Annotated in this window: 43 protein-coding genes (2 of these 43 running past the window's edge); 5 read left to right on the top strand and 38 right to left on the bottom strand. The window is 43.8% G+C overall.

What is annotated here, in order from left to right; translation table 11 throughout:
- From argS to ptsP, 15 genes are all read right to left on the bottom strand, one after another.
- Nucleotides 1-330, bottom strand: the 5' end (the start) of a protein-coding gene (gene argS / locus G5B12_RS04475) for an arginine--tRNA ligase (protein WP_174087811.1). The gene continues 1,437 nt to the left of window position 1, outside the view; the window shows 330 of its 1,767 coding nt (coding positions 1-330); its start codon is at nucleotides 328-330; its stop codon lies off the left edge, out of view.
- A gap of 39 nt (nucleotides 331-369) precedes the next feature.
- Nucleotides 370-1,239, bottom strand: a complete 870-nt coding sequence (locus G5B12_RS04480; protein ID WP_174087812.1) for a DegV family protein — start codon at nucleotides 1,237-1,239, stop codon at nucleotides 370-372.
- 106 nt (nucleotides 1,240-1,345) lie between these two features.
- Nucleotides 1,346-2,269, bottom strand: a complete 924-nt coding sequence (locus G5B12_RS04485; RefSeq protein WP_244096039.1) for a M15 family metallopeptidase — start codon at nucleotides 2,267-2,269, stop codon at nucleotides 1,346-1,348.
- A gap of 545 nt (nucleotides 2,270-2,814) precedes the next feature.
- Nucleotides 2,815-4,113 carry a zinc ribbon domain-containing protein gene (locus G5B12_RS04490; RefSeq protein ID WP_118168607.1) on the bottom strand — a complete coding sequence of 433 codons (1,299 nt, stop codon included), beginning with the start codon at nucleotides 4,111-4,113 and terminating at the stop codon, nucleotides 2,815-2,817.
- A gap of 98 nt (nucleotides 4,114-4,211) precedes the next feature.
- Entirely contained in the window at nucleotides 4,212-5,369 is a 1,158-nt protein-coding gene (locus G5B12_RS04495) for a glycoside hydrolase family 3 protein (RefSeq protein WP_118063519.1), read from the bottom strand.
- On the bottom strand, nucleotides 5,362-6,249 hold the full coding sequence (locus G5B12_RS04500) for a lectin-like protein (RefSeq protein ID WP_021977299.1): 888 nt from the start codon (nucleotides 6,247-6,249) through the stop codon (nucleotides 5,362-5,364). The genes G5B12_RS04495 and G5B12_RS04500 overlap by 8 nt, the downstream gene beginning before the upstream one ends.
- An 18-nt stretch (nucleotides 6,250-6,267) precedes the next feature.
- Entirely contained in the window at nucleotides 6,268-6,816 is a 549-nt protein-coding gene (locus G5B12_RS04505) for a hypothetical protein (protein ID WP_021977298.1), read from the bottom strand.
- 48 nt (nucleotides 6,817-6,864) lie between these two features.
- Nucleotides 6,865-8,433, bottom strand: coding sequence for a M48 family metalloprotease (locus G5B12_RS04510; RefSeq protein WP_174087813.1), 1,569 nt, complete (start codon nucleotides 8,431-8,433; stop codon nucleotides 6,865-6,867).
- Between the two features lie 41 nt (nucleotides 8,434-8,474).
- Nucleotides 8,475-11,981 (bottom strand): hypothetical protein, encoded by a 3,507-nt coding sequence (locus G5B12_RS04515; protein WP_174087814.1) that lies wholly within the window; start codon nucleotides 11,979-11,981, stop codon nucleotides 8,475-8,477.
- 11 nt (nucleotides 11,982-11,992) lie between these two features.
- The gene (locus G5B12_RS04520) at nucleotides 11,993-13,447 is read right to left on the bottom strand and encodes a TRAFAC clade GTPase domain-containing protein (RefSeq protein WP_021977295.1); all 1,455 of its coding nucleotides are present in this window, start codon (nucleotides 13,445-13,447) and stop codon (nucleotides 11,993-11,995) included.
- A gap of 18 nt (nucleotides 13,448-13,465) precedes the next feature.
- Nucleotides 13,466-14,110 carry a hypothetical protein gene (locus G5B12_RS04525; protein ID WP_021977294.1) on the bottom strand — a complete coding sequence of 215 codons (645 nt, stop codon included), beginning with the start codon at nucleotides 14,108-14,110 and terminating at the stop codon, nucleotides 13,466-13,468.
- Between the two features lie 14 nt (nucleotides 14,111-14,124).
- Complete coding sequence (locus G5B12_RS04530; RefSeq protein ID WP_118063508.1) at nucleotides 14,125-16,050, bottom strand: hypothetical protein; 1,926 nt, start codon at nucleotides 16,048-16,050, stop codon at nucleotides 14,125-14,127.
- 67 nt (nucleotides 16,051-16,117) lie between these two features.
- Nucleotides 16,118-20,353, bottom strand: a complete 4,236-nt coding sequence (locus tag G5B12_RS04535) for a tubulin-like doman-containing protein (RefSeq protein ID WP_174087815.1) — start codon at nucleotides 20,351-20,353, stop codon at nucleotides 16,118-16,120.
- Nucleotides 20,354-20,407: 54 nt separating this feature from the next.
- Nucleotides 20,408-23,125, bottom strand: coding sequence for a vWA domain-containing protein (locus tag G5B12_RS04540; protein WP_174087816.1), 2,718 nt, complete (start codon nucleotides 23,123-23,125; stop codon nucleotides 20,408-20,410).
- Between the two features lie 292 nt (nucleotides 23,126-23,417).
- Nucleotides 23,418-25,034: a phosphoenolpyruvate--protein phosphotransferase gene (ptsP, locus tag G5B12_RS04545; RefSeq protein ID WP_021977290.1), complete on the bottom strand. Its 1,617-nt coding sequence runs from the start codon at nucleotides 25,032-25,034 to the stop codon at nucleotides 23,418-23,420.
- Between the two features lie 397 nt (nucleotides 25,035-25,431).
- On the opposite strand from ptsP, the gene G5B12_RS18245 reads away from it, so the two are divergent.
- Nucleotides 25,432-25,578: an ATP-binding protein gene (locus G5B12_RS18245; RefSeq protein ID WP_278278392.1), complete on the top strand. Its 147-nt coding sequence runs from the start codon at nucleotides 25,432-25,434 to the stop codon at nucleotides 25,576-25,578.
- A 113-nt stretch (nucleotides 25,579-25,691) separates the two neighbouring features.
- Here G5B12_RS18245 and G5B12_RS04555 read toward each other — a convergent pair whose 3' ends face one another.
- From G5B12_RS04555 to G5B12_RS04570, 4 genes are read right to left on the bottom strand one after another with little or no spacing between them, the layout of a single operon-like run.
- Complete coding sequence (locus G5B12_RS04555; RefSeq protein ID WP_021977289.1) at nucleotides 25,692-26,954, bottom strand: ABC transporter permease; 1,263 nt, start codon at nucleotides 26,952-26,954, stop codon at nucleotides 25,692-25,694.
- Nucleotides 26,955-26,971: 17 nt separating this feature from the next.
- Nucleotides 26,972-29,038, bottom strand: a complete 2,067-nt coding sequence (locus G5B12_RS04560; protein WP_174087817.1) for a hypothetical protein — start codon at nucleotides 29,036-29,038, stop codon at nucleotides 26,972-26,974.
- A 4-nt stretch (nucleotides 29,039-29,042) separates the two neighbouring features.
- Nucleotides 29,043-29,714 carry an ABC transporter ATP-binding protein gene (locus tag G5B12_RS04565; protein ID WP_118063498.1) on the bottom strand — a complete coding sequence of 224 codons (672 nt, stop codon included), beginning with the start codon at nucleotides 29,712-29,714 and terminating at the stop codon, nucleotides 29,043-29,045.
- Nucleotides 29,711-31,159 carry an efflux RND transporter periplasmic adaptor subunit gene (locus G5B12_RS04570; RefSeq protein WP_021977286.1) on the bottom strand — a complete coding sequence of 483 codons (1,449 nt, stop codon included), beginning with the start codon at nucleotides 31,157-31,159 and terminating at the stop codon, nucleotides 29,711-29,713. The genes G5B12_RS04565 and G5B12_RS04570 overlap by 4 nt, the downstream gene beginning before the upstream one ends.
- A gap of 218 nt (nucleotides 31,160-31,377) precedes the next feature.
- Between G5B12_RS04570 and G5B12_RS04575 the strand changes: the two genes are divergently transcribed.
- A complete protein-coding gene (locus G5B12_RS04575; protein ID WP_021977285.1) occupies nucleotides 31,378-32,628 on the top strand; it encodes a hypothetical protein in 1,251 nt (416 codons plus the stop codon).
- A 114-nt stretch (nucleotides 32,629-32,742) separates the two neighbouring features.
- Here G5B12_RS04575 and G5B12_RS04580 read toward each other — a convergent pair whose 3' ends face one another.
- The 16 genes from G5B12_RS04580 to G5B12_RS04655 all read right to left on the bottom strand — a co-directional run bounded on the left by G5B12_RS04580 (nucleotide 32,743) and on the right by G5B12_RS04655 (nucleotide 52,389).
- Nucleotides 32,743-33,498 (bottom strand): TSUP family transporter, encoded by a 756-nt coding sequence (locus G5B12_RS04580; protein WP_021977284.1) that lies wholly within the window; start codon nucleotides 33,496-33,498, stop codon nucleotides 32,743-32,745.
- 5 nt (nucleotides 33,499-33,503) lie between these two features.
- Nucleotides 33,504-35,306: an aspartate--tRNA ligase gene (gene aspS, locus G5B12_RS04585; RefSeq protein ID WP_021977283.1), complete on the bottom strand. Its 1,803-nt coding sequence runs from the start codon at nucleotides 35,304-35,306 to the stop codon at nucleotides 33,504-33,506.
- A 75-nt stretch (nucleotides 35,307-35,381) separates the two neighbouring features.
- On the bottom strand, nucleotides 35,382-36,635 hold the full coding sequence (gene hisS / locus G5B12_RS04590) for a histidine--tRNA ligase (RefSeq protein WP_174087818.1): 1,254 nt from the start codon (nucleotides 36,633-36,635) through the stop codon (nucleotides 35,382-35,384).
- Nucleotides 36,568-37,203 carry an HD-GYP domain-containing protein gene (locus G5B12_RS04595; RefSeq protein WP_255493875.1) on the bottom strand — a complete coding sequence of 212 codons (636 nt, stop codon included), beginning with the start codon at nucleotides 37,201-37,203 and terminating at the stop codon, nucleotides 36,568-36,570. Before G5B12_RS04595 ends, hisS begins: the two co-directional genes overlap by 68 nt.
- A 21-nt stretch (nucleotides 37,204-37,224) precedes the next feature.
- Nucleotides 37,225-38,778, bottom strand: a complete 1,554-nt coding sequence (gene hemZ, locus G5B12_RS04600; RefSeq protein WP_174087819.1) for a coproporphyrinogen dehydrogenase HemZ — start codon at nucleotides 38,776-38,778, stop codon at nucleotides 37,225-37,227.
- The gene (locus G5B12_RS04605; protein ID WP_021977280.1) at nucleotides 38,726-39,355 is read right to left on the bottom strand and encodes an MBL fold metallo-hydrolase; all 630 of its coding nucleotides are present in this window, start codon (nucleotides 39,353-39,355) and stop codon (nucleotides 38,726-38,728) included. The genes hemZ and G5B12_RS04605 overlap by 53 nt, the downstream gene beginning before the upstream one ends.
- A gap of 22 nt (nucleotides 39,356-39,377) precedes the next feature.
- Complete coding sequence (locus G5B12_RS04610) at nucleotides 39,378-41,708, bottom strand: RelA/SpoT family protein (RefSeq protein WP_021977279.1); 2,331 nt, start codon at nucleotides 41,706-41,708, stop codon at nucleotides 39,378-39,380.
- A 77-nt stretch (nucleotides 41,709-41,785) separates the two neighbouring features.
- Complete coding sequence (locus G5B12_RS04615) at nucleotides 41,786-42,310, bottom strand: adenine phosphoribosyltransferase (RefSeq protein ID WP_021977278.1); 525 nt, start codon at nucleotides 42,308-42,310, stop codon at nucleotides 41,786-41,788.
- Between the two features lie 203 nt (nucleotides 42,311-42,513).
- The gene (gene recJ / locus G5B12_RS04620; protein ID WP_174087820.1) at nucleotides 42,514-44,232 is read right to left on the bottom strand and encodes a single-stranded-DNA-specific exonuclease RecJ; all 1,719 of its coding nucleotides are present in this window, start codon (nucleotides 44,230-44,232) and stop codon (nucleotides 42,514-42,516) included.
- A 183-nt stretch (nucleotides 44,233-44,415) separates the two neighbouring features.
- Nucleotides 44,416-46,833 carry a protein translocase subunit SecD gene (gene secD, locus G5B12_RS04625; RefSeq protein WP_174087821.1) on the bottom strand — a complete coding sequence of 806 codons (2,418 nt, stop codon included), beginning with the start codon at nucleotides 46,831-46,833 and terminating at the stop codon, nucleotides 44,416-44,418.
- A 15-nt stretch (nucleotides 46,834-46,848) separates the two neighbouring features.
- Nucleotides 46,849-48,213, bottom strand: coding sequence for a thioether cross-link-forming SCIFF peptide maturase (gene scfB, locus G5B12_RS04630; RefSeq protein WP_021977275.1), 1,365 nt, complete (start codon nucleotides 48,211-48,213; stop codon nucleotides 46,849-46,851).
- A 143-nt stretch (nucleotides 48,214-48,356) separates the two neighbouring features.
- On the bottom strand, nucleotides 48,357-48,497 hold the full coding sequence (gene scfA / locus G5B12_RS04635; protein ID WP_015524633.1) for a six-cysteine ranthipeptide SCIFF: 141 nt from the start codon (nucleotides 48,495-48,497) through the stop codon (nucleotides 48,357-48,359).
- Nucleotides 48,498-48,579: 82 nt separating this feature from the next.
- Nucleotides 48,580-48,930: a TIGR04086 family membrane protein gene (locus G5B12_RS04640; RefSeq protein WP_021977274.1), complete on the bottom strand. Its 351-nt coding sequence runs from the start codon at nucleotides 48,928-48,930 to the stop codon at nucleotides 48,580-48,582.
- A gap of 57 nt (nucleotides 48,931-48,987) precedes the next feature.
- Nucleotides 48,988-50,682, bottom strand: a complete 1,695-nt coding sequence (locus G5B12_RS04645; protein WP_174087822.1) for a hypothetical protein — start codon at nucleotides 50,680-50,682, stop codon at nucleotides 48,988-48,990.
- A gap of 208 nt (nucleotides 50,683-50,890) precedes the next feature.
- On the bottom strand, nucleotides 50,891-51,484 hold the full coding sequence (locus G5B12_RS04650) for a YdcF family protein (protein ID WP_021977272.1): 594 nt from the start codon (nucleotides 51,482-51,484) through the stop codon (nucleotides 50,891-50,893).
- A 140-nt stretch (nucleotides 51,485-51,624) separates the two neighbouring features.
- A complete protein-coding gene (locus G5B12_RS04655; protein WP_021977271.1) occupies nucleotides 51,625-52,389 on the bottom strand; it encodes an N-acetylmuramoyl-L-alanine amidase in 765 nt (254 codons plus the stop codon).
- Nucleotides 52,390-52,656: 267 nt separating this feature from the next.
- Between G5B12_RS04655 and G5B12_RS04660 the strand changes: the two genes are divergently transcribed.
- The 3 genes from G5B12_RS04660 (at nucleotide 52,657) to G5B12_RS04670 (ending at nucleotide 55,435) form a co-directional block, all read left to right on the top strand.
- Nucleotides 52,657-53,634 carry an ABC transporter substrate-binding protein gene (locus G5B12_RS04660; RefSeq protein ID WP_174087823.1) on the top strand — a complete coding sequence of 326 codons (978 nt, stop codon included), beginning with the start codon at nucleotides 52,657-52,659 and terminating at the stop codon, nucleotides 53,632-53,634.
- 89 nt (nucleotides 53,635-53,723) lie between these two features.
- Complete coding sequence (locus G5B12_RS04665; RefSeq protein WP_174087824.1) at nucleotides 53,724-54,638, top strand: ABC transporter permease; 915 nt, start codon at nucleotides 53,724-53,726, stop codon at nucleotides 54,636-54,638.
- A gap of 2 nt (nucleotides 54,639-54,640) precedes the next feature.
- A complete protein-coding gene (locus G5B12_RS04670; RefSeq protein ID WP_021977269.1) occupies nucleotides 54,641-55,435 on the top strand; it encodes an ABC transporter ATP-binding protein in 795 nt (264 codons plus the stop codon).
- Nucleotides 55,436-55,528: 93 nt separating this feature from the next.
- Here G5B12_RS04670 and G5B12_RS04675 read toward each other — a convergent pair whose 3' ends face one another.
- From G5B12_RS04675 to G5B12_RS04685, 3 genes are all read right to left on the bottom strand, one after another.
- Nucleotides 55,529-56,461: a DUF5688 family protein gene (locus G5B12_RS04675; protein ID WP_021977268.1), complete on the bottom strand. Its 933-nt coding sequence runs from the start codon at nucleotides 56,459-56,461 to the stop codon at nucleotides 55,529-55,531.
- 273 nt (nucleotides 56,462-56,734) lie between these two features.
- The gene (locus G5B12_RS04680; protein WP_021977267.1) at nucleotides 56,735-57,202 is read right to left on the bottom strand and encodes a low molecular weight protein-tyrosine-phosphatase; all 468 of its coding nucleotides are present in this window, start codon (nucleotides 57,200-57,202) and stop codon (nucleotides 56,735-56,737) included.
- Nucleotides 57,203-57,553: 351 nt separating this feature from the next.
- Nucleotides 57,554-57,671, bottom strand: part of the annotated coding region (locus G5B12_RS04685) for a tyrosine-type recombinase/integrase (RefSeq protein WP_174087825.1) (this coding region is incomplete at its 5' end). The annotated region continues 174 nt past the right edge of the window; 118 of its 292 annotated nt are in view.

Genomic DNA, 57,671 nt, shown 5'->3' on the forward strand with positions numbered 1-57,671 from the left:
GGCAGTTTCAACGGAAAGCTTCTCATCTTCTGCCATCTTATTCATATATTCCGCAACGAATTCCGGCTTCACATCCAGGTTGATAAATCCAGGCTTTACAACTTCTGCTCTGGAAAAGATCTGGCTGTCTGAGAGCTGTGCTACCACATCATCCGCGATCATAAACGGAGCCTTGTGGTATGTTTTGGCTCCTGCCATGGCACCGTTACACTGATATTCACATAAGTCCGGTCTGTTGGAAACAGTAACTTTTCCGTAAGACGGATCATAACCTGCTTTTTCAAATGCTGCGGAAAGTTCTTCCGCCATCTGTTCCATAATCTTCTTCATGTTTCAAACTCCTCATATCTTTGTTTCTGTATTTTATGCTTATAACGTCACTTTTCTTGAACATGCGACTGCAAGGGCACCATAACCGATATGGCAGGCAACACTTAAGGAAAGGGGATCCATATGTATCTCCATTCCCGGAAATACCTCCTGGATCTCTTTTTTAAATTCTTCTGCTTCTTCCAGATTTCCTGTATAAGCAGCCTGAAGACACATCTCACCGTCAGATGCGTATTCCTTAAAACGTGTTTCCCAATCATTCTTCATTGCCTTCAGCATGGCACGTTTGGCCTGCTTCTTGCCACGGACCTTGGCGTAGGCATCCAGCTTCTCTCCCTGGATCTGAAGTACAGGCTTCAGGTTCAGAACCGTTCCGATGGCTGCTGCTGCCGGTGTGATCCTGCCACCTTTTTTCAGATATTTCAGGGTGTCAAGTGTGATATAAATACTGGAATCGAGTTTCTGATCTGTAAGGATCTTTTTGATCTCTGCGGCACTTTTTCCTGCCTCGGCAAGCATCTTAGCATCCATTACAGACTGTCTCTGTGTTACGGAAATCCGCTGATTGTCCACTACCTGAACACGACCATTATAATCAATAGCCAGTCCCATTGCAGTAGAACAGGATGCACTCAATCCGCTTGACATCGGAATATGAACGATTTCCTCATAATCTCTCAGAAGCTTGTCCCACAGATCACAGAGATCAGCCGGACTTGGCTGAGATGTGGAGATCGGTTCATCCTTCTTAAGCTTCTCATAAAACTCTTCCTGTGTGAGAGTTACACCTTCAAGATACATTTTTTCATTAATATAAAACGGCATCGGTATCACATAAACGCCAAGCTGTTCTGCCTGTGCCTGTGTGATACCGCTGTTGCTGTCTGTCACAATGGCGATTCTGCCCATTCTCTATTCCTCCCAGTATCCATCTTATCTCTAAAAAAAGTCATAAAATCAGTGTAACATATTTTTCACAGCATCTCAATCCAAAATTTTTCTCTGTTTTTTCAGACTAATTTGCACTTTTCTCAAAATGCTGGAAGTCTTTTGGATTACCCCAGTCTCCTCCCCAGGTGAAGCCAAGCTGTGTAAAGATCTGATAACAGATGTCATCATGGGTGATCACATGAGGCAGACCGCTGGATCGATCCAGATACTGCTGGGCATTTCCGTGTGCACAGCTACCATAGCCGTTGTTATATGTTACATATGGATTTTGCTGGGAATTAATATCGATAGCCCGTCCATACGCATGTTTTGACAGATTTCCGCTACCTGTGGCGTTTCGGAAACAGAATGCGGAAGTATTATTGTGTTCTATGGAGTTGTAATCGCTGCTGTCACCATCTCCTGCCCAGTAATTGTCGATCAGGACCATCTCCTGGATCTGATATTGGTTTTCATACAACTGCTTGAATGCACTGAGAAAATCATCTACAATCTGAGCATTTACGATCAATTCTCCAACCTGTACCTGTCCCTCAAAATTATAGTGGAGGACTTTCAGATACCGAAGATCCGATAATGCGACATAATCATTGGCATAGTAAGATTTCCCGATGATACGGTTGTAGATCTCATCGCCCTCCACGATCTCATATGCCTGAAAATATTTATCCAGATCCGTTGCGGAAATCTGTGACGGATCTACAATTTCCTTCACTGCCAGATCTGTAATTCCCGCACTTGTTTCTCCGGGTGTAAGTGCACCGTTCTCTTCTGTCTGAAGTGTTGGCGTTGTCTCCGGTGCCAGTGGCGGTCCTGCCACCTCCCCGGTCTGTGTAGCAGCTTCTTTTTTTTCTTCCGGAGCCTCCGTTGGTGTTGGGGACGGTTCTTCTGGTGCTTCTGTCGGAGTTACAGTCGGGACTGGTGTCGATGTTGGCTCCGTTTTTTCTACGGTCTCTTCTGCTCCGATTTTACTTTGTCTAAAATCCAAACTGTCCGAAGCCTTATGTTGTGACAGATCCTTCTCTCTGCTTCTCATCGAAAAAAATATAGTACCTCCTGCCAAAGCTACAATAGCAACAATAATTATAATAATAGGATTTCTATGTTTTTTCCCACCCTGCATATTATTATTAAAATTACTTTCTGGTTCTCGTTCTAATCCATCATTCTGAGACTGAGGCCGTCTCCAGTAGGTATTTCCGCCTTCAAACTTTTGTCCACATTCCGGACAAAAAACACTTTTATCCGGAACCTCACAATTACAATTAAGACATCTCATGCTCTTTCTCCTAGCATTTAAGCGGACATTCATATTTCACCTTTATTACTTGCTCACAAACAAATACCGTTTTGGTTAAATATTTATTCCGCTATTTTTATAGTCAGAATGCGTCTGACACTTCATCAATTCTTACTTTGTCTACTGAAGATACTCACCCCACAGACGATCTGTAAAAGAATCAGAATAATCAGCACAATGACCTGTATAACTATTGTTCTATTATTTTTCATATTTTTCCTCAGCCTGTTTCATCATTCTACCAGTACACGGATATCTGTAATACATGTGTCATCCCAGCTGGTACCTTTATGCACATCATCAATCCTTACCTGTATGGAAGATGCCTTAAACGGATGATTCAGCATTACATAAAATTCTTCCCAGGAATCCGGAAAATCCATCTGAAACGAAAGATCATCCAGTGTGATCGTTAACTTTGAAGGTCTGTTATTTCCATAATAATATTTACCAGATTTCCAGTTTCCAAGTTTAAGAGCAATACATCTCACTTTTTCATTTTCATATTTGAAATTTGCTGTAATGCTCTCCCCGATTCCTGACCCGTCAACACCTTCTTCCCAGTTCGTATCGGTATTATTGTCAAATGCAAGCAACGGATCATTGGAAACTCCGCTTGCCTGTTTGATCTCTGATGTTGCACTTGCAGATTCTATATATGCTTCATGGATACTGCTGAAATCTACAGAAGATTCACTCACAAGAGAAGCTGTTATTGCTGACGCAGGATAAGCATCAGGCGTAGGAGTAGGTTTCGGTGTAGATGTCGGTTTTGGCGTTGCTGTTGGTTCCGGCGTTACTGCTACTTCTTCTTCCGTCACCGGTGACTCTTCAGCATCCTTCTCAACTGATTCAGCTTCTGTATCACTCCCCGAAACATCTGTATTTCCAATGCTGTAATCGGAACTATCCGCAACTTTCTGTATGGTCTCATCCTTCGCTCTGCTTCTCAGTGCAAAAAATGCTGCGCCACCTACAGAAGCCACAATGGCAACAACCGCAATTATGATAATGAGCGGATTCTTGTTTTTTCTTCCACCCTGCATGCTGTTATCAAAATGATTCCCTGCTGCCATTCGCTCCGGTCCATTATTCTGAGACTGAGGCTGTCTCCAGTATGTATTCCCGCCATTTTGCTGCCCCGGATAGGGCCCGCCGAAATTCTGGGACTGATTTCCATAGGAACCTCCAAAATTCTGATTCTGAGAAGGATTTCCATAGAAGCCTCCCTGATTCTGAGACTGATTCCCATAAGGATTTCCATAATTTCGAGGTGAGGTTCCATAAATATCTGAAGAATTCTGAGGCTGATCCCAAAGAGAATCTTCCGTATCCTCAGACCGATCATTGTATGTATCCTCTTTATTCCGCTGCTGATCTCCATATACATCTTCCGCATCCTGCTGCTGATCATTATATGTTTCTCCGGAATTTTCTGCCTGACTGCCATTTACACCTTCAAGCTTTTGTCCACATTCCGGACAGAAAAGACTTCCTTCCGGAACGTCGCAATTGCAATTAGGACATCTCATACTCTTCCTCCTAACATATCAAGCGGATATTCGCAATTTACCTTCACTGTCTGCTCATAAGCACATAACTGCTCTGCTGTTCTGGGTCAATCGGATATTTATTCCGCTGTGTTTATTTTGTTTTTTACTGCCAGAATACGTCTGACAGATTCGTTGATTCTTTCTTCTGTTATTGTTCCATTCTGCACAGCATTTCTGACACCCGCATATGCCGCCGAAAAATCAGCAGGCATCAGGATCATATCTGCGCCCGCCTGTACCGCTCTTACAGCGGCATCTCCTGATGCATACTCATTGGCAACTGCTCCCATATTCATTGCATCCGTAATGACCAGCCCCTGAAATCCCAGCTGATCTCTCAGAATTTCTGTACATATGGTATAAGACAGACTTGCAGGCGTGTCATCTCCTGTGATACCCGGGCAGGAAATATGTCCCATCATCACAAAATCAGAGCCTGCTTCTATACCTTTCTTAAATGGAATCCACTCACAGTTTTCCAGTTCTTCCCTTGTTTTATAGACATAGGATTTTCCTTCATGACTGTCTTCATAAGTATCCCCATGTCCCGGAAAATGTTTCAGGGTAGACAGCATTCCTTTCGTATGCAGCCCTTTTACCTCTGAAGCTACCATAGCCCCATCGATTGAAGGGTCACTTCCAAAAGAACGGCTGCCTATTACTGTATTCTGCGGATTTGTCAGTACATCCGCAACCGGAGCGAAGTCTACATTAAATCCCAGTTCACTTAAATAACTGCCAATCTGACATCCGGTCTCATACGCTTTCAGGCTGTCTCCAGTCTGTCCGATCGCCTGCATGGAATCATATACCGGTGTTTCCATAATTCCACTTTTTGCAATCCGGCTTACAATACCGCCTTCTTCGTCTACTCCCACAAAGATCGGTACTCCACCTGTCTCCTGTGACATCTGCTGATAGCCTGCGATCAGATTTTTTACCTGATCATAACTTTCAATATTGGCAGACATCAGAATTATTCCTCCCACCGGATAAGCCTCATAGGCTCCTCTTGTTGTATCTCCTGCGCTGACTGCATTCCCTGCCAGAGTTTCCGGGGTGATAAAAAAAAGCTGTGCTATTTTTTCTGCCAGAGACATCTGCTGTATTTTCTCTTCAACGTTTTCTTCCTGTACCGGGTCTGCTTTCACCTGCACATGGGTAATCCCGGATGTACAGATGAAAGTGATACCTGCCAGCAAAATCGCTGCGAATCTTTTTTTTCTGCTATTCATATTCACATATATATCCTATTTTACCTGAAAAAGATGGAACAACACTTAAAATATCATCCGGCACATCATTCATATACCAGCCTCCATCATTGGATAAGAGATCCAGTACATGTTCTTCTACTCCGTCACCATAAAAGCTCGGTTCACCGGCAAACCAGCAGGAAGTTGTATGAGCCGTCCAGCTTGCACCGGAATTCAGTGCTTCTCCGAACAGTTTATTATCATTGTCTGCCCAGTAGTATTCATACTGATCCATCTCACGCCTTCCACTTATATAGAACTGTTTTTTCGCATAGTTCGTATTTGACTGGAGAAGATTTATGATTGCTGCATATTCCTCCTGGGTATTGATTCTTACAAGATATCCACCTTTTTGTCTGCACCGGTCAAATGCCTGCGTCCAGGTACAGTCTTCTATGACAACTTCATAAGTATGTATCTGTTTTTCTGTATCCGGAGCTTCTGTCGGTGTCGGAACAGGGGTGTTGGTCGGTACTGGGGTGTTTGTTGGTTCAGGTGAAGGTGTCGATGTACTCACCGATGTTGGAATCAATGTAGGTTCCGGCGTCTTTGCATTTTTTGTCACTTCTGACTTTTTCGCCGCTTCTGCTACGGACATATCATCCAGCTGTTTCTGCTTCGCTGAAAGCGCGCCGGGCAAAGCGATCCTGTCTGTTTTTACTGCATATACTGCTCCGCCTGCGATCACAGCAACGCCTGCCACTGCCGCAACTGCTACAGCAACAGGAAACTTCTTTTTTTGTGGAGCCGCATAATTCCCACCACTTTGGGGAAAACCTGTCTGTCTTATCTTTACTCCACATTCCGGACAAAAGATGCTGTCATCCGGTATGTTTTTTCTGCATCTTGGACATTTCATAGTTTATTCCTCTGCCTGTTATGCGTTTCCATCAGAAGTAGTTTCCTCTGAGTTTTCTTCCTCCCCGGAATCCGATTCTGCGGCTCCGGCGTCATCCACTCCGCTTTCATCACTTTCTTCGGTCACTTGTGAATCCTCAGAATTACCATCATCTGTGACATTATCCGCGCTTTCATCATTGTTTGTTTCCTGACCATCTGGCGCTGCTGTTTCATCACCTGGTGTTCCCTGATCCGGGTTCTCCGGTTCATTCACTGGTTCTCCCTGGCCGTTGGAATCTGCCGGATTCTTTCCCTCAGGTTTCTTCTGCACTGCAGCATCAGGATCATTTTTTCCCTGCTTATCTGATGGCTGCTGTTTCTTTTTATCTGCCGTATCTTTCTTTTTGTCATTGCCTGCCTGCGCAGGTACCGGCTCTCCTGTCGGTTTTTCCGGAATAACTTTCTGCTCTGTTTCCTGCATGTTCTCCTTTGGGGCGATCGCGGTTTTTACCAGACTTGCAGTACCTGCAAGTGCCATTACAGTAAACACAATAAACAGAATGTTTGTTACTTTATTCTCTCTCATTTCATACCAGCCTCCTTTACGTCCTTTTCTTTTTGCTGTATCCGTTTATTAACGGTAATATCCTGCCCCTAACTGCTGAAGTCTGGCAATTCTGTCGTGGCTGTCCGGATGTGAGCTTGCCAGTGCGGCAAACAGCCCGGAAGCTTTCTGCTCATGTGTACTGAAATAATCAAGTAATGCACACAGCTGGTCTCCATATCCAAGCTGAAATGCAAACTCATCGGCCTCAAACTCATTTCCACGGCTGGATTTCATGACAAGCAGTGTTCCAAGACCTGTCCATATCCTGAGAAGAAGATTCACTGTTATTACAGCGAGAAATCTTGAAAAGATCATAAATAAATGCGTAATAAAACCATCTTCGCCACCCATAAACAGACACATGATCGTAGTAATGATATCAAAGAACCAAAGGCCGATATTAAAGAATGTAACAAGCATATTTACAAACATATTACCAACCGAGATCAGCAGGATAAGATCTGTATCTTTATGTGCAAGATGTCCGAATTCATGTCCCAGTGTCGCCCGGATCTGCTCATCCGGCATATTCAGAAGGCCTCTTGTAACACATACTGTCTTTCGTCCCGTTGCAAAAGCGTTCGGACTGTCATCATCTGTGATATACAGCTGAATGCTGGAATTCAGAGAAGGATCTTTCTGTTTTGCTTTCGCATAAACTTCCCGGAATATCGGTTCCAGACGGTTGATATCCTCTGTACGTTTCAGTTTTTTACATCTTGTCTGAAAACGAAGGTACCATTCTCCGATCGGTGACAGTGCGATCGTAACAGATACAAGATATAAAACAATTCCGATCACAATTCCAAGCGGAATATTGTCTGGTACAAACAACACCGTAAATCCACAGACAAGTGCCACATTCAGGATCAGATAAATGATCACGGAAATATTGGACTTTCGAAACATCCTTGTAAGGAAATCAAAAAGATAAAATCCACTGGATCCGCTGCTTACGCTGACACCTGCATTTGATGTATTCTTTGTTTTTACAGGTTTTTTATTTGTCTGGCTTTTTGTTGGCTGCGAAGTATTGATTCCCGTGTCTGCCATCTGCTGGTTCGGGCTGTTCTGATCCACTCCTGACGGACCCGGATTTCTCTGCTGATTCCAGTTTCCCTGTACATTGATCTGCCGGAGTTTATGGTTCCGGGGTCTGCTTTGGGAAGACTGATTATGTATTTCCTGGCCTTCCGGTGACTGTTGGCTACGGTTATTCTGAGTACTTTCCAGCTGTGTACCCCAGTTATTCTGATTATTTTCTGCCTGTGTACCCCAGTTATTCTGATTATTTTCCGGTTGTGAAGTCCAGCTATTCTGAACATTTTCCGGCTGTGGGGTCCAGTTATTCTGAACATTTTCTGGCTGCCGGTTTTGATTTCCCTGGCTACTTCCCTGCGGTGGTCTCCAGTATCCCTGACTGCTTGCAGCCTGGCGTCCCCAGATTCCCTGGTCATCGGATGGCTGCCCCCATCCATTTCCATTATCCTGGGAGGCCTGGTTATTTCCGCCAAGCAGATCTGAGCCACAGCCCGGACAGAATCGCTCTGATCCGGTCCGCAGTTTTCTTCCACAAAATCTGCAGAACTTTGCCATACTCTTCCTCCTTTTTTTATCTGTATCGAATATACAGTTCTTTATCTCTCTCTTCTTTTTGACGCAATAATGTTATGGATAATGATAACAATATCACCTGTGATTCCAACCAGGATCAGTCCAATACTGATAGCCATGGTAATCTTGTCAGGAACCAGAAGACAAAGTACCAGAGATATGGCAACGCCGACCAGAAGTGCGACTACAGCCGCTATGATCAGAATTATCGGTGAACTCTCATCCTCTTCATCCATTTCTTCATCTTCATCGAGCTCATACCGTGTCCTTGCCGAACCCGGATATGGTCTTCTCTGCTCCGGTCTGTCATAAGATTCCCGGTACTCTCTCCTGGACACTCTTCCACCGTATCTCTTGCAGTAAATACTCTTCCACTCATCGTCAAGACGGTTCAAAAATCTTCCAAGATTAAGTTCTCTGGCAGTATCCTCCTTCAAAAGCTGGTAAGATGCCGCAACATCATTGTTTGCAAAAGCTTCGGGTTCTCTTGCTGCCAGACGTAAAATTCCATTGCCGGCTGCATTTCTTATGGCATCTGCTTCAAAAAGCTGAAGCCTTTCTGTATAAAGCAGTAATTCCAGAGCTGCACGAACAGCCTGGACAGGCGTATACTCTGTACCATAAATCTTCCGCAGCACATTCTCCAGATTAAAGTCTTTTTTTCCTTCCATCATCATGATCAGCTGCTCCTGGAGCAGGGCAAAAAAGTAACGATACTCTGGCCGTTCTTCTCTCTTAAGTCTTTCATCAACTGGCGTCAGATACGCTGAGATATCCTGGCTTTTCAGGATTATATTCTGCATTTTTTCCAGATTTTCCATATCCTGACTGTAATAAATGCACCACAGAACATTAAGACGCTTCCAGTCTTTCGGGAAAATCTTCCGGCGATCACATTCCTGGATCATATTTTTAAGGAAGCCAACCTGCGCTGCATTTAATCCGAACACCTGTATTGCATTCATCTTTGCGATCAGAGATAAAAATTTATTCTTCAGCTTCCGCTCAATTCCTGAATTCTCACCAAATATCTTCTTATAATTTAAAACCTCATCCTGAAATACTTCACACCAGGCAGCAAGTTCATTATTTCCCTGCTTTTTTTGGCACTGATGTCTCAGCATATTGAAATATGCATTTACGATCACACTGTATGTCTGTTCATTCAGCCACTGATTTTCTTTCACACCGCTTAAAAATACTGCTGTCTGATCCAGATTGGCAAGGACATATTCGGAAAGAACCATTTCCTGTCCACCATGGATAAACCACTCTGTAATGATCGCCCATCGCTGTTCTACTGTCAGCTGTTCCAGAAGGAGTCCCTTTCTGTCATCTTCCGCATGCGCATATAACTCGTACAGAATCATGGATACATAAGGTTCCGGACAATCTGCCAGGTCAGAAAGTGCCTGCTGGATTTCTTCCATATCCGAATATCCGCCTGGTTTCCGGCAATTATAGATTTTTGCACATTCCGATACATAAATCGCTTCCTGTATGATCGCCTTTTTTGCCGGCACATGCATCAGCCATTCGTGCAAATACTTTCCTGTTTCATGGAATACCATTGCCTCGCATTTTTCTCCCAGCTCCGCAACGATGTATTCAAACAGAGGTCTCCATTCTACGTTCAGGAACTGTCGGTCTCTGAATGTGGCAAAATAGATCAGGTGCCATACTGCTTCTGTATTCAGAACCGTTTCTTTTGAACTGCACTGCTCTTTAAAACAATTCCACAGCACATCGGATCTGTGTTCCTGTCCTGGAGTTTTTTTCAGTTTCTTCTCTTCCTGGCTTAAAAGACCATGCGCCTGTTTACGCAGATTGCCGTTTCCATAAAACAGCTGAAAAAACAGATTTCCATAAATTTCTTCCATGTTTTCATCTGTGATCTCAGAATAATTTAACGGACGGCTTAATGCTCCCATCAGCTGTGAAGTATACTCCCATTCATCTGTGCTCACACACTTTCTGTACCAGTCCTTCAACAGTGCAAAAATATTTGCTTTCACCGGACTGGAATGGGAAATCTGATCATCTTCACATATTTCGATCAAAAACGTTCTGAGGAAATCTTTTTTGTACCATTCTGCCTCTGTCTGCTCTCTGACATTCTTCAGAAAATCCAGGAATTTCTCTTCTGCCAGAGCATTTTCGCTCTCAAGAAGCTCCCTCAGAAGCTGTGCAAGAACTTCATCTGTCTGGTCAGATGCCAGATCCTGTATCAGGCATACCATGATCTCATCCTGACAGTTTTCAGGATAGATATTCTGCTGGACCAGTTCTATGAGATCCTTCTTTATGTTATCCGAATATCCCGGGTCCTGTGCTTCGCAGCTGAGCATTTCCCTGAATATCGATGCAGCATATTCTGTCCAGTATCCTGCTATATAGTAGGATACTCCAAGTATAAGCTGTTCTCTGGATCTTTTGTCTGCAAAATTCTGCTTCCGATTATCATTCAGTCCAAATATAAGGTTAAACATTTCCGGTGTATTGGCATTTTCATAAACCCGTTCCTGTCCGAAAAACTGAATGTATTGCCTGTTAAATTCCGCTTTTTCTTCTTCCTTCTGCAGGGTATCCCATATGAATCTGCCATAGGATGTATCCAGATCTCCACTCACATAACTTTTTTTGTTCTGAAGGTCAATGATAGAATATTCACTGTTTACCCATTCTTTTGCAAATCCACTTTCCATAAATATCAGCTGATACCCCTTCAGGACAGAAGCCTCCGGATTTGCTCCTCCGCAGGATACTGCACTGATATTCTGACTGATGAAATCCGGCAGAACTTTCAAAGTTGCCGCAATGATCTGCTCAGCATAACCATTTCCACCGGCTGCATTCCATGCAGGGCGGAACTGATCTGGCAGTACAACCAGAACTTTGTCATTCTCATGGCCCCTGTAATCCATATATCCAACTCTCTGGACAATGCTGCTGATATAATCAATAAAAAGTTCCTGTGTAAAACCTGCACGTTCAAAAACAGAAATTTCCGTTTTTTTCTGTGGATTTTTAAACAGGGAATACTCCGGATTTGCTTCGATACGCCCACGGGCACCATTTCTTTTTGACTCTTCAATTCGCGCCTGTACCGATGGATAAGGTTCAAAATTCTGCAGATTGAGTGCATATTCCGGTTCTCGTAAAAAGCGTCCCTTATCTTCCTCTGCCAGAATGTAACTGCTGCTGTATGTAAAATCACGGAACTCGCCGGAACTTCTTTCACCGGACATATTTCCTTCTGCTTTCAGTCTGTATGCACGACTTACTACTGTAAGCTGCTGATTCAGCCTCTTGATCTTCAGAACGCCTCGATATGTTCCGGTGATCTCCGAAGGAACAGGCCGGATATCCTCCAGTGTTCCTACTGCTTCACATTCTCTGGCTACAAGCTTCGCCTGATCTTCTCTGGCAAACATATCTCTGCTGATGGTGACTGTCGTACTGTCTCCCTTTGAACCGGAACGTGAAAAATATCCTTCTGTACATCGGGAATATATATGTTGTCCTATCATGCTGTTTCCTCCTAACGTCTATGAAACCAGGAATGTTTTTTTGGCGGTTCCGGAATCTGCTCATCCCAGTTTTCCGCAAAATTTCTTCCCCATTCATTAACCACCCTCTGTGGTGCATCATAAAATTCTCCTCTGAAGAAAGGAGGTACAAAATTCAGTCTCATCAGAAGATAAAGCAACGGTTCTTCCACACGGATCGGATGGATCAGACGGAAATTATCAAGATTATCTCCGCTTACCTTTACAGCTGCTCCCAGAGCGGATACAGAAATATAATATGGACTGAAAAATGTCTGATCCAGGAAATTTGATAATCCTCTGGAAAGATACTGGATACACGCTCTGGTAGACTGATTCATAGGATTAAAATAAGTATCCTCCAGATTGGAATCCGGAATCATCTGAAATCTCGGTGCGATCACTGGCTGATTCAGCGGAATTCCCAGCTGCTGGTAATTTTTGTACAGAAGATCAGTTTTGGTCAGTGCAACAACACTTGGCCTCTGAATCTGTCCCATATCTCCGGTAACACAATCCAGGATTGATGTTTTCATGCCGGAAATCGCTTCTTCCAGCTGATCGATATCACGGTTCATATACTGTTCCGGAAGCCGATTGTACACACCCTCCAGAGTCTCCGGATCAACCATCATGATAAATCCATCCGACTCCTTAAACTGGGGAACATTGATATTGGAAAGATCCTCATTTCGTTCTCCGTTGAACATCTCGCCTCGCATATCAATCAGACCCAGAATACATTTCTTATTAGACTGTGCAGATCCTGGCATTGCGGTATAATCTGCCTGAAGAAGATACGGAGTTTTTCTGTCCTCCTGAGTTGTCGCCGGAAGTCTGTTCTCTCTTCTTATGTGTGAAGCAAACTGTTCATATTCCCTTCCTGTAACTCCCAGAGTCTCAAAATGAACAAAGCCCTGCGGAAGTCCAAAATTTCCTCCGCTCAACATCATGTGTAAAACTGTAAGATATACTGTTTTTCCTGCGGAGCTGGGTCCCATAAGGCTCACCAGGTACATCGGCATTTTTCCTGCCTGAGGGATCAACTGTGAATGACAATGCGGACAGTAGAACTTTCTCACGATTCCACTTACCTTTTCCTCACCGATCTCCAGATCTTTCACCTCTACAGCCTGCACCAGTTCTGTATTTCTGCACTCATCACTGACTGCATACTCCGGAGAAATGGTTACCGGATACACCTCTTCATTTGTGATCACGCTCTCACTTCGAAGCTGTGCAAGACTTTTGTACTGAATTTCAATATGCTTCTCTTTCAACACAAATTTATTTGCTCCAGATTTTCTGTCATTAAGCTGAATATCATCTGACTGCCGGATTCCCTCAAAATTATCTGACCTGATCTCATCCTTCGTAAGCTTCACGCATCGTTCTGCTTCTCTGATGGGACGCAGGCACTGTATACATTTTATCGGATAATAACTCATATCTGCCTCCTGCTCCTTTTATTTTTTATGAAAAATCGAAAACAGTGAAAATTTTCCTCCTGTGTCCTGTTTCGAACGTGGTATCTGAATCGCTTCTCCACTCAGTTTTATATTTTTTTCTTTTGTCTGCACCTGTGGCAATCCCGGCAGTTCCGGGAAATAAAGATTTCTGTATTCATTGATTCCCGCGCGGATCTCATTTGGAATTTCAAATCTCAGGATCGTTCCTCCCCAGAAATATTCATAATACAATAGTCCCTCCGGGATTTCTTTGTCACTCTGAAGCAGTAAAGTGTACCCTGCATTTGTACAAACCCAGTTCCATTTCACTGTGGCAATTCCACAGTATACATTTATAAGATACTGTTCCTGTGACGCAAGTGCCATGATCTCTCTTCCGGAAAGTTCTCTTCTGGAGTCTGTCACAAATATAAGAAAACGTGTACTGTTGATACTTTCCATATCCAGATTATCCGACTGAAAAGAGACTTCCATGCAATGATTGATGCACTGCGAATAACTGATCATTACCGGAATACTCACATTCTCTTTATAAATCCACACGAAATATGCATTTTCTTCATTTTCAGATATTGTCCATGAGAAGCGGAACCGGCCATAATCCATCTGTCTTCCTTTTAAGTCTTTTAATGCTATTACCATTACTTTCTCCTTTGTTACTCAGAGTATATGCGGTTCTCTGCAAAACGCCCGGAAATACGGACGATCTCGATACGGTCATCCTGAGGGCAGCCTTTAAAACTGATATCATAAGTGGGCTGATTCCGCAGACAGCGGCACAGGAGATTTTCTTCATTTCCCATCACAAATAATGTCTGATGACTGCTTGCCTGAAATCCTCCGATAAGTCTCACAGGAAATTTCCAGTTCTCTTCCAGTTTTTTAAAAAACTGTGTGGAATCTCCCTGTACAAGATTTGTCAGGCGTACCTTCATATATTCTTCACGGTTTTCAAGACTTCCCGCAACGATCCGGTTACAGATCTCCAGCAGATCATTTCCGGTTCTGTTTTTCTGATCTTTTTCATGATCCTTAAAAAAGCCTGCTATGATCTTCTGATATTTATGAAATATATGGATCACTTCATGGGGATGATTATTATTATATTCTTCCATCCATCGTCTGGCTTCTTCCTGTGCATCTGCCACAAATCCTCCGCCGGTGTTAAAAAGAAGTTCTGTCTGTCCCAGTCTTTTTTCCTGGTTGCTGACAGCCTGCTCCATAGATTGAAAGACATCATCCAGCACTTTCTTTTTCTGGCGGAACCTTTTCATGTTTTCTTTCTCCGGCGCCAGTCCTTCTGCAATGATCTTCCTTGGAGCCTGACGGATCTCTCCTGCAAGCCACTGTTCACAGGACTGTCTCATGTCCGGATAAAACATCCCCTGACGTACATCAATCACCGGACTGTTTTCCAGGATCTTCTGTGATCTTTCTTCCAGAATGCCAAGATGATTTACTGCCCCATTGAGTTCCAGCAGATATTCATCAACAAACGAATCCCACCATTCCTGTACCACCTCTGCTGTAGCCTTAATGGGATGAAGATAATAATCGTTGGCAAACTTTTTCAGCCGTTTTTCCAGTTTCTGCATATCATTGCCAGGAATCACACTGTATATTGGTGATGTACATATTTTTCCATCTGGTCCATGAGGTATTTTTTCCATTCGCTTTTTCCAGGATGCACTTTCAAAATACTCGTACTTCATTTTATCAAATGCTGTAGTCCGCCTTCTGCCGGCACTTTTATAATATTCATGTACTGCCAGTAAGCGATTCAGTGTAAGAGATTTTACCGGTTCACATACAGAAATGGCTCTTGCCGTAAAAAAATATTCTTTTTCATTACTCCTGACCGGAAGAAGAACACCCTGGGTTTTTTCTTTATCTTCACAGTCTGTATCCTGAAATATCATAAGCATGATTATCGTTTTGATCTTCTGTTCCAGATTGATCTTATGTCCGTTCTCATTGACATCAGAAAGTACGCAGCATGGACAGCAGCATTCCAGATAATTTTTGCGGCCGTTTTCCATGATCCGGTCCATTTGGCGGCGCAGCATCTGTACTTTATATTTTGTGAGATCTACATTATAACTTTCCACCATCAGAAACGGATGCCATTCCACAGAAATCTGGCGTTTTCTCATTTCTGTCTGCATCATGATCCAGGAATCCGCCACTCTCTGTTCATCTTCTCTCTGACACAGACAGTCCATAAGAAATACCGGACATATCAGGATTTTGTCAAATCGGACATCCAGATAATCCTGCGATGCCTGATTGATCCTGCCTGCAAAAGCATGAAATGCCTCTTCTCCTGTTGTTCTTTCCCAGTCACTGATGATCTGGACAGTTCTGATATCCGATACGATCTTTTTTATTTCCTCTTTAAAAAGCAGCTCTGCTTTTCTGCAGCTTGTCTCGCTTCCTATCACCCAGATAAACACCAGTGTTTTCAGAGATACAAAGTTCTGGCTGTTAAAAGTTTTCTGTTCTTCTGCATCATTAAGAATACTCTCCAGTTTTTTTTCGATCACTTCTGTATTTTTTTCTGCCTGATACAGACTTTCTTCCATTCAAGTCTCCTCCCACTTATGTTATATTTCAAGGAAATCCGGCCTAAGCCGGATCTCCTTTCTCTTCTCAGATATTATTATTTGGATCTTCTCCGGAAGGATTTCCCCATGATGGCATTCCGGCATCTCCCGACTGAGAAACCGGCTGGCTTCCTGGCATTCCATTTCCTCCCTGAGGATAGCCCGGCTGACTTCCCGGCATTCCCGGCATTCCGATTCCTCCTGGATAACCTGGCTGACCTCCCGGCACTCCTGGCATTCCGGTTCCTCCCGGATAGCCTGGCTGGCCTCCCGGCATTCCTGGCATTCCGGTTCCTCCCGGATAGCCTGGCTGGCTTCCCGGCATTCCTGGCATTCCATTTCCTCCCGGATAGCCTGGCTGGCTTCCTGGCATTCCCGGCATTCCGGTTCCTCCTGGATAACCTGGCTGACCTCCCGGCATTCCTGGCATTCCGGTTCCTCCCGGATAGCCTGGCTGGCTTCCCGGCATTCCGGCTCCTGCAGGATAATATACGATCATCTGCTGCATTTTTGTATCAAAAACCTGCTGACCTGGCTGCGGCTGTGCGATCGGCTGATAGGTCATCGGATCCAGATATCTCGGCACTTCCGGCTGATACATAACCTGCTGGCGCATCTTCGTATCAAAAACAAGCTGGCCCGGCTGCGGCTGTGCGATCGGCTGATAGGTCATCGGGTCCAGATATCTCGGCACTTCCGGCTGATACATAACCTGCTGGCGCACCTTCGTATCAAAAACAAGCTGGCCTGGCTGTGGCTGTGCGATCGGCTGATAGGTTGTTGGATCCAGATATCTCGGCGGCTCTGCCTGATGATTTACAGGCTGCTGTTCTTCTGTCCGATGAATATCATGATGATCCCACTCCTGATGGTGGTCACTCAGCTTTGACTGCTCGTCTATTGGAAGCATTCTGGTCATTTCCTCAATGATTCCCTGATAAAAATCCAGTTTATTGATACATTCTGCTTTTTCATCCGGTCCTGCATTATAGAGTTCCTGACGTACCGTTTCTACCTGTTCCTTATATTCCGGAATATACTGCTCCCGGATTTCTTTATAATGTTCCTCTCTCTGTCCCATACTGTCTTTGATACGCGCTCTCAGATTTGTATACTGTGTATCAATTTCTGCACGCATCTTCTTATCCAGAAGTTTACAGAGTTTCCGATACACCTGATATTCCCGGTAGTCCGGAGCCATTTCCTGTCCAACCATCAGCGTGATCGGCATCGGATCCATGTCTGATCTTTTATATACCACATCCATGATCTCATTTTCATAGATCATATGAGCTACTTTTGCGTATGCATAATATTTCGGATAATAAAGTTCATCTTCCAGCTGCTGGATCTTTTCTGCAAGCTGGCATTCTCGTTCCAGCTGTCTCATTACCTGCGGATATCTCAGGATATTTTCACGGATATTATCTTTTTCTCTTTCCAGCTTATTTCCCTGTACCTGATTGTTTTCGGAATTTCCGATGCTGCGCAGATACGTACCAAATGGTTTCAGAACCAGCTCTTCTCCGGAATCCCATACTGCCATCTTGATCTTTGTCAGCTGCTCGATCTTCTTAAGAATTGTCGGCGCATTTAAATTGGCCTTGCTTACAGATGCGGCAACTTTTTCATTGGCTTTTTTGAGGACAATATTTCCATTATGTTCTGTGATCAGGTCCAGCTTTACTGCTTCATCAAAAAGTTCTCTGTATTTTTTATTATTTTTTCTGGTCCGTTCACAGGTATAAATTCCATGCCAGGAAGGTTCTACATACGGAGACGGCAGATAATCACGCCACTCTCTGATCAGATGTTTACCCATTCCTGCTTTACCAAGCATCTGTTCCTCATATGCCTCTTCCATCTTTTCAAGGAAATCATTGGAATACAGTGGAAATCCGCTGGCAACCTTGACAATATAAAATCTGCTTCTCTCATCACTCTGCTTGATAATGACTTTTGTACTTAAATTTTTTGCTCTAATATGTGCCACTGCGGTCTGATAGATTACCGGGCAGTCACTTGGAATGGACAGAATGGAAAATTCATCTGTCTTTCCATCAAACTGTGCACTTTTTTTATACATGGCATAGGACTTGTCAAGAAGATGATCGATGCAGTCACCGATATATTGGTTCAGGCTCTGTCCTGATTTCAGTTTCGTAGACATAATATTTTCCATGTTGATCGTAAGAAGTTTGCTGAAATGCTCAGAAATAAATCCGGAAATAAATCCTGGAACATCTACAGTTCCTGCAATGTTCTCATCAACGTTGTCAATATCTCTGCCGATCCACTTGTGGATATTTTCTGCCAGACTTCCAAGGAAAGAATTTTCTGCCGCAAGAACCGCCGCATTGAATTCCATCTGCTTCGTATGTTCAAACTGCAATGGGCGGATCAGAACATCCGTATCTTCCTGCACAACAGCTTCCTGTGCCTTGATGATCTCCACATTGTCATGGAATATCTTTGGAAGCTCAAACAGTGTATCTGTCAGAGGTTTCAGAATATTATCATAGTATAATTTCAACCGTCCCTGAAGAATCTCAATAACTTTTACGATCTCTTCATTTAAAAATGCAGATTCTTCATTTCTGTACCATCTTTCAACAGAATCCAGATAATCTTTTGCAGCCTGTTTTTTCTTTCCAAATCCCGCATTCGTTCCCATGACATACATCTGCTGCATTTCTTCCTTCATTCTCTGGGACTGGCCTGCACACTGGCCTTTCAGTTCATTGCAGTAATTCTTAAATCCTTCCAGCATATGATAGAGAGAATAACTTTCCTCTGATTTCACAAAGTATCTCAGATATACAGGACCTGTTTTCTTATTCTGAAGATTTGATTTAATGTAATTTTTCAGTTTTCCTTCCAGATAGCTTGGAAGATTTCCGGATTGTTTTACTACCGCACGCTGAAAATCCGCAAGCCAGTTATAAGCGGCATTATACGGTGTGTTATTTGGCCAGATATCCTTATAGTCAAACTGCTGCAGTGCCGGTCTCGGAATAACCTCTCTGTACAGCAGACTTCGGATATTATCTTCTGTCATTTCCAGATCACGATATACTGTGACATTAAATTCTTCCTGCGTTGGACGATTTCTGAACATTCCCTGATCCAGACGTTCAAATACACGTGCAGCAACCAACGTTGAAATCTCTGTATAAGGAATTTCAATCTTTGCGGCACCAACGGACAGGTATTTATAGCATGCCGGATACGGAGCCCTTGTCTCCAGTGCGGTCATATATCCCTGAATGTTATTGTACATCTGTGTCATTGCGGTATTACCACCATCACCGCCACCGGCTTCTCCCGCAACGTAAGCAAAAATATTCTCCGCAACAGAACGCAGGATCTTTTTGTAACTGAACTGGTGACCGTGGATATCTGAAGCATCCAGAAGATGGCAGAAATCAAATGGTGCTGCAAATTCATTTAATTCATAGCCAGGAAATTTCTGATGGTAACGTTCCATATGCTCACTGGAGTTCATCCAGTAATCCAGTTCTTTCAGGCAGGCAAAACCGTTTGCACGCAGAGATGTATCTGCACCACCATTTAACTCATTGACATCTGTCATGATCAGATAGCCCAGGATATTTACATTTGGTATGGATTCTTTAGCCACTTTTCTTAAAATATAGGCCATATCCAGAAATGTACCTGCACCGGTACCACCGGAAATACCGCTGAATAAGATGATTCGGATATCATTGATCTGTGTATTGCTGATAAGACTGCTGATCTTGCCCTTAATATCTGCAACTACTTTTAAGATGTTATTTGCCAGAAGCATACGTCCGATCTGGCGGATTCCACCTGCACCATCCGCACCTGCAATAGCATTTACATCTTTATCAAACCACTGCCAGTATTCTACACCATTGTCTTTCTGTTTCAGGACATTCTCGATAACCTTGTCTACCGCATCCACAGAAATATCACAGAACTCTGTTCCACGTCTGTCAAAATGTGCGGTACCATATGCAAGATTTTTGGTTTTCTTATCGGTATCAATTTCCAGAAATCCAATATTTTTCGGTGTGTCCGCAACAGGTGTGTTACTTTCATCAGTAGGAAGGATCATTCTATTGGTGATCTGATCCTTAATGCGGATCAGTGCATCCGCACCACTTCCTCCAAGTCCTACAAACAGCACTGCCTGTTTTTCCTCAGGCGCAACTCGTGCGCCTGCGTAATAAATACCGCCATTCTGGCCAAGGCTCAGTGCCTGCTCCAGTAAGCTGATCGTTCTTTTTTCTTTTGCCATAACATGTCCTCCGTTTAAGGATTATTTTATACCGTTTATAAAAAATAACTGCGATCAGAAAAAGTCATCTCCGCTTCCGTCACTTCCGGAACCGCCAAAGTTAAATCCGCCGTTTCCTCCCGGCTGGGTATTTCCCTGGCTGTCGCCACCAAAGCTACCACTTCCGAAGTCGTTTCCTCCCTGGTTGTTTCCGCCTCCGAAACCGTTTCCTTCCTGGCCGTTTCCTCCGCCGAAGTCATTTCCGCTTCCGAAACCATTTCCACTTCCGAAACCGTTTCCTCCCTGGCTGTTTCCTCCGCCGAAGTCATTTCCGTTTCCGAAGCTGTTTCCACTTCCGAAGCCATTTCCTCCCTGGCTGTTTCCTCCGCCAAAGTCATTTCCGTTTCCGAAGCCGTTTCCACTTCCGAAGCCATTTCCTCCCTGGCTGTTTCCTCCGCCGAAGTCATTTCCTCCTCCGAAACCGTTTCCGCTTCCGAAGCCATTTCCTCCCTGGCTGTTTCCTCCGCCAAAGCCATTTCCGCCTCCGAAACCGTTTCCGTCTCCGAAACCATTTCCACTTCCGAAACCGTTTCCTCCACCGAAACCATTTCCTCTCTGGCCACCATATGGACTGCCAGTATGGCTGATATCAAAATCACTTCCTCCAGATCCATAAATAGATCCGGACATTTTCTGTTCTTTTCCGACGATCAATGTCAGCACACTTCCACCCTGCTCAGATGGGCTGACATACTGAATGGAAATTCTGTCGCCTTTTCTGACAGATTTTTTTACACCCTTTTCAGTGTCGATCTTCTGATTATCAATCTGGATCATGCCTGTTGTCTTTGGAAGCACACAGACTTCAATTCCATCTTTTAATGCTTTCAGCTTGATATTCTGTACCAGAGCCTGAAGGCCTGTACGCATAAACACTTCATTATATGTATTTCTTGCTACCTGATCCTCATTGATCACAGTCCCTAACAGCACTTCGGATTTTTTGCCCGGCAAAGTCATAGATACGCTGCCTGGTGTCAGGCTCTGAAGAGCAGGCGGCAATGTGAGCTGCATAGTGAGCAGATCACGGAATTTCGGTTTCATTGCACGGAGAATGAAGAAAATTGCAGCGATCACTGCAAGGATCAATACCAGTACTCCGATAACGATCGTCCATACGGATTTTACGTTTACCCGCATTGTAAATCGTGCGCTCTGTCCATATTCATCCGCAATACGGAGATTTACATCCTGACTACCATTTTTTAACGGAACGATCTGGAATGTTTTGGTATCTGGATTAAAGGAAACCTTCGCATTTATTTCACTGTCTTCTTCAATATCACAGTTAATCTTGGATGTTGCGTCGTATGTAGTGATCTCGTCCAGAGGAATTTCCTTGGTCTTTCCGAATGGTTTTCCAAACAGTGATACTTTTTTCACATCTCCGCTTTTTACAGATAACGGAGTACTTTTTATGATCATCTTGTATGGGGTTGTTTCTTTTGAGAAACTTTCATTTCTTCCATTAAGAACTACTTTTACTGTATAATCACCCGGCTTCTCTGCCTTCATGGTGTATTTGAACCTGTAGCTGTCTGTATCCATAGGGATCTGCTGTTCTTTTCCACTGGCATCTGTGATAATACAGGTAGCAGTTGCACCATACAGAAGATCATCATCTGAAATTATCTGATCTCCGCATTTCAGAAGTGCTGTCATATTGATATCATCACCTGTTTTCGGTGAAGATTTATCCACATCCAGAGTAAGGTTCATATCAAATGTGGTCAGCAGATTGATCTTGATCGAATCCTTTGCGTCGCCTGCCACACTTACAGTCCATTCACCTTTCTGCGGATTCTTAACCTTAATGGTCATATAACGTTTATCAGAAGATACCGTGATATTGTGTTCTTCATCCTGAGGTACTTCTTTTCCGGAAGGATCGATGATCTTCGGATCTGACACACCTTTTTCTGTAAGAATTACAATATTAGCCGCGTAAACGCTTGCATTGTCAACAGTAAAGTTTGTTGTATATCTTCCTGTTTTGGAATCATACTGGGAAGGAAGTTCCGCACTGCCGCCCTTTGTGTGGTCATTATAAATGTCTTCAATAATACCATTCAGCTGATCTGAAGATTTTGTTTCATAGAATTTACCGCCTGTCTTCTCGGCAATATCGTTCATTGTAGCGGAATCCAGAGAACCATCATAATTCAGTCCGATGGTATATACCGGAAGGTTCAGAGATACTGCCTCTTTGAGAGTCTTGCTCAGTTCTTTCTGGGATTCTTCTACTGTACGTGGTCCTTTTGGAAGATCTGTTCTTCCGTCGCTGAGCAGAACGACCATCGGATTTCGTCCGGAATTAAAAGCCTTTCCCTCTTTCAGAAGTTTTACGGCTTCTGTAAGTCCCAGTGCGATATCGGTATCATTATTGATATCATATTTGATCGCTTCCATGCCTTTTTTGAGTGTATCTTTTCCGGTGCTCAGATCGGTAAGTCCCACACTGTCAAGAATAACATGGGAATAATATACATAACCGGCTCTTGTGCCCTCTGCACTGGATGCACACAGTTCTGTAAAGAGCTTTCCGGCAGTCGGTGCCATGTATTCCGGGTCTGCCCGCTCCATAGAACCACTTCCGTCGATGACATAAATGACATCCAGATTCAGATTGTCTTCTGTCGACGGTGTTGCTTCTTCTGCTTTTACCGGTATTCCTGTCACACAGGTAACAACCAACAGCAAAAGCATTACTAAAAAACGCGCTGTCTTTTTCATGTTTTCCCTCCATTTTCCCTTTTATCTGTGCCTATTTTTCTTTAAAATTATCACTATTGCACAAATAAACAGCATATTTTTGAATACTGATATAATATATATACTTAATTATACTTCATCCTCAATTGCCACGCAATGTTACAGCGCTATTATTTTCGACTATTTATGCCTTATTTCGAACAAATTATGCCTTTTACTTTTTTAATGCACTATAAAAAAGCAGACGAAATTTTTTTTATAAAAAACTGCCACTTTTAACCAAAGTGACAGCTTTTTTTGCAACAATAATATTCTATTCCATCTCTCTTACGATCTTTCTGACCGGAAGAACAAAGGTCGGAGATACGGACAGTTCATCCAGCCCCATCTCCACGAATCTTTCAGTAAGTGTGGTGTCTGCTCCAAGCTCACCGCAGATTCCTGCCCAGATACCTTCTTTATGTGCATTGTCCACAACCATCTGAATCATACGGAGGACAGCCTCATGATGAGAATCATAAATGTTGTCCAGTTTTGCGTTCTGACGGTCGATTGCCAGAGTGTACTGAGTCAGGTCGTTAGTTCCGATACTGAAGAAATCAACTTCTTTTGCAAGAAGGTCACTGATCATAACAGCAGCCGGTGTCTCGATCATGATACCCTGCTCCACATCATCACGGAACGGGATACCCTGCTCCGTAAGCTCTGCTTTCACTTCTGCTACGATCGCTTTGATCTGTTTTACTTCTGTTACGGAGATGATCATCGGATACATGATGGAAATATTTCCGAACATGCTTGCACGGAAAAGTGCACGCAGCTGTGTCTTGAATACTTCCGGACGGTCCAGGCAGATACGGATCGCACGATATCCCATAGCCGGGTTCTCCTCATGTGCCATATTGAAATAATCGATCTGCTTGTCTGCTCCGATATCAAGGGTACGGATGATGACTTTCTTACCGGCCATGTTCTGTGCTACTGTCTTATAAACCTGGAACTGCTCTTCCTCTGTCGGATAATCTTCTTTCTCCAGATATACAAATTCGCTTCGGAAAAGTCCGATACCTTCCGCATCATTGGCAAGTACGTTGGCAACATCGCCGGTACTTCCGATGTTTGCATAAAGATGAAGCTTACGGCCGCTCTTGGTAACAGTCTCTTTTCCTTTCAGTTCTTTGAGCATTGCACGCTGTGCAAGTTCATCTGCACGCAGGTCTTCGTATTTCTTAAGGGTTTCCGCATCCGGATCAACGATCAGATTTCCGCTCTTTCCGTCTACAACTGCCATTTTTCCGTCCATGGACTCGTCGTATTCGATATTGATCAGTGCCGGAATGTTCATAGTTCTTGCAAGAATGGCGGTATGTGAGTTGGAAGAACCTTTTCTTGTAACAAATGCAAGTACTTTGCTCTTATCCATCTGTACGGTCTCACTTGGTGCAAGATCCTCAGCAACTACGATCACCGGTTCAGATGCCTCAAGTTCTCCATCTCCATGGCCGGAAAGTACACGTACCAGACGGTCAGAAATATCCTTCACATCAGCCGCTCTTGCTTTCATATAATCATCGTCCATCTGTGCGAACATTGATGAGAAGTTGTCGCCAGTTGTTGCAACCGCATATTCTGCGTTTACAGACTCTGTGCGGATAATGTTGTGGATGGAATCAAGATAGTCATCATCATCAAGCATCATCTGATGAACTTCAAAGATTGCCGCTCCGGACTCTCCAACCTCCTGAAGAGCCTTGTCATAAAGCTTCTGAAGCTGTGCCACAGCCTGCTCCTTGGCTGCCTCCACACGCTTTACCTCTTCTTCCGGATCCTCCACGTGAACACGTTTTACACTGGTGTCAACCTTCTGGAGGATTGAGATCTTGCCGATTGCAATACCGGAAAATACAGATTTACCTTCCAAAACCTTCATGAAATTATCTCCTTCTGTTTTAATATTTGCCCACTTATGGTGTATTATATCACACTATCCAAAGATTCTGCCATGATTTTTTTATGATCTGGAAAAAACCTGTAAAAATTCCATTTATGCTTTCTTTTTTTGCCATATATACAGCAAAAGTGACAAAATAAACGCTGCCATTCCGCGAAAAACACATTGTACCTGTTCTGCCTGGATGGGTGTCTTCGGAAGTACCAGATACCACTGGAAATTTTTTTTAACTTCTTTCCATTTTTTCGTCCAGAAGCCAAAATCTAACCACTGATCCGGAATCCAGTCTTTTTATGCCTGTACAGCTCAGATCCCGAATAAAAACGGTTCTCTGGGTCTTGTTATCCTCCACCCTCTGGATACACTGGAACATCAGATATTTTCTCAAAGAGCAGCTTTTGGGCTGGGGCTTTCCATTGCAAATGAAATCATTTCTCTCCAGAAGGGAAAGATCACTGTCTCAGAGACTCCCGGAGGCGGCGCCACATTTACAGTAATCCTTCCAGAACAGTCACTTTCTTGAATCCATAAAATATTGAGGCATAAAAATACCGGCCTCCAATCGTCAGATCTTCAGATCTGACTTTTGGAAGCCGGTACATTGCTGTAAAAATGTATGCGTTTTTTTATTTGTATTTACTCACTTCGAAGTGCATCGATAGGATTCAGGTTGGCTGCTTTCACAGATGGAAGAAGTCCGAAGATCAGGCCGATCAGCATGGAAAATACTACAGAACCAATAATGGCTGGTATGCTGATGGCCGTTGGTGCCCCGGACACCTGCGCCACTACTTTTGACAGGATGATACCAAGTACCACTCCTATGATTCCTCCGATACTGGTCAGCACCGAAGCCTCCGTCAGAAACTGCCCGAGAATAATATTTTTTCTTGCTCCAATGGCCTTTTTCAGACCAATCTCACTGGTACGCTCTGTGACAGATACCAGCATGATATTCATAACACCGATACCACCGACAAGAAGGGAGATACTTGCGATCCAGATCAGCTGCTGATTTGTGCTTTCACTGAGTTTCTGCAGATTTTTGACCTTCTCCATGATATCTTCTGCTTTATATTTGAAATTGGATTTATTCTTCTCATTCTGGATTCCTGTATTCAGGACATCTTCTGCCGCTTTTCCCACTGAACTCATATTATCTGTACTGTCCGCACGGACTGTCACATTCTGAGGCTGATCAAACTTAAATGCCACAGGCCAGGTTGTATCCGGGATCATCACACTTCCCATAATAGTCTGAGAATATTCCTCATACTCGGACAATGTATTGATCTTAGGCATATTATCCTCGCTCTGAGTGATCACGCCTACGATGATATAAGGTTCTGCTCCGATCTCGATGGTCTTTCCTACCGGATTTTCACTTCCAAAAATATTCTGCGCAGCATTGGAGTCCACCAGTGCAACCTTTCGATAGCTGTCATAATCCTTCTGCACAAAACCACGTCCGGACTGGACCAAATATCCCATCGTTTTCAGATAACTGTTATCAATACCATATACTGTTCCGCCCTGAAAACTTGTATTCTTATAATAAACACTTGCGGACTGACTGCTGTAGTAAAATGTAGAACTGATCACATGGTCCAGATCTCCAATGGCTGTTTTCTGCGAATCGGAAATGACGGGCGGTGTGGCAGAACTTCCATAGGAGCCATAGTCCATGTCATAAGTGCTGTCTCCGTCATAGAGCAGCACCTGCACAGTATTGTTTCCGGAACCGATCAGGTCTTCCTTTATCTGTTCACTGGTGCCCTTAATCGTAGATACAATTGCAATAATAGATGCAATACCAATAATAATACCAAGCATGGTCAGAAAGGATCTCATCTTATGTGACCATATTCCCTGAAATGCCAGGCGTATATTTTCAAGCATGAAATTTCTCCTTCCTGTTATTCATTATACATATCATCCAATGTTACTTCTTTTGTCTTGGCACCTTCCTGTACCGTATTTCCGTAAGGAAACGCAAGAAGATCATCCGACTTCAGACCTGAAGTTACAATGGCATAGTATCCGCTGTTTACGATACTGCCCACAGTAACCTGCTGTTTTTTCAGAGTTCCTTTTACATCTTTATAAACATAACTGGTTCCATTTTCTGTGCGGATAAAGGCCTTCATCACAACCAGGCTGCCTTTGGACAGTTTATTTGATTTCAGAGATATTGTCACATAATCCTGATCTGTAAACTGAAGCGACTGATCAGTGATCTCTGCATTAAAGGTATAGTAAGATACATTGGGATTGGAATCTCCTCCATAATAAAAATTATTGGAAGAATCCACCGGATAGTCTGAAACATTTAATACCTTTGCCTCAAAACTGCCGGAATCATAACTGGTACACTGGAGAAGAGTCCCCTCTTTCATCTGATCCCGCATCAGCTCACTGACTGTTCCGGTAACATAGAAACCATCTTTGCTCTTTACCTTCAAAAAAGCATCTCCATTATAGGAACCGGTTGCTTCATCTCCAATATAGGCAACGGTTCCATCCAGCTTGCTTGTCACAAGTTTATTTTTTACTTTATTTTCCAGTTTGGTGATATTCAGATTACTCTCTTCAATATCCAGTTTCAGGCTTGAAACCTTATTTTTCTGGATCTTGATGGCATCTTCTCTGGTCATGGTCGTACTGTCCGTACTGTCATCTCCGTCACCACTGTCATCCGGAATTTCATCGTCATCACCAGTATCATCGTACTTCATTGCATCATCCAAAGTAAATTCTGTCTCTGCATACATATAAACAGGATTTTCCAGAAGACTTCCATCGATCAGATAATATCCTGTACAGGAAAGTTTTCTGTCTTCAAAATCCGCAATGGTATCATTCTCATGAAATTCCAGCTGAAACCAGCTGCCACCTTTCTGAACTACTTTTGTTCCGTCTTCACTGTATCCTGCCATCCGGTTAAAAAATGAACCCATGACAGTAACCTTGCCTTTTGCACTGCTCACCAGAAAAACATACGGATCATCTTCTGTTCCGGTTCCTGTAAATGGCTGAGATGTATAATCCAGTTTCTGATAAAACTGCGGTTCTCCATCTGTGATTCCCGGAATTTCTTCTTCTGTTGCATTCGGATCAGGAAGTTCATTCGGCCCCAGTGTCGGTGTCGGCGTAGGTGATACGGAAGGTGTACTGTCATCTCCTGCATTCAGATCCGGCGTTTCACCATCTGTAATATCATCTACCGCAGGATCCTGATAAGACGGATCCATGATAAGACCATCATCAGAAGAATCCTCATCTTCATCCAGCTGCTCACCGTCTGAAGTTTCCCCTGCTGCTGCCTCTTCCCCATCAATGACATCTGCTTCCTGAGACTCTTCTGATGCGGAAGCTGTATCTGTAAACGCACTGAGAAGCAACGGCTGAGATGCCGACGCAAGATAACTTCCATCTACTGCAGTTCCCAGAGAACCGGTTGTGGACTGCATCTCATCATCACCGCTTCCATCAGAAGGAATATCCGTGCTTGTCATATTACTGTCACCGGTATTTCCATCTGTAGAATTCAGCTCTGTATCATCTGTGCTGTCCGTACTGTCCTCAATAGGTCCTCCGTTCTGAAGACTTGTCAGACGGTTCTGGGCTTTTGTAAGATCCTGTTCCTGTTTCTGCAGTTTCAGCTTTGCAATATTCAGTTCCATCTCTACAAGCGTCATATCAAAGGAGATCAGATTGTCTCCTTTTTTTACATCATCACCCTGAGAAACGTAAATCTTCTCAATGATCATATCTTTATCCATATTTACATTCTGCGCAACATTTGTGGTGATGGTTCCATCCAGCGTTGTTTCCGAATACCAGTCTGTCATAAGGTTGCTGACACTTGTTACCGGTACTTCTGTCACCTTGGATTCTTTTACATGCATAAGACCTGTATAAATACCAGCTGATGCCAGTGCTGCGATCAATACACCGACAATTATTCTCTTCACCACTTTCATGTTATCACCTCTTTTCCTGCAGCTCACCATCACGGATCATAACAACTCTCTTGGCGTGTGCCGCAATTTCCGGATCATGCGTGATCATCAGTACAGATACTCCCTCATCATTCAGCTTCTGAAAAAGTTCCATGACCTGTGCTCCGGATTTTGTATCCAATGCTCCCGTAGGTTCGTCTGCAAGCAAAAGTTTGGGATTGTTTACAATCGCCCTTGCAATGGCAACTCGCTGCATCTGACCACCGGAAAGCTGATTCGGCTTAAAATTAACCCTGTCAGCAAGTCCTACACGCTCCAGCGCTTTCAAAGCACGTTCCCTGCGTTCTTTCTTTGGGACTTTTGCATAATTCAGAGGCAGCTCAACATTTGTCAGCGCACTCTGTCTTGGAAGCAAGTGAAAACTCTGGAACACAAAGCCTATGGTTTTCAAACGAAGATCTGACATTTCATTCTCCGTGCACTTTGCAATATCCTCTCCATTCAGGAGAAAAGTTCCTTTCGTAGGTTTATCCAGACAGCCGATAATATTCATCAGTGTGGTTTTTCCAGAACCGGATGGTCCCATGATTGCTACATATTCACCCTCTTCCATCGAAAAATTCACATCTTTCAATACTGGAACTGTCATTTTCCCCTGCTGGTAATCTTTATATATTCCCTTTAAATCCAAAATCATTCCGTCGGTGCTCCTTCCATTGGAACGAGGTCATCTTCCGGAGAAAGCCCTTCCGTTGTGCTCATATCTCCATCCAGACCGCTGTCTTCGACCATATCAGGTTCTGATCCATCGCTTTCCATATCGCTGTAATCTTCATCAGAAACATCCTGGGAATCTTCATCAGAAGTATCCCACATAGCCGCAGTTGTCTGATCAGCGGTTCCCTCTACAACAGACATTCCCTCTTTAAGTTCCTCTGTCGGGAATGCGATCCTGTCTTTCTCTGTAAGCCCGTCCGCAATCTCGTATTCCGCTAGATTTTCATCATACTGTCCAAGTACAACATCTCTCTTTTCCAGTTTGTTCCCACTGCCTGCAACCCATACATAAGGGCTATCTGTATCCGCATCCACAATAAAGTAATCATTCAGCCAGATACCTGCTTTATTATCATCCTGTCCCTCATCCGGTTCAATATAAACATGCTGTCCAAGCATCAGACCATCCGAAGAATCCAGATTCACATAAAACGGATATGTACTGGAGGAAGTCTGATCATCACCAGTACTGGACATTCCAAACATTGCAGCATCTGAGCTGCTGTTAGTAGCCGAATTATCCATATCAACGGACCCCATTGTCCCTTTCCAGGTTTTTGATGCGTCTACCCTGGAGCGGATGATCACTGGCGTTCCCTCTATGATCGAATCCCGGTTTACTTCATTTACCGTTCCCTTTACACGGTAAGCCCCTGTACTCAGGATCGTAATAAATGCATTGCTGGAACTATCTCCAGAGCCTGAGTCCGATGAATCCGCAGTTCCTTCCGTCAAAGTATCATCTACCCCATCAGAACTGTCGCCCCCCATCTTGGAAGTATCGATCTTCTGGACTACACCATCAATTTCACTTCGCACCTCAGTATTCTGCGTTGCCTGGGAAAGCTTTTCGATTTCTGCCTGTTTACTCTTCTGATCATACTCATTCTTCTTGAGATTCATTTTCTGAGTTTCGATCTCTATTGTATAAGAAAGCTGGTTATCAGCTGTAGCTTTCTTTTTCTCAGCTTCCAGAGTCGTAATCTGATCCGAAATGCTTAAAGCTTCGTTTTTCAGCCGGTCCAGTGCCAGCTGTGCTTCCTGCAGACTCTGCTGGATACTTCCCAGATCATACTGAAAAAGGAGCTGACCCTTTTTCACTTCTTCACCGGTCTTTACCTGTACTTCTTTTACTTTTCGCCCGCTCTCGATCTTTACCTGCACAGTTTCCTGCGGTTCCACCACGCCTGCATAACGATTCTCCACACCGGAATCCATTTCTGAAAGCTTGCTTATCTTCGTTACATATACGGTATCACTGCCGCTTACAGTCCCCATATGATGACTGTAGTAATACCAGCCACCTGCTCCAATACCGGCTGCCAGTATAATAATTCCCAGGGCAATTAAAATACGTTTTTTCATATATTTCCTCTTTTCTCAGCATTATGCCGAAACTACAAGTTGCTTCAAACATCATAGCAGATTAAAGAGAAAAAGAAAAGTCTTTGAGGAAAACGATGCAAATTTCACAAATTTTTCACCATTTTTTTATAAAAATAGTATAGTTTTATGCGATTTTTGACTTTTGAGGCGATATCTGATAAAATAAGATGTAAATTTTTTTGAAAGGAAAGAACGATATGAAGACAGTGAAATATCTGCTGGCTTTCTTCTTTGTTTTTCTGGCAGTCTCCATAACCGGCTGTTCCCACCTGGCAAAAACATCTGCGGAGAAAGCGATCAAAAAGGATCTGGATCTTCTTAAAAATCTGGATTCCGAAACGACCATGAAATACATATCGTATCAGGAACTGTTTCCAGATTCTGATGATAATACGGAACTTTCTGATGATATAAAAGAAGTCTTTTCCCTCTTCTTCCAGAATTTTGATTACAAAATACTGGATATATCCATTGACCAGGATCAGGAAACTGCTTCTGCACACCTGCGGCTTACCACTCTGGATTCCCAGGCGCTTGCGAAAGATTTCATTACCCAGAGCCTTAAAGATGAAATCTTAAAAGCCGCTTCCAGTGAAAAAAGCACAGATAATGATGGGAATTCTCTGGAGCAGCGTTATCTGCATCTCCACAAACTCCTAAAAAAAGGTTCCTATAAAACCATAGACCGAAATGCTTCCATTCAGCTGATCAATCATGGTTCCTCTTCCGAACCGGACTGGGATATCACACACAGTTCTTCTCTGGAAAATGACCTGGTTGGAGGTCTGATCACCTATTTATCCGATCCGGATCTTGTCCCAGCTGATGAAACCCTGGCAATTTATCTGAAAACCCTGCAGGAAATGGATGTTCAGCAGATGTCCAATTACCTTGGTCTGGACTCCATCCTGAACACTTCAGACCCAGCAAAAAATGCCATTGCATCCGCACTTATGGAACAGTTTCACTCCTGTTTTAACTATAAAATAACAGACAGTTCCATCTCGGGCTATCTTGCTCAGGTCAGTGCACAGCTGACTACTTTTGACAGTGATTCGATTCTCTCTCAATATGAAAAAGAACTAAATACCTATCTTGGTTCCGCTGATGCAGTGATTGACGGCTCTCAGAAAAGATATGACAAATCTCACGAACTTCTTCTTGACAGTATCAAGAACAACGAATCAACCATAACTGCCAACGCTGTTTTTCACCTGATAAATGACGGCGCTTCCTGGAAACTCGAAGATGCCGGAACCGAACTTGGCAATGCTATTTTTGGAACACTTACCGCATCTCCTGTCCCTGAAGATATGACAGAGGATATTTCTGACGATCAGGGCACCGGAAACGAAGAGGTCTCTGATGAAGACAATAATTCCGGTGACAATGAAACGGAAACAGAAGAAGTCGATGATAATGTCGATGATTCCGACAGTGACGAATAAAATTAATCCGGCAGATGTTCGCAACTATACAGGGGACTTCGCTGATCCAGTAAAAAACTCCCATTTGAATTTCCTGGTCATACAGACTGAAACGGAAAACAAATGAGAGTTTTTTTATACTCCGGATATGATTTTTATAAAAAGCAGTGCAAGTACTATAAGAATAATAGGCCGGATGATCCGGCTTCCGTTTTTCATAACCATGCCTGCCCCTGTATAATGTCCTGCAATAGAAAATACAGATGCTGCAATTCCAAGCATGATCACGATCTTTCCGCTGAGCAGAAATACCACAAGAGCCGCTACATTGGAAGAAAGGTTGGTAACCTTCATGGTACCGGACGCTTTTGCCACACTCATTTTTCCAAGTCCTGTATACAGAAGCAGGAGAAAGGTTCCTGTCCCGGGGCCATAAAAACCATCATAGCAGCCCACAGCAAGAGAACACAGGGCACAGATCAGAATCTGTTTCTTTCTGGCGATCTCTCCGCCTTTTTCATCCATATTCTTCTTACGCAATACATAAAAAGCAACTACCGGAAGTACCGGGATCAGCATATAACGCAAGATTTTATCACTGGCAACAAGTGCTACATGTGCTCCCATTGTTGATCCCAGAAGCGCCATCGGGATACACGGGAGTACCAGAATCCAGTCTACAAATTTATTCTTACACAGACGTACCGTAGAGATCAGAGTTCCCGTTGCTGATGACAGTTTGTTAGTAGCAACGGCATTATGTATGGGAACTCCGGCCAAAAGATAAGCAGGCAGGGAGATCAAGCCTCCCCCGCCTGCTACAGCATCTACAAATCCGGCAAGAAATACAAGTGGACAAACGATCAGAAATGTATAGATTGTCGGCTGCATGATTTTTATTCTTCCTCTTCTTCCTTCGCAGGCTCAAGATCAAGTCCCAGCTCGTGAAGCTGTGCCTCACTTACCTGACTTGGTGACTGAGTCATCAGACAGGAAGCATCCTTAACCTTCGGGAATGCGATAACATCACGGATGGTATCTGCTTTTGCCATAAGCATAACAAGTCTGTCAAGACCGTATGCCAGTCCTGCGTGAGGCGGAACTCCGTATTTGAAGGCATCCAGAAGGAAGCCGAACTGCTCATGTGCAGCTTCTTTTGTGAAGCCAAGTGCCTCAAACATTCTCTCCTGAATATCATCCTGATGGATACGTACACTACCGCCACCGATCTCATTTCCGTTAAGAACGATGTCGTATGCTTTTGCACGGACCTTTCCCGGATCTGTGTCAAGAAGCGGCAGATCCTCTTCCATAAGCATAGTGAACGGATGGTGCATCGCTGTGAAACGGTTCTCCTCCTCGCTCCACTCAAGAAGCGGGAACTCTGTTACCCATACAAAACGGTACTCGTTCTTGTCAAGAAGATCCATCTGTTTTGCAAGCTCAAGACGAAGGGCACCAAGTACATCGTATACCAGTTTTGTCTTGTCTGCTGCGAAAAGGAGCAGGTCTCCCGGCTTACCGTCCATGGCTTTTACAAGGGCATCCATTTCCTCATCCTTCATAAATTTGGCAAAGGACGATTTTCTGGTTCCGTCCTCTGCGATGGCAATGTATGCAAGACCCTTTGCACCATAACCTTTTACGAACTCAACAAGTTTGTCAATCTTCTTTCTCGGCATTGCACCCTGGCCTTCTGCGTTGATACCACGAACGCTTCCGCCGTTCTCAAGAGCACCTGTGAATACACCGAAACCGCAGTCTTTTACGATATCGCTGACATCATGAAGCTCCATGCCGAAACGCATATCCGGCTTATCAGAACCGAAACGGTCCATAGCTTCCTGCCAGGTAATTCTCTGGATCGGAAGTTTTACATCGATGTCCAGAACTTCTTTGAACAGGAATGCAAGATATCTCTCATTAACATCGATAACATCGTCTACGTCTACGAAAGAAAGCTCCATATCGATCTGTGTGAACTCCGGCTGACGGTCAGCACGAAGGTCCTCATCACGGAAACATCTTGCGATCTGGATATAACGGTCAAATCCGGAGCACATCAGAAGCTGTTTGTACAGCTGCGGAGACTGTGGAAGTCCGTAGAAGCTTCCCGGATGAACACGGGATGGTACCAGGTAGTCTCTGGCTCCCTCAGGAGTACTCTTTCCAAGCATCGGTGTCTCGATCTCAAGAAATCCCTCGTTTGTGAAGAACTGTCTTGTAAGCTGAGCAACCTTGCTCTTCATCATGATGTTTCTCTGAAGATCCGGTCTTCTTAAGTCAAGATAACGGTATTTCAGACGGATCTCATCTTTTGTCTTGCTATTCTCCTCGATCGGGAATGGCGGTACATCTGCCTCAGCAAGAACACGGAGGGATTTTACGCGAAGCTCGATCTCGCCTGTTGCAAGATTCTCGTTTACAGCTCCTCCACGTTTTTCTACAGTACCGGTTACGGCAATGACAAACTCGCTACGGAGCTTGCCAGCTTTTGTAAAGCCTTCCTCGTCAATGCTGCCATTCTCAAAAATCAGCTGCATGATTCCGGAACGATCACGAAGGTCTACAAATACAAGACCTCCTTTATTTCTGGCTTTTGCCACCCATCCCATTAATGTTACTTCTTTTCCGACCATCTCTGTGGTCACTTCTGCACATCGGCAGGTTCTGTGCAGTCCCTGCATGCTTTCAGCCATCTCTTTATCCTCCTCAGACTACTCTGATCGCAGTCTTTTTATTTTACTCTGATATCTTTGTTCATCAACAGATATTTAGTCTCTGTTGAAAAATTCTACAAACTCTGTATAACCATCTGCTGCCAGCTGGTCTTTCTGGAACTTTTTGTTCTTCTTCATAATAGAGATATTGATCTGTGTACCGGCACTTCTCTCCTCTGTTGCCTGTTTCAGGATGTTCAGAAGCTTGTCCGCCGGCATATTCTTCTCGATCAGATATGCTTTCTTTCCATTCTTGGTTGGGATCTCATAGCCTCTCTCAAGAAGCAGCATGACGATTCTCTCAAATCCGATGGAGAAACCGCAGGCACAGGTATTATTTCCTGTAAATTTACCGATCATCTCATCATAACGTCCGCCACCGCCGACACTTCCGCCGAACTCGTCCATGGAGATCTCGAAGATCGGGCCTGTGTAATAGGACATTCCACGTACCAGTGTCGGGTCAAAGGACATCTTGAAATCTGCAGTTTTTACAGATTCTACCGTATTGATAATGGTCTCAAGGTCCTCGGCGATACCTGCCTCCAGAACATCGGAAAGTTTCTCTTTAATATAACGGACACCCTCAACATCGTTGGTGATCTCACGGAAAAGTCCCAGATAAGTGTCAATGCTCTCTTTTGCAAATCCCTCTTTCTCAAGCTCCTCAGCAACACCCTCAATGCCGATCTTATCCATCTTGTCCAGGATGATAAATACAGTGTCAAAGCTCTCTGCCGGGAATCCGCTGTACTGAGCCATTGCCTTCAGGATTCTTCTGTCATTGATACGGATGGTAAAGTTGTGGAAATCCAGTTTTCCGAGAAGTGTTGTTGTTGCAAGTACAAGCTCAATTTCAGCCAGGTAAGTCGGCTCACCCAGGATATCGATATCACACTGCATAAACTGACGGAAACGACCTCTCTGCGGACGGTCAGCTCTCCATACATTTCCCATCTGAAGTGCCTTAAACGGAGCCGGAAGCTCATTGACATTATTGGAATAATACCTGGAAAGCGGTACAGTCAGGTCATAGCGGAGACCGGAATCTGTCAGATCGTTCTCTGTTTTTGCAGTATCCAGTTTCAGTTTTTCACCTCTCTTCATGATCTTGAAGATCAGTTTCTCGTTTTCGCCGCCCTGCTTGCTGCAGAGATTCTCAATATGTTCTACACAGGGAGTCTCGATCGCGGAAAAACCAAAGGTTCCGTACGTCTCTCTGATCATATTCATCACATAGTTACGGATTGCCATTTCCTTCGGTAAAATGTCCTTCATTCCTGTAACCGGTTTCTTTTTTAATGCCATAGTTTCCTCCTTTATGAATCACCCTCTGAAATGCAAGAAACACCTGCATGTCAAAGTTTTTAATCTCATCGATCATCAGTCTTAAAACTTCATCTTTTTCCAGAGCTTTCCGATATGGTCTGTCCATACTCAAAGCCGCATATACATCACATACTCTCAGTATCCTTGCACCCATAGGAATATCCTTTCCGCTTCTGTTGCTGGGATATCCGCTGCCGTCAAAATTCTCATGATGGTAAAGAATACTTTCCAGAACATAATCGGAATATCCCTGGTCCTTCAGGATCTCATAACCTAATGTGGAGTGCATGCGGACATATTTCAGTTCTTCAATGACCATCGGATTCTGCTCCTGGCCATTAATGTATCCTTCCAGCTTCAGCTTGCCGATATCATGGAGCATTCCGGCAATGGCCAGCTGATAACATTCTTCCTCACCAAGACCAAGCTCCTTTGCCACATCATAGGCAAGATTGCTGACAACAACTCCATGTTTCAGTTCTGCGGAAAGATCCATTTCCAGAATCCGATCCTGCGTAGTTTCATTTATCTTCTGTACGCTTTTCAAGGATCTGTCTCTCCTTTCCGTCTACAGCCATTTTTCAATGCCTGTGCGTTTTCTCTCGATCATCTCATCAATACGTGCGATATAATTGGTAACATCCTTTACATTCTCCACACGCTCGATCCGCTGTCCGTGATCAAACACAAGCTTGGAGGAACCACCTGCACCCAGTGCGATGATCGGCTGCTTTTCCTCCATAATCAGTATATTGTAAATCCCCGCTTTGTCAACCTCAGAATAACCGACATTCTCGAAATTTCCCTTCATATTCTTCTGCCTGTACAGATAATAAGGACCCATTCCCATCTCGTAGGCAGTTTTCATGGTAAGGTTCATGATTTCCTGATTATTTTCGAAAGTCATCTCCTGGTATTTGTCGCGGAAGATATTCAGTCTTGCCGCACGCTTCACAGCAAGAGAATGTACAGTCAGGCTGTCCGGCCCGAGAGCTTTTACCTCGTCCAGTGTATGCTGCACTTTCGTGATATCCTCACCTGGAAGGCCTACGATCAGATCCATATTGATGTTGTCAAACCCGGCTTCTCTTGCCAGATGGAACGCATTTTTGGTCTGCTCTACCGTATGACGTCTGCCGATGATATCCAGGGTCTCCTGATTCATGGTCTGCGGATTTACGGAAATTCTGGTAACCGGAAATTCCCGGATCGCCTGAAGTTTTTCCAGAGTGATACTATCCGGTCTTCCTGCCTCAACTGTAAATTCCTCCAGTTCCTCACAGGGAAAATATTCCGTGATTGCGCCAAGAAGTCTCCGAAGCTGATCCGGTTCCAGAGTGGTAGGTGTTCCACCGCCAATATAAACCGTATCCAGTTTCCGATTTTTCATCATCTGGGAAACAGCCTGGATTTCTTTGATCAGTGCATCCAGATAATCTTCTACATATTTACGCCATTTTTCCAGTGGATAGGAACTGAAAGAACAGTACAGACAGATACTTGGACAGAAAGGAATTCCCACATAAAGGCTGTAACCGTTCTCATAATCGATATTTTTCAGGATATCCCGCTCACGGTTGGCAATGGTAACTGCAAGGGCTGTTTTTTCCGGGCTTACCAGATACTGTTCTCTCATATATCTGGCGATCTCTGTATTCTTCATTCCGGATTCCAGCATACCCATCGCCATTTTTACAGGACGGATACCCGTAAGATTTCCCCATGGAAGTGTCTTTCCTGTAGCTTTGGAAAGCATCTGATAAAGGGCATATTTGATAGCGTCTTTATTTTTTCTGCGGGTATCATGGGCATCATCGCAAGAAATAAGGGCATCCGAAGCTTCTCCACTGGATTGCCCTTCCATCACAGCCCCGTGAGCTGTCTTTTTCTCTATTCCGTTATCGTAACTGATGGTATAACCTTCTTCATCACGGGAAACCCGGAAGCGGATATCATAATCCGCATCATCCTCCTCATAAAGAGAAGTGATCTCATTTCCGGGATAAAACGCTTTGATCAGCTCATACACATCATGTTCAAAATCTCTGTTCTGAAACAAAATGCCAATCTTATACAAATGGATTATACCTCTTTTCGTAACCAATGGTTGTGGATGTGTCATGTCCCGGAAATACCTCTGTATCTTCCGGCAATGCGTCCACAAGCTTATGAAGACTCCTTACGATCTCCGCAGAACTTCCGCCCGGAAAATCGGTTCTTCCAACAGAGCCACAGAACAATGTATCTCCGCTGAAAAGTACGCCCTCATCCTCAATATAGTAGCAGCAGCTTCCCTTGGTGTGTCCCGGTGTATGGAACATCTGGATGGAAAATCCGGCTGCTTCAAAAATCTGACCGTCATCCAGAAGAACATCCGGCTTAATGGAACAGGATCTTCCATAAACAGCAGTCATATTTACTGTGGGCTCAGCCAGCATTGCTTCTTCCTGTCTGCAGGCATAAACCGGGATCTGATATTTTTCCTTCACTTCCTTCACAGCCATGATATGATCAAAATGGCCATGGGTCAGAAGGATTCCCACCGGTTTTCCCTGCATAAGAGCTACTTTCTGAAAAACCTTCTCCGCATAGTCTCCCGGATCTACAATCAGCAGCTCTCCGGTCTTCTTATTCTTCAGAAAATAGCAATTGGTAAACACCTGCCCCAGCACGCACTGCTGCATTTCAAGCTTACTCATAAAATTTCCTCCGTTTATCGGGTCAGCCCGTTGTTCTTTCTACGTCAAGAACACTTTCAACCTGACGGATCTTCTCGATCAGGGAATTCAGTTCCTGTTTACTGCATACATTAAAGGACATGGAGATCGTCGCACGTTCCTGCTTGTTGGTACGGCTGTTGATGGAACGAAGATCGATCTTCCGCTCTGTAAAGATCTTGGAAATATCTACCAGAAGTCCGGTACGGTTGTTTGCGTAAACCTGGATCTCTGCTTCGTATTTCTCAGAATCTGCCTTATCCGGCATCTGCCACTCTGCCTCAATGAGACGTTTCCTGTCGATCTCCGGCATATTGAGGACATTCACACAATCCGTACGATGAATGGTGATTCCTCGTCCTCTTGTAACAAAGCCCACGATCTCATCTCCGGGAATTGGACTGCAACATTTGGAAAAGCGGACTGCCACATCGTGGATACCTTTTACCACAATGCCGCTCTTGCTCTTGGCAATGTGCAGCTTCTCCTGTGACTCGGAAGCAGCTTCCAGAACCTGCTCATCTGTAAGATTCTTCTTGTGCTCCCGCTCATAGGCTTCTACCAGTTTATTGAACACCTGGCCTTCCTTCAGGCCGCCATGTCCGATAGCTGCCAGTACGGAATCCCAGTCACGGAAACCGTATTTATGCATTACGGATTCCATATACTGCGGCTTGGTGTACAGGCCTGGTTTAAATCCTTTGGTCTTGGCATACTGGTTCAGCATGTCTTTACCTTTCAGGATATTATCTTCTTTCAGTTCTTTCTTAAACCACTGGTTGATCTTGTTCTTAGCCTGTGTACTCTTTACAATCTTCAGCCAGTCACGGCTTGGGCCCTGAGAATTCTGAGATGTGATGATCTCAATACGGTCGCCGTTTTTGATCTTATATTCAATAGGAACCAGTTTACCATTGACTCTGGCACCTACCATCTTATTTCCTACTGCACTGTGCACGCTGTATGCAAAATCGATCGGTGTGGAACCATTGGGGAGAGTTTTGACATCACCCTGAGGCGTGAAACAGTAAACACTGTCTGCAAAAAGATCCAGGTCGTTTTTCAGAAGGCTCATGAACTCCCGGTTATCGGACATGTCTCGCTGCCACTCCAGGATCTGGCGCAGCCAGTTCAGCTTCTCCTCCTCGCTCTTGCCAGGTTTCTTACCATCGGAAGTTTCCTTATATTTCCAGTGGGCTGCAATACCATATTCTGCGGTTTTATGCATTTCGAATGTACGGATCTGGATCTCGAAAGGCTGTCCGTTGGGGCCAATCAGTGTTGTATGCAGAGACTGATACATGTTGGCTTTCGGCATTGCGATATAATCTTTAAATCTACCCGGGATCGGCTTGTACATCTCATGGATAACACCAAGTGCTGCATAACAGTCTTTTACGGTGTCCACAATGATACGCACGGCAAACAGATCATAGATCTGGTCAATGGTCTTGTCCTGGTTGACCATTTTCTTATAAATACTGAAGAAATGTTTCACACGGCCATCCACCTGCGCCTTGATGTTGGCATCTTCCATGTGCTGCTTTACCTGCTTCACAATAGAATTGACAAACGCTTCACGGGCACTTTTACGAAGGGCTACTTTTTCTACAAGGTCATAATAAACATCTGGTTTCAGATATTTAAGTGAAAGATCATCCAGCTCTACCTTGATCTTGGAAATACCAAGACGCATGGCAATGGGAGCATAAATATCCATGGTCTCTCTTGCCTTCTCCTGCTGTTTCTCCGGTCTCATATACTGCAAGGTACGCATATTATGAAGACGGTCTGCAAGTTTGATCAGAATAACGCGGATATCTTTGGCCATTGCAAGGAACATCTTCCTTAAGTTCTCAGCCTGGACCTCTACCTTATCCTTGGAATAGGACAGCTGTCCCAGCTTGGTAACACCATCTACCAGAAGTGCTACCTCAGAACCGAATTCCTTTTCCACTTCTTCATAAGTCATCCAGGTATCTTCTACTGCATCATGAAGAAGACCTGCCACAATGGTCTCCTTATCCAGCTCAAGATCCGCAAGGATGATCGCTACACAGAGAGGATGAATGATATAGGGCTCACCGGATTTACGTTTCTGATCCTTGTGTGCCTCACTAGCCACTTTATAGGCCTTTTCGATCATGGAGATATCTGTAGACGGATGATATTTCTTCACGCTTTTTATCAGCTCCTGATAAAGAACCTCAGGGCTTGTAAAATCATGCATGGATTTTACCGCCGCATCTGCCTTCCGGACAGATTCCATTTTTTCTTTTTCTTCTTCCTTCTGTATTTCAATGTTCTGTTTTTCCGTATTTTTTGTCTCTGCCATTAAATCCCACCTGCCTGTGCACAATTTCATACTGCCGTATGACTACAACAGTTCACATCCCCTTCCACCGACAAAAATTACTTTCCGTCGTAGCAGATCACAGATGCTACATCATAGCCTTTCAGACGCTCACGTCCTTTCAGGCCTGCAAGCTCCATGAGGAAAACAACTTTCACAACGATGCCGCCAAGCTCTTCCACAAGCTTAATAGCTGCTTCCACGCTTCCGCCTGTAGCGATCAGGTCATCTACGATTACAACCTTCTGTCCTGGCTTGATAGAATCCTTATGCATCTCGATCGTTGCACTTCCATATTCCAGATCGTAAGTTCTGGAAATGGTCTCACATGGGAGCTTTCCTGCTTTACGTACCAGAACGAATGGTTTATGAAGATTGTATGCGATCGGCATACCAAAGATAAAGCCTCTGGATTCAAGACCTGTGATCACATCGAAATCTACACCTTTCAGACAGTCCTGCATGGAATCAATCGCAAGCTGTAATCCATCCGCATCCTGGATAACACTGGTGACGTCACGGAAAATAATCCCTGGCTCTGGAAAGTCCGGGATACTTCTTACATATTCTTCTATTTTTTTCATAATAACCTCCAATGGTTTAATTTGTCAATCAGATGATAGATAGTATAGCACTTTTTCTGTAGGGAATCAATGTGCAACCCGACAGAACTCGCAGAATTCCGACAGGCTTTGGATTGCATATTGCCCAGTGCACGGTCCACTTTCCTGCCTTTCTGTCAGTTGCAAACTGTCAGGATCTGTATTTTTGCGTGCCGATATTCCTGTTATTCTGTAAGATAATTTCGGATCACGATCTGCAAAGTCTCTCTTCCCTGATATCTGTTGATTTCCGGATAATATGTTACAGCAACAGAACTGCTGTTTTTCACTTCATTTATAAATTCATCCGCTTCTCCGAAATAGACCGCTTCTATCACACAGCCCGTGCTGTCTGACAGCTGAAGTTTCGCCACATTTCTATTTTTACCAAGAACACGGCTGCTTAAAACATGAAGTCCTTTCTGGGCAAAGATCGGCTTGGTATTTCCTTTTCCAAAAGGCTCCAGCAGCGATATCTCTTCCACAAGTTCCTTATTAATATAAGAAACCGGCATTGGCACATCAATAACAATCTTTGGCATCAGATCTTTTTCTGTCAGCGTACAGTTTTCGTTTAACCGTCTGCGGAATTCTTCCACATTTTCTTCTTTGATAGAAAGTCCGGCAGCCATGGGGTGTCCTCCATACTGCTCCATCAGATCCCCACATTTTACCAGTTCCTCAAACATGGAATAGCTTTCTATGGAACGGCCGCTGCCCTTTACCATTGTTTCCCCTTTTGTCAGAACAAAGACCGGTTTATTGTACTTTTCCCGGATACGTCCTGCGATAATTCCAGCAAGGCTTTCGTGACAGTCCGGTAAATAGATCACAAGAACACGGTCCTGTCCGATTTCTGTCTCTTCCACAATACGGATCGCTTCTTCTTTTCCTTCTTCGGTAAGAGCTTTTCTGCTCTGATTCAACGCGGTCAGATCACCGGCAAGTTTTGCCGCTTCCTCTTCCGTCTCCGCACAGAGAAGTTTCAAAGAGCGTGCAGCGGTATCCAGTCTTCCGCTGGCATTGATACATGGCCCCAGCACAAATCCCACATGATAAGCAGTGATCGGCCCATCTTCCAGACCGTTGGCACGGATCAGTTCACTGAGACCTTTGTTGGAAGTGTGAGAAAGTCTTCTCAGCCCTTCTTTTACGAGGATACGGTTTTCCCCCTGAAGATCCATGACATCTCCTACTGTGGCAATGGCCCCCAGTTCCAGAAAGTCCTCCAGCTCTTTTGAGGGAATACCGCAGGCTTCATAGAGAGCTGTCACAAGTTTCAGGGCAACCACTGCCCCGCAGAGTCTTTTTTCCGGATAATTACAGTTCGGCTGTTTGGGATTTACAATGGCATCGGCTGGCGGAAGGATCAGCTCTCTGCCGGCTTCTGTTTCTTTATAGGGAATCTCATGATGATCGGTTATGATCACTGTTATTCCTTTTTCCTTTGCCATCGCAATCTCATTGTACGCCGCAATTCCGTTATCACAGGTAACAATTACGTCAATCCCATCGTTCACTGCTCTTTCGATCAGGTGCTCGTGGATCCCATATCCGTCAGCCACCCTGTCCGGAATATATGTATCTGCCAGTGCACCTACTCGCTTCAGTCCTTTAATGAGGATGAACGTGGACACTACACCATCAATATCATAATCTCCGATAATACGGATACGCTTTTTTTCTTTTATTTTATTTCGCAGGATTTCCACTGCTTTATCCACATCTTTCATTAAATGTGGGGAAGCCAGTTCTTCTACGGTTCCGTAAAGGTATCTGCGGATCTCCTCTCTGTCCTGTACATCCCGGTTCCGGATCAGTCTGGCGATTACCGGATCAATTCCAAACTCTTTCCCAATTGCCGTAAAATCCGCCCGTTTTGCGGCAACAACCCATCGTTCCATGTTGTTTCCTCCTCGATGCTTTGTCGCTTTCTTCCTTCAAAGCGACACAATAATAATATTGTAACCCATAATCCCGTCTGGCTGCAAGTTTTTTGTGACGCACAAGAAAACACCGCATAAAAAAAAACGTTCCGCCGGGAAATTATCTTTCCAGATACGGAACGTTTCTGTTATTTGGCAGTTTTACTCGGATTTCTCCTCGTCGCTCTGCTGTTTTGCTGCTTCCTGCGCCGCAAGACGCTCAGCAACTCTTTTACGGTTTTTCTTCTTTGGCTGCTGCGGGGCTGCCGGCTGTCCGGATGGCTGTTTTGCCTTTTTCTCAGAGGAAGTCTGAACGGACGCTGCTGCAGCTGCCGGTGCGGCAGTACGGTTCTTTCTGAAAGTCTTCATGGTGTACCACAGAGCACCTGTGATGCATACAGAAGAATATGCTCCGCCAATGATACCTACCATCAGAGGTGCTGCAAATTCTTTAATAGAGGAAACGCCCATCACATAAAGAATCGCAACCATAACGAAAGTTGTAAGAGATGTGTAAATGCTTCGTGTCAGAGTTTCTGTAACACTGGTGTTTACGATCTCTTTCAACTTCTCATCTTCGACTTTCTTTCTGCCCTTCATATTCTCACGGATACGGTCGAAGATGACGATGGTGGCATTGATAGAATAACCTACGATCGTCAGCATACACGCGATAAATGTATTTCCTACAGATGTTCTGGAAATAACATAAAATGCAAGTACGACCAGGACATCATGAAGAAGTGCAAGTACCGCACTGCTTGCAAAGCGGATATCCTTGAAACGGAACCAGATGTAAAGAAGCATGAAGATCGCAGCTACGATAACGGCTACGATAGCATCTCTTCTCATCTCATTGCTAACGGTAGCGGAAATATTCTCAGATGTGATCAGGCTTGTGTCTACATCAAAGTTTTCTTCCAGTGCCTTGTTCAGTGCTTCACGTTCCTTAAGGTCCAGAGAACGTGTTTTGATCACTACCTGATTGGTTCCCTGAACTTTGGTCGGCTGTACGTTCTTATCTCCTGTCACGGCCTCAACAACCGGTGTTACCTCAGAGTCGATCTCCTTGATATCCATCTCTTTGTTGAAGGTTACATTGGTAGAAGTACCGCCGGAGAACTCCAGACTGTAATTCATGGCTTTATCACCGATCACATTGCTGTGGATCAGCATTCCCACAGGTCCGCAGAGGATCAGGATAATGGAGATGGTAAAGAAGATCTTTCTCTTTCCAACAAAGTCCACAACCTTACGTTCTTTGGCAACACCGTAGAATTTCGGATCACGGACACCAACTGCGTATACTGCATTGATCACAAGTCTGGACACAACCAGTGCTGTAAACATGGAGATTACAATACCCATCGCCAGCGTGTAGGCAAATCCCTTAACGGAACCGGAACCCAGCCACATCAGCACGCAGGCTGCGATCAGTGTTGTGATGTTTCCATCAAAAATAGCGGAAAACGCTTTGCCAAATCCACTCTTGATCGCTGCATGGACCGAAAGACCTGCCGCGATCTCCTCACGGATTCTGGCGTAGATGATAACGTTGGCATCCACCGCCATACCAATGCCCAGAATGATACCTGCAATACCCGGAAGCGTAAGGGTGATATCAAAGGCATTCAGTGTGATCAGCATTAAAGTTGTATAAAGGACCAGGGCAACAGATGCAACCAGACCAGGAATGCGGTATGCGATGATCATGATCAGCATAACGATCACAAGACCGATCGCTCCGGCTTTCACACTTGTAGCAATAGCTTCCTCACCAAGCTGTGCAGCAACTACGCTGGAACGAAGCTCGGTAAGCTCAAGGCTTAAGGAACCGATTCTTATGTAAGAAGCAAGGTTCTGTGCCTCTTCTGTGCTTGCCATTCCGGTGATCTGAGCTTTTCCGCCGGAGATCTCCTCATTTACATTCGGAGCACTTAAAACCTGATTGTCATATACAATTGCGATCTGCTTGCCAACATTTGCCTTGGTAGCTTCCGCAAATTTGGTTTTTCCATCTTTTGTAAGAGTCAGGCTGACTGCGTATTTCTGAGAGCTTGTGGATGAATCCTGATAAGCACCTCCCTCAGCATCTGCAACGTCTGTACCTTCCAGTACAACAGAACCGGCCTTCTGGATATCCTCGATGCTTCTTGCAAGGACATATCCGCTCTCGCTGTTTCCTGTTGTAAAGTTCTGGTTTCCGTCTGCATCTGTCTGATCGATGAAATACAGGGAACCTGGTTTTCCAAGTTCTTCCAGGATCGCATTTGCATCTGATACTCCCGGAATCTCAATGGTAATACGGTTGGAACCTTCCTGATACGCCTGTGCCTCAGTACTGTACTGAGAAACACGCTGCTGCATCTTGTAAACAGTATCGGACATGTCTTCCTTGCTCGGATTGCTGTCCTTGGCCTGGTATGTGATGCTGACACCGCCGGCAAGATCAAGTCCGGTGTTGATGTTCTTAGCCGAACCTGTACCTGTAGGGCCAATGCCTACCGCAGCCACATAGCAGAAGAATACTGTGACAATCGCTGTCAGAAGCAGCACTGCAATTCCTCTACTTTTCTTCATTTTCTTTTTCCTCTCTTATTCCGCCAAAGCGGCTTTTATCATGATAGCGCACTCCACACGCTTCCTCTGGAGTTCGCATCCGATCTTATAATTCCCCCGGATATCTCCCCCGAAATGATAGCCGTTTGCCGCACAGCCGCCGCTGCAGTAGAATCTGGCAAAACAGTCTTTACAGTCCGGTTTGGTGTAGACGTTACATCTTCCGAAATCTTTTACGATTTCAGGTTTTGTGATTCCCTCGTCTACATTACCCATGAGGTACTGTTCCTCACCGACAAACTGATGGCATGGATAAAAATCTCCCCACGGTGTGACAGCCAGGTACTCAGTTCCTGAGCCACATCCGGAAAGACGTTTGTATACACACGGACCACCGGTAAGGTCGATCATAAAGTGGAAGAAGTTGAATCCTTTTCCCTCTTTTTCTCTTTTGATCATTTCTTTTGCAAGAATGTCATACTGTTCCAGGATCTGAGGAATATCCTCCTCACGGATGGCATACTCTTCTGTATCTGCTGCTACAACCGGCTCCACAGAGATCTGTTTGAAGCCAAGGTCAGCCAGATGAAGAACATCCTGGGAAAAATCAAGATTATGATGGGTAAAGGTTCCTCTTACATAATACTTGTCCTGATTTCTGGACTCCGCAAATTTCTCGAATTTCGGCATGATCAGATCATAACTTCCTGCACCTTTACGGAACGGGCGCATGTAATCATGGACTTCTTTTCTTCCGTCCACACTTAAAACTACATTTCCCATCTCTTTGTTACAGAATTCCATAACCTCATCATTTAAAAGAACGCCATTGGTTGTCAGTGTGAAACGGAATTTCTTATTATGAAGCTTCTCCTGCTCTCTTCCATATTTCACAAGATCCTTTACAACCTGCCAGTTCATAAGCGGCTCGCCACCAAAGAAATCCACTTCCAGATTCTTTCTGGAACCGGAATTGGCGATCAGGAAATCCAGTGCCTTCTTTCCAACTTCAAAGGACATCAGCGCACGTCTTCCATGATACTCTCCTTCTTCCGCAAAACAGTATCTGCATGCCAGATTACAGTCATGGGCAATATGAAGGCAGAGAGCCTTTACAACGGTCTGACGGTTCTTGGTAAATTCGTCAATGATATTCTCATAAATATCCTTTGTAAAAAGCATTCCCTGTTCCTTTAGCTTCTTACATTCAGTTACTGATGTTTCCACATCTTCTTTCTTAAAACGGTCGCCAAGCTTCTCGGCAATAGCATCCGCTTCCATGCCTTCTTCAAGATACGGCAGTACCTCGTAGGTTACTTCATCTACAAGGTGGATACAGCCGCTGTTGATGTCCAGCACGATATTATATCCATTACTCTGATAACGGTGAATCAGACTCATCTTCCCGCAATCCTTTCTAAAAATCTTTTATAACCCGACAAAACGCGCCCTCCGGCGCGTTTTGCTGGATACCTGTTACTTTCAGATAAAACAAGTGAAGCAGCGGGTCTCCCGCTGCTTTCCACTCATTCAACGGCTGCTTCTTATTTATGCTCGCAGCTCTGGTTTCCTACTGTACAGGAAGTCTTGCAAGCAGACTGACAGGATGTCTGACATTCGCCACATCCACCCTTCTTAACCGTGTTCTGAAGGTTCTTTGTATTTAATGTCTTGATATGTTCCATGATATATCCTCCTTTATGTATTCTATTCTCCGCCTAGTATAGCATAAAATTGTCGATTTTCAAAGCATTTTTTTGCAAGCTTTTACGACAGCATTCCCCCGATGGCTCCGCCGCCCAGGCACATAAAAAAAGTAGTCACTGCATGGATAAAAGTCATATCCCATTTTCCCTGTGCCAGAAAAGATACCAGAAGCAGTAGAACATAATAAGACAGCCCTGTAACAATTCCCCACAGATAACGGTTCTTACGCATAATTCTGCCGGCGGCAAAACCTCCGGCCAGGCAGGACACCACATAAATAAAAACAATTCCTGCAGCTGCCGCTCCTTCGCCCAGCTCAAACTGAAAAAGCAGAAAAGCCAGAAGCAAAAGAAAAAGTCCTGTCAGCCCATAAGACAGTAATAATGACCACAACACTGTTTTTACACGCATAAAAAGCCCTCCCAGTCTCATTATACGGGAGGACTTTTACTCTTATTCTTATTAATTTTATTTCTTTCTCTTTTTGAGGAATACCGCCACACCGGCTACAACTGCCGCTGCCACAAACAGAATTACAAAAGGAAGAATCTGTGTCGTATCTCCGGTATTTACCTGTTTCTTGGATTTCGCCTGTGAAGACTGGTCTTCGGACTCACTGCTCTCAGTACCGTTCTGTGAAGAAGAGTCTGTCAACTCTGCTGTTCCGGAAGACAGATCTTTGGATGTATCCATTTCATCTGTGCTTTCACCGCTGTCATTGGAAGTATCAGTCGAACTGCCTGCTCCCGTATCTGTGGAAGAAGTATCCGCTGCCGGTGTCACTGTCACACTGCTGTCGCTTCCCGCATCCGGTCCTACCAGAGATTTACTTCCCGCAATACCGAACGGACTGAAAGAATGCGTACTGAAAGTCATGGTATCTCCATCCACACTCGGGATGATCGTTTCCATAGCGCCATTGTCAAGAAGGTGCTCAATAGAATATGTATAGCCTGCTTTTACCGGCACGGTTACACTGATGTATTCTCCATCTGGAATTTTATACTCTGTATTCTTCTGTGTATCCCAGAGTTCAAATTCATAGGATTTAAAGATCGCAGCATCCTCTTCATTGGTAAACTGGTAGTCATCACCTCCGGAAACACGGAACTGCACATACCACGGAAGGTCAATACCGGATACTGTGATTCCATCACAGGTATGATTCTGTACAGCAGTTGCAGCTTTCTCCGCATCTGTCAGATCAGTAGCCGCATTCTGAGGACGTTTATCTTCTGCATCGTCTTTTCTGTCAAAAATATTATCCTTGTTATCTTCCGGTTTTTCTGTGATCTCTGGGATTTCTGTTGTATCCGGGGTCTCTGTTACCTCTGGAGCGTCATCTTTATTATCTGCTTTACTATCTGCAGGATCAGAATCTGCGGTGCTATCATCTGCTGCAGGAGTTGTGCTCACTTCCGGTGTTTCTGTTACTTCCGGTTTCTCATTGTCCGGCGTATCGTCTTCTCCAGCCGGTGTTGCGGTTGCCTCCGGTGTCTCCATTATCTGGGGTTTCTGGTCCGATTTGTTCTGGCCATCTGTATTCTGACCATCCTTATCACCAGAAGAATCTGTATCTTCTTTATTCTGATCTTCAACAGCACTGCTGTCTTCCGAAGTATCTTTCTGGTCTCCGCTCTCGTTGGAATTATCTTCTTCTACTGTTTCTTTGTCAGACGTATCTGAGCTGTCCTCATCACTGTCGGAAGTATTCTTTTCTTTTTCATCGGATTCCTCATATTCATAAGAATCCCTGTCCTCATCGCTCACATACTCCTCTGAAGTGCTGTCAAGACTGCTGACAACAACAGTTACATAACCGGTGATCGTTCCTGAAGCGCTGTCCCATCCTGGAAGTCCGGAAAGATCTGCACTGGTTGACGGTTTAAATACAACCTCACAGGACTGCACACGTTTCTCCGGGATATAAGATCCATCCACCCAGGAAAGTGTTCCATATGAATTAGATGGAAGTGCAATATTTCTCAGTGCAGTTGGACTGTCAATCGTAATATTGTCCGGAATCACAGCCCCGGATTCAACACCGGAAGTGCTGTCCGCATATGCCGGGAATGCCTGTCCCCCCATCAATGTCATAGATAACGCCGCTGCTGCCAATATCGAAAAGCTTCTGTTAAAAGTAATCTTTGTATTCTTTTTCATAATAATCTGCACCTCTATATTCAAAATTTTCGTTTTATATTTGTTATTTATCTGAAAATTCTTTTACATAAAATATCGAACGCATTTATCATGCGCCCGAATTAATATTTCTCCAAAAATTAATATCTTGTTAATCTTTCGTAACAGATATTTCGTTTTTTCGTCAAAAGCATTATAACACAATTCTTTTTTTTACGACACCCCCAAATTAATTTTTTTTAAGCATCACAGAAAACTGTTTGATTATTCGCGTCATTTCTCCCATTACTTCGTCAATTCCCTCATTTGTCTCACTCCAGTTACTTTTATCAACCGAATCCACACAACATGAACATACAAAAAAATCTGTGTCCGGATAAAGCATTTTATAATACATTAATGCACGTCTTGCATGGCAGGCTTTACAGCAGAGAATCGCCTTCTGGATATTCAGGTGCTCTCTGTCTGTTACCTGCCTGGAGTAGATTGCATTTTCATAAGTAAACGTAGCCTGATCCTCTCTCAGAATAGCTTCCCTGGGCACTCCATTTTTCATAAGGACATCTCTTAAAAATTCCCATTCTGTCTTATAAGCCCCGGTATAATATTCTTTTTTTTCCAGCACTCCTGCAAATTTTCCAGCTGTAATACTGTATCTTCCGCTTGGAAGTATCTTCGGCGCCATTCCACACCTGTACAGCTGTGCCGCCTTTTCGGCCATCTGCGGATATCCGTTTCCGGGAACAAATATCACATCCGCTTTTTCCGGTTTATCTTCTATAAATATAAAATCTTCGATCTGTTTTAAAAATTCCTCATACATTCTCTGTTTTCCTTCCCTGTTGTATCTCAAACAGAAATATTCTTTTTGCAAAAACAAACATTTCTGATCTTCTTCATTTTTGTGTATCATATCATGCTTTCTCATGGATACTGTTTCAGATTCTATCCGGATCTCCTGTTTTATCTTGTAACGATCACGGTACTGTACCCATGGTCTCTGAGACGTTGCTCCATATTCACCGCATTACCAAGCTGCAGATATGCACCCACCTGAACTTTATAAAGATCATTCTCCTTCAGGATAAATGCCGGAAATCCCTGATCTGTCAGCTGATACAGCATCCGGTCCGCATTTTCTCTATTTCGAAAAGCCCCGGTCTGTACACGATAATATAACGGAGCATCTACTTTTTCATCATCCAGGGTACCCAGTATCGCATCTGCAATGCTTTTGGCAATCTCTTTAAACTTCTCATCAAAAAGCTGATTATCCTTCTCCGAATTAATAAATCCGGTTTCTATCAAAAGTGCCGGCATTTTAGTCCTTCGGAGAACAACAAGCCCTGGTCTTTCCTTTACTCCCAGTTCCTGAAATCCCAACTCGCCAAGTGCACCTACAATATTCTGTGCCATCTGGTACTTTATGCCTTTCTTATCATAAACCAATACCTCAACTCCGTTGTATTGTCCAGATTGCGGACTGCTGTTTCTGTGAAAAGAAATAAAATAATCAGCACCTGTTTCATTAGCTATCCTCGCTTTTTCAAAAGGAGTCTGATAAACATCCGTAGTTCTTGTATACACCACGTCTACCCCATTATCCTCCAGAATCCTGCCCACAGCAAGTGCCAGTTTCAGATTATCATCCTTTTCTTTACGATCTTTATAAACAGCTCCCGGATCTTCCCCACCATGGCCTGCATCCAGAACAATCTTATATGCCATATTTTTCTCCCTACAAAAATATCCAGTCATAATAAGATATGAATCTGTCTTTTTCCTGTGCATAAGTTTATCATTTTATTTTACCGGACAGATATTTATGACCATACAGAGGATTTTCACGGATTTGTCCTGAATATTTTTTTCAATCAACGCATTTTCACGTTAATTCTTCTTGACTTTTAAGCGTTAAAGCGTTATACTAACACAATCAGTGTTGCTTTTTTAATATTCAAAAAGATGCAACTATATCGTGAGGAGGAAAACAATATGAAAAAGCGTGTTTTAACAGCTGTACTCGCAGCAGCTCTTGTAACAGGAACCTGTGCTGCCACAGTAAGCGCCAAAGAAGAAAAAACTTACACCATCGGTATCTGTCAGCTGGTTCAGCATGATGCACTGGATGCCGCAACCAAAGGTTTTGAGGATGCCATCACCGAAAAGATGGGTGATTCTGTAAAATTTGATGAGCAGAATGCACAGGGTGATTCTAATACCTGTTCTACCATTATCAACAGCTTTGTTTCAGAAGGGGCAGACCTGATCCTTGCAAACGCAACCGCATCTCTTCAGGCTGCAGCTGCAGGAACTTCCGATATCCCGATCCTTGGAACAGCCGTTACCGAATATGGTGTCGCTCTTGGAATCGATGACTTTGACGGAACAGTAGGCGGGAACATTTCCGGTACTTCTGATCTTGCTCCTCTTGATGAGCAGGCCGATATGCTCCATGAGCTTTTCCCGGATGCAAAAAATGTCGGACTTCTCTACTGCTCAGCAGAGCCAAACTCCCAGTATCAGGTAGATACTGTAAAAGATGCTCTTGAGAAGCTTGGTTATACCTGTAAAGATTATGCATTCTCTGATTCCAACGATCTTTCATCCGTTGTTACTACAGCTGCCAATGACAGTGATGTGATCTATGCACCTACAGATAATACTGTAGCATCCAATACTGAGATCATCAACAACATCTGTCTTCCGGCAAAAGTTCCGGTAATCGCTGGTGAAGAAGGTATCTGCCAGGCATGTGGTGTTGCAACACTTTCCATCAGCTACTATGATCTTGGATACAAAACCGGCGAAATGGCAGTCAGCATCCTTCAGGATGGTAAAGATATCTCCAAAATGCCGATTGAATATGCACCAAAATTCACAAAAGAATACAACAAAGACATCTGTGACGAGCTTGGTATTAAAATTCCGGATGGATATGAAGCAATCGAAACAGATAAAACAGCTGAATAATCGGTAAAAAACCTATTATACACTGATACAGCGAGAAGGGAGTTCCCCTTCTCGCTGTTCGTGCATAAAAAAGAGGAGGATAATTTAACATGCAGATTATGAGTTTAATAACCGCACTTCCAGGAGCTACCGCACAGGGGCTTATCTGGGGAATCATGGCGATCGGTGTGTACATTACATTCCGCATTCTTGATATTGCGGATCTTACCGTTGACGGAACTTTATGTACAGGCGGCGCTGTTTGTATCATGATGATGCTCAGCGGACACAATGTATGGGTGTCCATGCTGGTTGCAACAGGAGCCGGACTTCTGGCCGGTCTTGCCACCGGTATTTTTCATACCTTTATGGGCATCCCGGCTATCCTTGCCGGAATCCTGACACAGCTTTCCCTTTACTCTGTCAACCTGAAGATCATGGGAAAAGCAAACCAGGCGATCAATGTTGATAAATTTAATCTTCTGGTATCCCTTCGACGTGTCAAGGGTGTTGCTCTAACACAGAATACGCTTTTTATCGTAGCAATTATGATCATCATTCTAATTGCAGTCCTTTACTGGTTCTTCGGAACTGAACTCGGATGTTCCCTGCGTGCGACCGGATGTAATCCAAGCATGTCCCGTGCACAGGGTATCAACACAGACCGCAATAAGGTTCTGGGACTGATGCTTTCCAACGGACTTGTTGCTCTTTCCGGCGCTCTTCTCACACAGTACCAGGGATTTGCAGATATCAACATGGGACGTGGTTCCATCGTTATCGGTCTTGCTGCAGTAATTATCGGTGAAGCGATCTTCAGCCGTATTTTCCGCAACTTTGCACTGAAGCTGTTAAGCGTTGTATTTGGTTCTATTCTTTATTATCTGGTACTTCAGATTGTTATCTGGATGGGAATTGATACAGACCTTCTGAAAATGCTTTCCGCACTCGTCGTTGCATTTTTCCTTGCTTTCCCATACTGGAAGGGCAAATATTTTACAAAAGCCAAACAGGGAGGTAAATGATCATGCTGAAACTGATCGATATACATAAAACATTTAATCCGGGCACCATCAATGAAAAGGTTGCTTTAAACGGCGTGGATCTTCATCTGAACGAAGGTGATTTTGTTACAGTCATCGGAGGAAACGGCGCCGGAAAATCCACTATGCTGAATGCAGTTGCAGGTGCCTGGCCTGTAGATTCCGGAAAGATCATTATCGGTGGAACCGATGTCACAAAACTTTCCGAATATAAAAGAGCCGCGTATCTTGGCCGTGTATTCCAGGATCCTATGACCGGAACTGCTGCAACTATGGGAATTGAAGAAAATCTCGCTCTTGCCAAACGCCGCGGAAAATCCCGCCTTCTCCGTCCGGGCATTACCCGCCAGGAACGGGAAGAATACCACGAACTCCTGAAGATTCTCGGTCTTGGTCTTGAGGACCGGCTCACTTCCAAAGTCGGACTCCTCTCCGGTGGCCAGCGTCAGGCATTGACACTTCTGATGGCAACCTTAAAAAAGCCTCAGCTTCTTCTTCTGGATGAACATACTGCCGCCCTTGATCCAAAAACTGCTGCCAAAGTCCTCGAGATCACCGACATGATCGTAAACCGTGATCACCTGACAACCATGATGATTACTCATAACATGCGTGACGCTATCACTCATGGCAACCGCCTGATCATGATGTGGGAGGGAAAAATCATTCTGGATATCCAGGGTGAAGAAAAGAAAAAACTTACCGTTAAAGATCTTCTTGATAAATTCGAAGAAGCCAGCGGCGAAGAATTTTCCAATGATTCTGCTCTTCTCAGTTAAAATTTCTGCAGAATCTATATAGAAAGAACCAAGATGGATTTTATTCCTGCAGACAGGATTTCCATCCTGGTTCTTTTTTGTTTATCTACGTTTCTATTTCACTTCTACAGAAAACTCCCCGGTACGTCGACTATATCGGTAAATGGACGATGTCAAATAATCTTCTTCCGGAGTTGCTTTTTTGACTGTATCCAGGAGAACCTCTTTCAGCTCTTCGGGATAAACTTTATCTGTGCTATGTACCATTACTTCATGAATGCTGGTAAACACAAGATACAGATCAGACTCCAGAAGCTCTGCAAGACGTCGGGCTACACCTGGAAGAAAGATTGCTGCTGCTCCATTAGTACGTTTTTCTGTGCTGAGACAATTCCCTGATATCCCTTTATTCGGATGATAGGATCCCAATATGTCCATAAAATTATCTCCCCTGTATTCCTTATCAAAAAGCATTTTTTCCCAGTGATATATTCTGGGTGGACTGATAAAATATGTATTTACCAGTGCTGCCTCAAAAACTATATCCGGATCTTTTTCCCATTGTTCCAGAAAATGTTTTTTTACTTTTGTACTAAGAATATATCCGTCTTTTTCTCCTGCCATATAATAAAGCACAAGCGCTATATCCCCGACTTTATGATGGATCGTATCTTTCAGGACATCTCTGTTTTTATCTGCATTAAGAAGGCGGATAAAAAGTTTTCCTTTCACTTTTTCGTAATTCTCCAGTTGCTCTATGTCACAGATAACACAGTTTTCTCTGGCTTTTTTTATTTCACATACACAGTCATGAATGATATTTTCCAGTTTGTGCTCTTTACAGTACCGCTCATAAAGTTCTTCCGTATGTAATCCACAGATCTGGCGCGACTTTTCAATATCTCCGCACTCCACAAAAAGCCTGTCTCCTGTGCAGCCATACTTTTCGCCTTTTTTTGCAAAGTAAATCTTCTCCTCTTCCATATCCATAGCAGCAAGAAGAAGCCTCCTCAGATCTGTGATAAACATTTCATAGCCTTTTTCCATATTTAATTCCTTTCTGTGAAACAATGCGGACGAATGTCCTGATTTGATGGTGCCAGCCCTCAACAGGTCGGCAACCTCTGAATTGAATTATTGAATGAATAGAATAAATATATAGCTTTGAGTTGTCTGCTGTATAGAACAGTATAAGAGAAGTTTCTGAATTTGTAAAGAAGTTTTCATCGACAGAAAAAGCAGCTTTCGCTGCCTTTTACTGTCAAATTTTTTATATTATTTCACATTTATGTCTCATCAGAGGATCCTGTTGATGTCCTGTTACTGAATTTCTCCATGTTCCTTCAGATATTTCAGAAATCCCTCACATCCTTCCAGCACATCTTCATAAGTTTCATCAAAATTTCCCGTGTACCACGGATCTGCAATATCACGTCCAGATCCTGAAAAAGTGAGAAATTTATAAATCTTATCTTCCGGATCATTTCTCAGCACCCGGTTCAGATTCCGTATATTTGCAGTGTCCATACCGATAATATAGTCAAATTTATTATAATCCGCCCATGTGATCTGTTTCGCTCTGTGCGGAACCAGTGGGATTCCTACTTCACGAAGTTTATTAACAGTTCCTCTGTGCGGCGGATTCCCAATCTCCTCGGTACTTGTCGCAAAACTGTCGATCAGGAACTGCTCTGAAAGACCGAGTGTTTTTACTTTGTAGGTGAAAACACTTTCGGCCATGGTTGAGCGGCATATGTTGCCGTGGCAAACAAATAACACTCTAATCATCTATTTTTAACTCCTTTTTTATCTCGGATTATCTCGGTTTTTCCTTATTTTTCAAGCATTTGCGCACTTTTTTAGTCTATCAAGATTTTTCCCATTTCTCGGCTTATTTTGGCTTATCTCGGTATGTTTCTTCCTTCAAATGGTCTAAAATATGGTCTAAAATGGCCTCGGATTTCAAATTTAGACCAGCCGACATTTGCCGATCTCCTATGTCTGAAATCTTTGATTTTCCAAAAAAATTTGGTCTAAAAATTTTACCCTTTTTCAATCTGTTTTAGACCACGGCCATCTTCAAAGCCTTGAATTTACTGACTTTCTAGCCATTTTACGAAATGGTCTAAATTAGACCATTTACCCCATCTTCTTGAATTTGACCTTGTCCTCCTTCATACCTAACTGCCGAAACTCATTTTCAGCTTCTGCCTGCTTCCTGGCAAGCTTCTCCACTTCTTCTCTCGCATCATCCAGC

The sequence above is a fragment of the Blautia sp. MSK.20.85 genome (genome assembly GCF_013317245.1).
In the GTDB taxonomy this organism is placed as follows: domain Bacteria; phylum Bacillota; class Clostridia; order Lachnospirales; family Lachnospiraceae; genus Blautia_A.

Bases quoted from the DNA above. Each gene is read 5' to 3' on its own strand.
- aspS (WP_021977283.1), bottom strand. From the start codon at position 35,306: ATGGCTGAAAGCATGCAGGGACTGCACAGAACCTGCCGATGTGCAGAA.
- G5B12_RS04535 (WP_174087815.1), bottom strand. From the start codon at position 20,353: ATGGCAAAAGAAAAAAGAACGATCAGCTTACTGGAGCAGGCACTGAGC.
- G5B12_RS04500 (WP_021977299.1), bottom strand. From the start codon at position 6,249: ATGAAATGTCCAAGATGCAGAAAAAACATACCGGATGACAGCATCTTT.
- G5B12_RS04525 (WP_021977294.1), bottom strand. From the start codon at position 14,110: ATGGTAATAGCATTAAAAGACTTAAAAGGAAGACAGATGGATTATGGC.
- G5B12_RS04665 (WP_174087824.1), top strand. From the start codon at position 53,724: ATGCAGATTATGAGTTTAATAACCGCACTTCCAGGAGCTACCGCACAG.
- G5B12_RS04515 (WP_174087814.1), bottom strand. From the start codon at position 11,981: ATGATAGGACAACATATATATTCCCGATGTACAGAAGGATATTTTTCA.
- G5B12_RS04565 (WP_118063498.1), bottom strand. From the start codon at position 29,714: ATGATTTTGGATTTAAAGGGAATATATAAAGATTACCAGCAGGGGAAA.
- scfA (WP_015524633.1), bottom strand. From the start codon at position 48,497: ATGGAACATATCAAGACATTAAATACAAAGAACCTTCAGAACACGGTT.
- G5B12_RS04540 (WP_174087816.1), bottom strand. From the start codon at position 23,125: ATGAAAAAGACAGCGCGTTTTTTAGTAATGCTTTTGCTGTTGGTTGTT.
- G5B12_RS04660 (WP_174087823.1), top strand. From the start codon at position 52,657: ATGAAAAAGCGTGTTTTAACAGCTGTACTCGCAGCAGCTCTTGTAACA.
- G5B12_RS04555 (WP_021977289.1), bottom strand. From the start codon at position 26,954: ATGCTTGAAAATATACGCCTGGCATTTCAGGGAATATGGTCACATAAG.
- G5B12_RS04505 (WP_021977298.1), bottom strand. From the start codon at position 6,816: ATGAGAGAGAATAAAGTAACAAACATTCTGTTTATTGTGTTTACTGTA.
- G5B12_RS04560 (WP_174087817.1), bottom strand. From the start codon at position 29,038: ATGAAAGTGGTGAAGAGAATAATTGTCGGTGTATTGATCGCAGCACTG.
- G5B12_RS04655 (WP_021977271.1), bottom strand. From the start codon at position 52,389: ATGGCATATAAGATTGTTCTGGATGCAGGCCATGGTGGGGAAGATCCG.
- G5B12_RS04490 (WP_118168607.1), bottom strand. From the start codon at position 4,113: ATGAGATGTCCTAATTGCAATTGCGACGTTCCGGAAGGAAGTCTTTTC.
- G5B12_RS04670 (WP_021977269.1), top strand. From the start codon at position 54,641: ATGCTGAAACTGATCGATATACATAAAACATTTAATCCGGGCACCATC.
- G5B12_RS04645 (WP_174087822.1), bottom strand. From the start codon at position 50,682: ATGAAAAAGAATACAAAGATTACTTTTAACAGAAGCTTTTCGATATTG.
- scfB (WP_021977275.1), bottom strand. From the start codon at position 48,213: ATGAGTCTGATTCACCGTTATCAGAGTAATGGATATAATATCGTGCTG.
- G5B12_RS04495 (WP_118063519.1), bottom strand. From the start codon at position 5,369: ATGAATAGCAGAAAAAAAAGATTCGCAGCGATTTTGCTGGCAGGTATC.
- G5B12_RS04480 (WP_174087812.1), bottom strand. From the start codon at position 1,239: ATGGGCAGAATCGCCATTGTGACAGACAGCAACAGCGGTATCACACAG.
- G5B12_RS04575 (WP_021977285.1), top strand. From the start codon at position 31,378: ATGAAGACAGTGAAATATCTGCTGGCTTTCTTCTTTGTTTTTCTGGCA.
- ptsP (WP_021977290.1), bottom strand. From the start codon at position 25,034: ATGAAGGTTTTGGAAGGTAAATCTGTATTTTCCGGTATTGCAATCGGC.
- G5B12_RS04675 (WP_021977268.1), bottom strand. From the start codon at position 56,461: ATGGAAAAAGGCTATGAAATGTTTATCACAGATCTGAGGAGGCTTCTT.
- G5B12_RS04570 (WP_021977286.1), bottom strand. From the start codon at position 31,159: ATGAAAAAACGTATTTTAATTGCCCTGGGAATTATTATACTGGCAGCC.
- G5B12_RS04610 (WP_021977279.1), bottom strand. From the start codon at position 41,708: ATGGCAGAGACAAAAAATACGGAAAAACAGAACATTGAAATACAGAAG.
- G5B12_RS04615 (WP_021977278.1), bottom strand. From the start codon at position 42,310: ATGAAAAAAATAGAAGAATATGTAAGAAGTATCCCGGACTTTCCAGAG.
- G5B12_RS04520 (WP_021977295.1), bottom strand. From the start codon at position 13,447: ATGAGTTATTATCCGATAAAATGTATACAGTGCCTGCGTCCCATCAGA.
- G5B12_RS04680 (WP_021977267.1), bottom strand. From the start codon at position 57,202: ATGATTAGAGTGTTATTTGTTTGCCACGGCAACATATGCCGCTCAACC.
- G5B12_RS04650 (WP_021977272.1), bottom strand. From the start codon at position 51,484: ATGTATGAGGAATTTTTAAAACAGATCGAAGATTTTATATTTATAGAA.
- hisS (WP_174087818.1), bottom strand. From the start codon at position 36,635: ATGGCATTAAAAAAGAAACCGGTTACAGGAATGAAGGACATTTTACCG.
- G5B12_RS04580 (WP_021977284.1), bottom strand. From the start codon at position 33,498: ATGCAGCCGACAATCTATACATTTCTGATCGTTTGTCCACTTGTATTT.
- G5B12_RS04605 (WP_021977280.1), bottom strand. From the start codon at position 39,355: ATGAGTAAGCTTGAAATGCAGCAGTGCGTGCTGGGGCAGGTGTTTACC.
- recJ (WP_174087820.1), bottom strand. From the start codon at position 44,232: ATGGAACGATGGGTTGTTGCCGCAAAACGGGCGGATTTTACGGCAATT.
- hemZ (WP_174087819.1), bottom strand. From the start codon at position 38,778: ATGACACATCCACAACCATTGGTTACGAAAAGAGGTATAATCCATTTG.
- secD (WP_174087821.1), bottom strand. From the start codon at position 46,833: ATGAAGAAAAGTAGAGGAATTGCAGTGCTGCTTCTGACAGCGATTGTC.
- G5B12_RS04530 (WP_118063508.1), bottom strand. From the start codon at position 16,050: ATGGAAGAAAGTCTGTATCAGGCAGAAAAAAATACAGAAGTGATCGAA.
- G5B12_RS04510 (WP_174087813.1), bottom strand. From the start codon at position 8,433: ATGGCAAAGTTCTGCAGATTTTGTGGAAGAAAACTGCGGACCGGATCA.
- G5B12_RS04640 (WP_021977274.1), bottom strand. From the start codon at position 48,930: ATGCGTGTAAAAACAGTGTTGTGGTCATTATTACTGTCTTATGGGCTG.